At 55.8% G+C, this 57,624-nt stretch carries 51 protein-coding genes (1 of these 51 only partly in view); 38 read left to right on the forward strand and 13 right to left on the reverse strand.

Features of this window, described 5'->3' with window-relative positions; translation table 11 throughout:
- From ACY1JZ_RS21190 to ACY1JZ_RS21220, 7 genes are all read right to left on the reverse strand, one after another.
- A protein-coding gene (locus ACY1JZ_RS21190; RefSeq protein WP_270171424.1) for a response regulator transcription factor crosses the window boundary here: on the reverse strand, positions 1-413 show its 5' portion. 193 nt of this gene lie to the left of the window's left edge; 413 of the gene's 606 nt are visible here — the first part of the coding sequence; the start codon lies at positions 411-413; its stop codon lies beyond the left edge, outside the window.
- Between the two features lie 11 nt (positions 414-424).
- Complete coding sequence (locus ACY1JZ_RS21195) at positions 425-1,564, reverse strand: sensor histidine kinase (protein WP_462630840.1); 1,140 nt, start codon at positions 1,562-1,564, stop codon at positions 425-427.
- Positions 1,565-1,676: 112 nt separating this feature from the next.
- Positions 1,677-2,702 (reverse strand): Delta(5) desaturase DesA, encoded by a 1,026-nt coding sequence (gene desA / locus ACY1JZ_RS21200; protein ID WP_270171420.1) that lies wholly within the window; start codon positions 2,700-2,702, stop codon positions 1,677-1,679.
- 142 nt (positions 2,703-2,844) lie between these two features.
- Positions 2,845-3,576, reverse strand: coding sequence for a ZIP family metal transporter (locus ACY1JZ_RS21205; RefSeq protein WP_270171419.1), 732 nt, complete (start codon positions 3,574-3,576; stop codon positions 2,845-2,847).
- 139 nt (positions 3,577-3,715) lie between these two features.
- Positions 3,716-5,644 carry a glycosyl hydrolase family 18 protein gene (locus ACY1JZ_RS21210; protein ID WP_462630841.1) on the reverse strand — a complete coding sequence of 643 codons (1,929 nt, stop codon included), beginning with the start codon at positions 5,642-5,644 and terminating at the stop codon, positions 3,716-3,718.
- Between the two features lie 292 nt (positions 5,645-5,936).
- The gene (locus tag ACY1JZ_RS21215) at positions 5,937-6,224 is read right to left on the reverse strand and encodes a DUF2653 family protein (protein ID WP_333485663.1); all 288 of its coding nucleotides are present in this window, start codon (positions 6,222-6,224) and stop codon (positions 5,937-5,939) included.
- Between the two features lie 2 nt (positions 6,225-6,226).
- Positions 6,227-6,661 (reverse strand): hypothetical protein, encoded by a 435-nt coding sequence (locus ACY1JZ_RS21220; protein WP_270171417.1) that lies wholly within the window; start codon positions 6,659-6,661, stop codon positions 6,227-6,229.
- Positions 6,662-6,895: 234 nt separating this feature from the next.
- On the opposite strand from ACY1JZ_RS21220, the gene ACY1JZ_RS21225 reads away from it, so the two are divergent.
- Positions 6,896-7,438 (forward strand): DUF309 domain-containing protein, encoded by a 543-nt coding sequence (locus tag ACY1JZ_RS21225; protein ID WP_462630842.1) that lies wholly within the window; start codon positions 6,896-6,898, stop codon positions 7,436-7,438.
- A gap of 159 nt (positions 7,439-7,597) precedes the next feature.
- On the opposite strand, the gene ACY1JZ_RS21230 is transcribed toward ACY1JZ_RS21225, so the two are convergent.
- Entirely contained in the window at positions 7,598-8,185 is a 588-nt protein-coding gene (locus ACY1JZ_RS21230) for a beta-class carbonic anhydrase (protein ID WP_462630843.1), read from the reverse strand.
- Between the two features lie 37 nt (positions 8,186-8,222).
- Positions 8,223-8,561, reverse strand: coding sequence for an iron-sulfur cluster biosynthesis family protein (locus tag ACY1JZ_RS21235; RefSeq protein ID WP_462630844.1), 339 nt, complete (start codon positions 8,559-8,561; stop codon positions 8,223-8,225).
- A 109-nt stretch (positions 8,562-8,670) separates the two neighbouring features.
- On the opposite strand from ACY1JZ_RS21235, the gene ACY1JZ_RS21240 reads away from it, so the two are divergent.
- The 20 genes from ACY1JZ_RS21240 (at position 8,671) to glnA (ending at position 34,510) form a co-directional block, all read left to right on the forward strand.
- Positions 8,671-10,191, forward strand: coding sequence for a carboxypeptidase M32 (locus ACY1JZ_RS21240; protein WP_462630845.1), 1,521 nt, complete (start codon positions 8,671-8,673; stop codon positions 10,189-10,191).
- Between the two features lie 381 nt (positions 10,192-10,572).
- The gene (locus ACY1JZ_RS21245) at positions 10,573-11,574 is read left to right on the forward strand and encodes an ABC transporter substrate-binding protein (protein ID WP_462630846.1); all 1,002 of its coding nucleotides are present in this window, start codon (positions 10,573-10,575) and stop codon (positions 11,572-11,574) included.
- Positions 11,575-11,587: 13 nt separating this feature from the next.
- Positions 11,588-12,370 (forward strand): ABC transporter ATP-binding protein, encoded by a 783-nt coding sequence (locus ACY1JZ_RS21250; RefSeq protein ID WP_462630847.1) that lies wholly within the window; start codon positions 11,588-11,590, stop codon positions 12,368-12,370.
- Between the two features lie 5 nt (positions 12,371-12,375).
- Complete coding sequence (locus tag ACY1JZ_RS21255) at positions 12,376-13,176, forward strand: ABC transporter permease (protein WP_442954914.1); 801 nt, start codon at positions 12,376-12,378, stop codon at positions 13,174-13,176.
- Positions 13,177-13,250: 74 nt separating this feature from the next.
- Positions 13,251-14,201, forward strand: a complete 951-nt coding sequence (locus tag ACY1JZ_RS21260; protein ID WP_462630848.1) for an aromatic acid exporter family protein — start codon at positions 13,251-13,253, stop codon at positions 14,199-14,201.
- A gap of 205 nt (positions 14,202-14,406) precedes the next feature.
- Complete coding sequence (locus ACY1JZ_RS21265) at positions 14,407-14,970, forward strand: outer spore coat protein CotE (RefSeq protein WP_270171403.1); 564 nt, start codon at positions 14,407-14,409, stop codon at positions 14,968-14,970.
- Positions 14,971-15,153: 183 nt separating this feature from the next.
- Positions 15,154-16,839 carry a putative amidoligase domain-containing protein gene (locus tag ACY1JZ_RS21270; RefSeq protein ID WP_462630849.1) on the forward strand — a complete coding sequence of 562 codons (1,686 nt, stop codon included), beginning with the start codon at positions 15,154-15,156 and terminating at the stop codon, positions 16,837-16,839.
- Positions 16,840-16,977: 138 nt separating this feature from the next.
- A complete protein-coding gene (mutS, locus tag ACY1JZ_RS21275; protein WP_462630850.1) occupies positions 16,978-19,917 on the forward strand; it encodes a DNA mismatch repair protein MutS in 2,940 nt (979 codons plus the stop codon).
- A gap of 24 nt (positions 19,918-19,941) precedes the next feature.
- Positions 19,942-22,164, forward strand: a complete 2,223-nt coding sequence (gene mutL / locus ACY1JZ_RS21280) for a DNA mismatch repair endonuclease MutL (protein ID WP_462630851.1) — start codon at positions 19,942-19,944, stop codon at positions 22,162-22,164.
- Positions 22,164-22,937, forward strand: coding sequence for a class I SAM-dependent methyltransferase (locus ACY1JZ_RS21285; RefSeq protein ID WP_270171397.1), 774 nt, complete (start codon positions 22,164-22,166; stop codon positions 22,935-22,937). The genes mutL and ACY1JZ_RS21285 overlap by 1 nt, the downstream gene beginning before the upstream one ends.
- Positions 22,938-22,951: 14 nt before the next feature.
- Positions 22,952-23,929 (forward strand): tRNA (adenosine(37)-N6)-dimethylallyltransferase MiaA, encoded by a 978-nt coding sequence (gene miaA / locus ACY1JZ_RS21290; protein ID WP_462630871.1) that lies wholly within the window; start codon positions 22,952-22,954, stop codon positions 23,927-23,929.
- 16 nt (positions 23,930-23,945) lie between these two features.
- Positions 23,946-24,185: an RNA chaperone Hfq gene (gene hfq / locus ACY1JZ_RS21295; RefSeq protein WP_270171395.1), complete on the forward strand. Its 240-nt coding sequence runs from the start codon at positions 23,946-23,948 to the stop codon at positions 24,183-24,185.
- 231 nt (positions 24,186-24,416) lie between these two features.
- Positions 24,417-27,011 carry a transglycosylase domain-containing protein gene (locus tag ACY1JZ_RS21300; protein WP_462630852.1) on the forward strand — a complete coding sequence of 865 codons (2,595 nt, stop codon included), beginning with the start codon at positions 24,417-24,419 and terminating at the stop codon, positions 27,009-27,011.
- Between the two features lie 574 nt (positions 27,012-27,585).
- Complete coding sequence (locus ACY1JZ_RS21305; protein ID WP_270171391.1) at positions 27,586-28,140, forward strand: ribonuclease FAU-1 family protein; 555 nt, start codon at positions 27,586-27,588, stop codon at positions 28,138-28,140.
- Positions 28,137-28,802: a YdcF family protein gene (locus ACY1JZ_RS21310; RefSeq protein WP_462630853.1), complete on the forward strand. Its 666-nt coding sequence runs from the start codon at positions 28,137-28,139 to the stop codon at positions 28,800-28,802. Before ACY1JZ_RS21305 ends, ACY1JZ_RS21310 begins: the two co-directional genes overlap by 4 nt.
- A gap of 243 nt (positions 28,803-29,045) precedes the next feature.
- The gene (locus ACY1JZ_RS21315) at positions 29,046-30,038 is read left to right on the forward strand and encodes an AAA family ATPase (protein ID WP_462630854.1); all 993 of its coding nucleotides are present in this window, start codon (positions 29,046-29,048) and stop codon (positions 30,036-30,038) included.
- A gap of 18 nt (positions 30,039-30,056) precedes the next feature.
- The gene (gene hflX / locus ACY1JZ_RS21320; protein ID WP_462630855.1) at positions 30,057-31,331 is read left to right on the forward strand and encodes a GTPase HflX; all 1,275 of its coding nucleotides are present in this window, start codon (positions 30,057-30,059) and stop codon (positions 31,329-31,331) included.
- A gap of 19 nt (positions 31,332-31,350) precedes the next feature.
- A complete protein-coding gene (locus ACY1JZ_RS21325; protein ID WP_462630856.1) occupies positions 31,351-32,637 on the forward strand; it encodes a methionine gamma-lyase family protein in 1,287 nt (428 codons plus the stop codon).
- Positions 32,638-32,697: 60 nt separating this feature from the next.
- Positions 32,698-33,111 (forward strand): MerR family transcriptional regulator, encoded by a 414-nt coding sequence (locus ACY1JZ_RS21330; RefSeq protein ID WP_270171385.1) that lies wholly within the window; start codon positions 32,698-32,700, stop codon positions 33,109-33,111.
- A gap of 70 nt (positions 33,112-33,181) precedes the next feature.
- Positions 33,182-34,510 carry a type I glutamate--ammonia ligase gene (glnA, locus tag ACY1JZ_RS21335; protein WP_270171383.1) on the forward strand — a complete coding sequence of 443 codons (1,329 nt, stop codon included), beginning with the start codon at positions 33,182-33,184 and terminating at the stop codon, positions 34,508-34,510.
- A 121-nt stretch (positions 34,511-34,631) separates the two neighbouring features.
- Here the strand turns inward: glnA and ACY1JZ_RS21340 are convergent, their stop codons facing one another.
- The 3 genes from ACY1JZ_RS21340 to lexA all read right to left on the reverse strand — a co-directional run bounded on the left by ACY1JZ_RS21340 (position 34,632) and on the right by lexA (position 36,258).
- Positions 34,632-35,189 (reverse strand): GNAT family N-acetyltransferase, encoded by a 558-nt coding sequence (locus ACY1JZ_RS21340; RefSeq protein ID WP_462630857.1) that lies wholly within the window; start codon positions 35,187-35,189, stop codon positions 34,632-34,634.
- Between the two features lie 170 nt (positions 35,190-35,359).
- Positions 35,360-35,536, reverse strand: a complete 177-nt coding sequence (locus ACY1JZ_RS21345; protein ID WP_462630858.1) for a YjfB family protein — start codon at positions 35,534-35,536, stop codon at positions 35,360-35,362.
- Between the two features lie 101 nt (positions 35,537-35,637).
- A complete protein-coding gene (gene lexA, locus ACY1JZ_RS21350) occupies positions 35,638-36,258 on the reverse strand; it encodes a transcriptional repressor LexA (RefSeq protein WP_270171375.1) in 621 nt (206 codons plus the stop codon).
- A gap of 176 nt (positions 36,259-36,434) precedes the next feature.
- On the opposite strand from lexA, the gene ACY1JZ_RS21355 reads away from it, so the two are divergent.
- The 5 genes from ACY1JZ_RS21355 to ACY1JZ_RS21375 all read left to right on the forward strand — a co-directional run bounded on the left by ACY1JZ_RS21355 (position 36,435) and on the right by ACY1JZ_RS21375 (position 39,968).
- Positions 36,435-36,908, forward strand: coding sequence for a LysM peptidoglycan-binding domain-containing protein (locus tag ACY1JZ_RS21355; protein ID WP_462630859.1), 474 nt, complete (start codon positions 36,435-36,437; stop codon positions 36,906-36,908).
- 116 nt (positions 36,909-37,024) lie between these two features.
- Positions 37,025-37,210, forward strand: coding sequence for a DUF896 domain-containing protein (locus ACY1JZ_RS21360; RefSeq protein ID WP_270171371.1), 186 nt, complete (start codon positions 37,025-37,027; stop codon positions 37,208-37,210).
- Positions 37,211-37,373: 163 nt separating this feature from the next.
- Positions 37,374-38,360 (forward strand): aldo/keto reductase, encoded by a 987-nt coding sequence (locus tag ACY1JZ_RS21365; RefSeq protein WP_462630860.1) that lies wholly within the window; start codon positions 37,374-37,376, stop codon positions 38,358-38,360.
- 70 nt (positions 38,361-38,430) lie between these two features.
- On the forward strand, positions 38,431-38,964 hold the full coding sequence (locus ACY1JZ_RS21370) for a hypothetical protein (RefSeq protein ID WP_462630861.1): 534 nt from the start codon (positions 38,431-38,433) through the stop codon (positions 38,962-38,964).
- A 212-nt stretch (positions 38,965-39,176) separates the two neighbouring features.
- Positions 39,177-39,968, forward strand: coding sequence for an HAD family hydrolase (locus tag ACY1JZ_RS21375; protein WP_270171365.1), 792 nt, complete (start codon positions 39,177-39,179; stop codon positions 39,966-39,968).
- 100 nt (positions 39,969-40,068) lie between these two features.
- Here ACY1JZ_RS21375 and ACY1JZ_RS21380 read toward each other — a convergent pair whose 3' ends face one another.
- Entirely contained in the window at positions 40,069-40,608 is a 540-nt protein-coding gene (locus ACY1JZ_RS21380; protein ID WP_270171363.1) for a 1,2-dihydroxy-3-keto-5-methylthiopentene dioxygenase, read from the reverse strand.
- 144 nt (positions 40,609-40,752) lie between these two features.
- On the opposite strand from ACY1JZ_RS21380, the gene metH reads away from it, so the two are divergent.
- The 12 genes from metH to ACY1JZ_RS21440 all read left to right on the forward strand — a co-directional run bounded on the left by metH (position 40,753) and on the right by ACY1JZ_RS21440 (position 57,482).
- Entirely contained in the window at positions 40,753-44,193 is a 3,441-nt protein-coding gene (metH, locus tag ACY1JZ_RS21385; RefSeq protein WP_462630862.1) for a methionine synthase, read from the forward strand.
- A 638-nt stretch (positions 44,194-44,831) separates the two neighbouring features.
- On the forward strand, positions 44,832-47,078 hold the full coding sequence (locus ACY1JZ_RS21390) for a DEAD/DEAH box helicase (protein ID WP_462630872.1): 2,247 nt from the start codon (positions 44,832-44,834) through the stop codon (positions 47,076-47,078).
- 92 nt (positions 47,079-47,170) lie between these two features.
- Complete coding sequence (locus ACY1JZ_RS21395; protein WP_462630863.1) at positions 47,171-48,580, forward strand: ribonuclease H-like domain-containing protein; 1,410 nt, start codon at positions 47,171-47,173, stop codon at positions 48,578-48,580.
- A 40-nt stretch (positions 48,581-48,620) separates the two neighbouring features.
- A complete protein-coding gene (locus ACY1JZ_RS21400; protein WP_462630864.1) occupies positions 48,621-49,439 on the forward strand; it encodes an HAD-IIA family hydrolase in 819 nt (272 codons plus the stop codon).
- Between the two features lie 43 nt (positions 49,440-49,482).
- Positions 49,483-50,301, forward strand: coding sequence for a DNA-formamidopyrimidine glycosylase (gene mutM / locus ACY1JZ_RS21405; protein WP_462630865.1), 819 nt, complete (start codon positions 49,483-49,485; stop codon positions 50,299-50,301).
- Positions 50,302-50,305: 4 nt separating this feature from the next.
- Positions 50,306-51,175, forward strand: a complete 870-nt coding sequence (locus ACY1JZ_RS21410) for a deoxyribonuclease IV (RefSeq protein ID WP_462630866.1) — start codon at positions 50,306-50,308, stop codon at positions 51,173-51,175.
- A complete protein-coding gene (locus ACY1JZ_RS21415) occupies positions 51,156-51,524 on the forward strand; it encodes a cyclic-phosphate processing receiver domain-containing protein (protein ID WP_270172500.1) in 369 nt (122 codons plus the stop codon). Before ACY1JZ_RS21410 ends, ACY1JZ_RS21415 begins: the two co-directional genes overlap by 20 nt.
- 41 nt (positions 51,525-51,565) lie before the next feature.
- Positions 51,566-52,348: an ABC transporter ATP-binding protein gene (locus ACY1JZ_RS21420; RefSeq protein ID WP_270171351.1), complete on the forward strand. Its 783-nt coding sequence runs from the start codon at positions 51,566-51,568 to the stop codon at positions 52,346-52,348.
- Positions 52,345-53,361 carry an SAM-dependent methyltransferase gene (locus ACY1JZ_RS21425; RefSeq protein WP_462630867.1) on the forward strand — a complete coding sequence of 339 codons (1,017 nt, stop codon included), beginning with the start codon at positions 52,345-52,347 and terminating at the stop codon, positions 53,359-53,361. Before ACY1JZ_RS21420 ends, ACY1JZ_RS21425 begins: the two co-directional genes overlap by 4 nt.
- A gap of 175 nt (positions 53,362-53,536) precedes the next feature.
- Positions 53,537-55,162 (forward strand): serine/threonine-protein kinase, encoded by a 1,626-nt coding sequence (locus ACY1JZ_RS21430; RefSeq protein WP_462630868.1) that lies wholly within the window; start codon positions 53,537-53,539, stop codon positions 55,160-55,162.
- Between the two features lie 260 nt (positions 55,163-55,422).
- Positions 55,423-56,121 (forward strand): response regulator transcription factor, encoded by a 699-nt coding sequence (locus ACY1JZ_RS21435; protein ID WP_462630869.1) that lies wholly within the window; start codon positions 55,423-55,425, stop codon positions 56,119-56,121.
- A complete protein-coding gene (locus tag ACY1JZ_RS21440) occupies positions 56,121-57,482 on the forward strand; it encodes a sensor histidine kinase (protein WP_270171344.1) in 1,362 nt (453 codons plus the stop codon). The genes ACY1JZ_RS21435 and ACY1JZ_RS21440 overlap by 1 nt, the downstream gene beginning before the upstream one ends.
- The last annotated feature ends 142 nt before the right edge of the window (positions 57,483-57,624 follow it).

Raw genomic sequence — 57,624 nt, forward strand, 5'->3', positions numbered from 1 at the left:
TTGCCTTCACCGTAGGCCTCATCCATCAGCTCGGGCGCATAGATACGGCGGCCAGCCATAATACTGCGAATGGAATCGGCCAGCTCCTCGCTCGGACTGTCCTTGAGCAGATAGCCGCTGACGCCGGCTTTGAGCGCACGCTCAAAGTAGCCGGATCTGGCAAAGGTGGTCAGGATGATGATCTTGCAGCCGCAGCCTGAGCTTCGCAGCTCCTCGGCGGCCTCCAGGCCGCTCTTGGCTGGCATCTCAATATCCATTATGCATATATCTGGCTGAAGCGTATGGACAAGAGAGACCGCCTCCTCGCCATTAGCAGCGCGACCGACCACGGTCATATCCTCCTCCAGCTCCAGCAGGGAGGCCAGCGCTCCAAGCAGCATACGCTGATCCTCAGCAATGATGATCCGTATCATGATTCATCCTCCTAGGCAGTGTCATTGTCTAGCGGCGGCCGTGAAGCTGTGTTGGGAACCTTGAGTGTCAGCCGCGTGCCGCTATCTGATGCAAGTTCCAGCGAGCCATTGACAAATTCCAGCCGTTCCTTCATGCCTCTCAGCCCGTTTCCTTTGAATCGACTGAGCTCATCGGCAATACCGATTCCGTCATCCTGCACCACAACCGTCAGCTCGGTTCTCCCAGGAATGATGGACAGGGTACAAGCGGTGGCGGTGCTATGCTTGACAATATTGGTGACGGCCTCCTTCAAGCACATGCTAAGGACATTCTCGGCCAGCAGGGAGGTATCCGACAGGTAAGGGCTGCCATGCACCGTCAATGTGATGCCGGCTGCCTGCAGCATCTGTTGTACGTGCTGCAGCTCGTCATCCAGGCGCGCGCCGCGCATCTTGGTCACGAGCTCCCGCACCTCCTTGAGCGCCGTTCTCGCCGTCTGATGGACATCCTGCATTTCTAGCTTGGCCTGTGCAGGCTGCTTGGTGACCAGCTTGCTGGCCAGATCGCTCTTCAGTCCGATCAGTGACAGCTTCTGTCCTAGCGTATCATGGAGATCGCGCGCGATGCGCTGACGCTCCTCCAGCTTCACCAGCTCGGATATTTTCTTGTTCGCATGCTCCAGTTGCCCCTCAAGCTGATCCTGCTTGTTGCGATTGTACGTATTGAATGGCAGCAGTATGATGACAATCAGACAGATCAGGATAAAGGGGAATTGAGTGAAGAGCAGATGATTTTTTGAGAAAAAGCCATAGTTGATGGTAGCGAAGGTGGTTACCAAATGTATGGAATACAAGGTGATAAAGCCGGCGCGGTTCTGCAGGTTACCGATAAAAAAAGCCGCAAAGATCGAGAAATATACGTAGCTGAATAACAGAGTCATCGTAATCGATATAATCAATTGCAGGCTGGTCCACAGGTAGACCTTCCAGCCGCGTGAGACGAAGGCGAGCACATAACAGGTGAAGAACAATAAGATCATGACAATGCCGGATACAACGGCATAAGGGGACGAGGAACGGAAAATAAAGTAGAAGGGCAATATACAAAACACAACCCATACATAAGCGCTCAATCCGGTGCTTTTATGAAAAATTTGATGCCACTTGTGCATGGCGGCCCTTCCTTTCCCCATGAAATGCTAGCATGTTACAGTGTATCATAAAAAGCAAGCTGCGGCACCGTCCTCAGAAGAAGTCGATACCGCAGTCGCGTAGTTTATATAGTCAGGAAGCCAGCTTGCCAGGGCGGCTGCTAAGCTGCATCGTGCGTGCCTCCCTGAAGGTAACAAACCGATGCCCGGCTTCGTCCCACAGCTTGAAGCGCAGTGACTTCAGACTGGTAAGCAGAGTAATCGTCGTGGCTTGCTGCAGTGGCACAGATGAGTCATGAGCGGCCTGCAGGTTGTAGTTAGGCACCTTGGGACTCAGATGGTGGACATGATGGAAGCCGATATTGCCGCTCAGCCATTGCAGCAAGGCAGGCAATTTATAATAGGAGCTGCCCTCTACAGCCGCTTTCACATAGCTCCACTCATCCTCATGGTCATAATACGAGTCCTCGAACTGATGCTGTACATAGAACAGCCAGATGCCCAGAAGCCCGGACACATAGATCACAGGCCCTTGCACAAGCAGGAACGCTTGCCAGCCAATCGCCCATATCAGCAGTCCATACAGTACGGCGATGGCCACATTGGTAATATACGTGTTGATGCGCTCCCGTCGTTTGGCGCCCCGACGGTTAAATCGGTACTCGATTAGAAACAGGCTGATCGGCCCTAGACCGAACATAATGATCGGATTGCGATAGAGTCGGTATGCAAGACGACGCCAGAAGGAAGCAGCAGCATATTCCTCTACGGTCAACACCCAAATATCGCCAATTCCGCGTTTGTCCAGGTTGCCGCTCGTTGCATGATGAACCGAATGGCTGTATTTCCATTGATGATAGGGGCATAGCGTCAGCACGCCTGCAATCGTGCCCACAACCTCATTGGCGAGCTTGCTCTTGAAGAAGGATTGGTGGCAACAATCATGAAAAATGATGAACAAGCGGATGACAAATCCGGCTGCAGGGATCGCAAACAGCAGGGTGAGCGCATACGAGACCGACAAACTGAAATAGGCGGCCGCCCAGAGCAGTACGAGCGGCAACAATGTATTGCACAATTGCCGGACACTTGCCCTGAGGTCGGTCGCCTCGAAGGGGGACATCTGTTTTCTAAGTTCCTTTTGCTTGGCAAGACTCATAGCTGGCAACTCCTCCTGGGTGGATAGACAAATTCATTATGTTATCCATTGTAACCGCATCAGGAGGGAGGGGGTAGTCATAAGTATCAGTGGCCATATATGACAAATGTCATGGTTCCAAGGAGGGGGGGCGCCCTGCCACTCAACCCAGCCATGACGTCAGGCCGATCATCGTCAACGTTCCGACGATAAAGGCGATGGTAGCCGGAATCTCGTTGCCATCCCCGTGACTCTCCGGGATCAGCTCCTTATAGACGACATACAGCATGGCTCCGCCTGCAAAGGCAAGTCCATAAGGAATGAGAAATTCGAGCCGCGTCGCGAACACATAACCGACTCCGCTGGCTATCCACTCTGTCGAGGAGATGAGCAAGGAGTATAGGAGCGCCTTGCGTCTTGAGGTGCCTTGGGTGATGAGGAAGAGCGCGACAAGAAATCCTTCGGGGATATTTTGCAGCCCGATGGCGACGGTAACCAGCGTCCCGAGGTTAGTGTCCCCTGTGGCGAGGCTCACGCCTGTGGATAACCCTTCCGGCAGGTTATGCAGCACCATAGCCATGAGCAGCAGGGAGTAGGGGCGGTTGACCGTTGTCTTGTCAGTGCCATGCCCAGGATCAGAATGAGGAACATATAGCTCCAGAAAGGTGAGCAGCAATGTGCCAAGCAGTATTCCTGCTGTCAACACGTAGAAATTCGACAGGCGAAGAGCAGACGGAATTAGCCCATATGTAGAGGCGGCAACCATGATGCCGGCGGCGTAGGCCAGCAAAATATCTTTGCCCCGGTGAGATACATGTCGCAAAAGCAGGGCCGGAAGCGCCCCAAGGACAGTGCAGATGGAAGCGGCGGCAGACAATTGAATATAATAGTACATCCCTAACCCTCCGGTCATTGGATTGAATATCCCATTATATTGTACAAGTCTGTATTTCATGCCGGGAACATACAAAGACCCCTCCTCGCGGCACGCTGTCCGCAGCAAGGAGGGGGGGACTGCGGGGAGAAGCAGCCCATTATTTGAGAGGAAGCATCTGCGTCCATAGCTCCTGTGGTTCATAGCCAAGCCGCCAGATCGCAATCCCGGCAAGGCCATAGTCCCGGGCCAGCTTCATCCTGGCCTTCACAGTGTCCGCCGTCTCCGCCCACAGAACATATTGATAGCCTTCTTTGGTGTAGCTGTATTTGGTCTGGCCATAGTCGGGGTCGTACTGGCTGGCGGCGCCTGTTGAGCGAATGAGGGCTGGCAGCTCCTTCATGGTGACCGCACGGCTGGATAGCAGCTTTCCCTGACGGTCCAGCTTCCACTCCCGGACGTAGAAGGGAATGCCCAGCAGCAGCTTGTGGCGAGGCAAGCCATAGGAGAGGAATTCCTGAATCCCCTCCTCGGTCCACTGCAGACCGGATACCGAGCCTGGCGTGTCGCTGCCCGCCCAGTACTGATCGTAGGCCATCATCATGACATAATCGACCGCTGCGCCAAGCTTCTCCAGATCGTAGGCAGTCCGATGATTCCATGTCTTGCTGCCGCGCGGCAAATCAATCGAGACGAGCAGGCTCTTGGCCTTCGCCTTCGCGGACAGAGTGGCTACGAAGGCGGAGTAAGCCTCACGGTCAGTGCCAGACATCATCTCAAAGTCGATATTTACTCCCGAGACACCCAGCGCGGCAAGCCTGTTCACCAGCGAGTCGATAAAACGCGCCTGCGCGCCTGCATCCTGCAAAAAAGCGCTCGTAAGCTTCGCATCGAACTGATTATGGACGAGCGGCATCACCTGCAGTCCCTGCGCCTTCAACTGCTGGACCAGACGGGCGTCCGAGCTGTCCTTCAGCGAGCCATCCGCTGCTGCCAGCTCAAACCAGCTTGGCGAGGAAATATCCAGGCCCTGTGTTCTGGCGAGCTGATCTGTGATGGTGGTGGCAGCGGAGGAGCCATGCCAGCCTGCAATCAGCAGTTGATATTCATTGCTCCAGAGCCTCCTCCCATCAGCGTTGATGACGACTGCGCTTGAGAGGGCTGCAGCCTGCTTGAGCGCAGAAGCCTTGGAGTGGTAGTAGCCGACGGAGCGCCCATCCTGCTTGACCTGCAGATAGGGGACATTGGTCCAGTAGGCTCGTCCATCCTTGACTACCTGCGCATAGGCGAAGTCTTGGGCATAGACTACCGCGTTAGCCAGGCTGAAGAAGGAGCGCAGCTCACGTCCGCTCTGAAGCACGCGGTAGGGTGCGGAGGAGGAATGCACGATGCGTCCGCTCTTCGTATGACGCACAATACTGTCTTTTCGCGCGTTGGAAGCAGCGATGGCATCATACAAGAAGCTGAATACTTCGCCAGTCGGCTGGCCTTGCAGCCACAGCTCATAGGCAGGTGCACCCGCTTGCTGCTTCTCCTTGTCGGCTGCGCTCAGATTGTCCCAAACCCAACGGTTAGCGGCTTTGTCCATGATGTGCGCATTCGTCCACTTGGCGGCTTCCTTCTTCGCTTCGCTGAGGGTAGCAAAGCCCCATTCGGGATAGGTTTTGTCTCCCTGGTAGAGTTGATACGACGTATAATAGCTGTATACCCAGCCGGGCTGCTCCACATCCCGGATATGTACTTCCTTCATCGTGCGGGCTTGCGCCAGTGCTTCAGCATAGGTGCGATATGCCCATGTGGGCTTGCTTATCCCTTCCTGATAGACCACATAGCGCGGGTAATTGTCCCATAGCCATTCCCGGCTGCCCACTCGTTCGACATGGCTATACTCATAATAGACAGCGTAGGCGATTGCCTGGCTTCTGGTCGGGAATTCTTGCAATGGCTTATCATTCTGGTACACCCGGAATCCAGCCTGTTGCCCTGCGGCTTCGGCTTCGAGTCCTCCTAGATTCACCAGGCACTGCAGAGCCAGCGCCACTGATAATAGCAGCAGCGCGCGCGAGGATAATGCTCGTGTTGCCTTCATAGTCTGCCTCTCACTCTCCTTCCTTGCGCAGCAGGGATGAAGCTGCACAAGGTTAGACGCAGCCAGAGGTGATAGGTTGCCTGGAAAATAAAACCGGCCAAGCGTCTGGGACGCTTGGCCGGCTCCATTGGGGCCTGTCTTCAACCTCGTTCAAGGCATCGTTCACCGTCTTCTCGCCCCGAGCTGCGTTGCTTGCTCGCAGGCGCACTCCCGGTACGCCTATGAGCAAGCGTCTTGCCTGGAACGAAGAGCTGGGAAAATATTCCCCTGTCGGAGTTGGAAGACACACCCCTTAATCGTCAGCAATCTCTGCGAAAAATTCCTCGTCATCAGCATCGAGCCGAATCTGCGAACGGAACACGCGAATATTGTATTGCTTGAGCATATACTGTTCAACCGCTTCGAGAATGTTGGACTCTACCAGATACTGACTGCGATTATTGACCCATACCTCAGCAGTGAAGCCGTGCTCATCATTAATGGACAGCTCGACCTCAACAGCGGAGAGCGGCACGTCCTTGCGTTCCGCCATATGGATGATGATGGCATTAATCAGCTCGTCCGTAAAGATGCGCATCATAATTAATACGGTCTCCGATTGTCATCGACGCGTTTGCGGTTATTGCGGAAGTAGGTGAAGATCGCGCGAATCGCTACGAACAGCAGGAAGATGGCGAGCAGATTGATCATCAGGCCCAGGATGTCGCCCATAAAGCCCATACCGCCGAACATGCTGCCAAACAGCATGCCAGCCAGACCGCCAATCATGAGCCCCTTCATCAAGCCGCCGCCGCTAAAAAATCCGCGGTTCGCTGTGGAGCCTGCAGTGGTGGAAGCAGGGGACTTGGCTGCTGTGGACGAGTCGCTCCGCTGCACATTCTGTGCAGGCTTGCTTGGCGTCTGTGTGAAGCCGGAGCGTCCCGACTTGCCGCCTCCACGCTTGGCATCTGCACTGTCCGGTACGCCAAAGGCCAGCAGCAGTGTGAACGCCATCATAAGCAGCATCAACTTCTTCATTTCTATTGTTCCTCCTAAAAAAAAATTATGATGGCAGCGCATCCGTCTACTGCGGGTGCAGCATGGCTCGGCTGCGTTGCCTTAACCTTACATTACGGCTAAGATAGAAGCAGGTTTCATTTTTTTGAAAAATAATAAGAACTTATATATGTGATTCAACTAATACAGGTTTTCTATTCCGGCGCACACGAAGTGCTGCTCTATAAGGATGACGGGGACGAAGAGGGATGCGACATGAACGATTATGCTGATGCCTATATTAACTATCTGGTAGAGTTTCATACAACAAGGGATTACTTTGAATGTCATGAGCTGCTGGAGGAGCATTGGAAGAAGCAGGGGAGAGATGACCCTCATGCGGCAGCATGGGTCGGATTGATCCAACTGGCGGTGGCGCAATATCACCATCGGCGAGGCAACGCTGCTGGCGCCCGCAAGCTGCTCCTGCAGGCGATCCCGCGGCTCCGCCCGGAAGGGACGAATCCGCTTGGGTTGCATGGGGAGAAGCTGGAGCGCATCGTGAGGGCTGTACTTGCAAGGCTGGAGGCGGAGGGCGACCATGCGCCGTATGCGGATATGGAGCTGCCTATTGCCAGCCCTGAGCTGGAGCGCCTGTGCAGACAACGCGCCGCTGAGCTAGGTCTGAAATGGGGGCGACCCAGCCCGATGGACGACAGGCAGCTCATTGAGCGGCATAAGCTGCGCGATCGCAGTGATGTCATCCTGGCGCGGGCGGAGGCGGCAGCAAGACGCGGGGCCAAGAGGGTCTCGGACTAGGGCGTGTCTTCCAACCCGCTCAAGGGCATCGTTCACCGCCTTTTGGCCCCTTGCTGCGTTACGTTCTCTTGACGTACCCTGGTACGCCTGCGAGAACGTGCCTTGCCCGGAACGAAAATTCGGCGAAGTCTGCTCCCGTCGGAGGTTTGAAGACACACCCTAGAGCATGAGCGGCTTGTTCCCAAGCGCCGCATAGCCATCTGTCACCAGCTCCAGCTCTCCAGTCTCTGAATCAATAATGAGCCCGTGCACAGGAACGCCGGCAGGAAGCAGCGGATGGTTGCTAATGATGCGCACGCTGTTCTCGACGCTTTCCTTGAGGTTATTGAAGCCACGCAGCCAGCGCATCAGGTCGATGCCTGAGCTGCGGAGCGTATGCACCGTGTGCTCTGACACGCCGCGCTCCAGCATGCTGTCCACGATATGCTCGGGGTTGATGCCGGTCATGCCGCAATCCCGATGGCCGATGATCAGCACCTCGTCAGCCTGCAGCTCATAGATGGCAATCAGCACGCTGCGCGCGATGTTGCCAAATGGTTGAGTGACGATGCCGCCGGCATTTTTTATCATCTTGGCATCGCCATTGCGCAGATTCAGCGCCTTGGGCAGCAGCTCGGTCAGCCGTGTGTCCATGCAGGTTACGATCACCATACGCTTGTCGGGATACCGGGTCGTGCGGTAGGGCTCGTAGCTGTGCTCGCAGACAAACTGCCGGTTGAAGGCGAATATTGAATCCAAATTGTTCATCGTTTTGGCTTCCTTTCGGTGAATAAAGTGACTCGTACTAAGGAAGCTCACAGCCGGCTGAGCGTGGAATAAGCCGCAGGTGATTCGTGTAGATCTGCTGGTCACTCTTCAAGGAGAATTGCTCTTTAACCGTGTCATAGTCGATCTTGAGCACCGGTTCGAAGAAAACCTCGTGGCGAGGCTCGAACAGGAACGGCAGCTCGCCCTCGCCCTCCCGATCATCCGGCCCTGGTTCGTTCACTAGCTGCAGCGCCGGGACGCCGCTGACGACACATCCGCAGCCCTCGGTATCATACAGAAGCTTGAGCTGTGCCGAGCCGTTCTCCAGCTTTGGGAGCAGCTTGTCCTTCGCCGTCTGGCTAAATATAATTTTCATGATCCTATAATCCCCTTACGCATGAGAATAAATTTGATTATACGTGCTGCAAAAAGTATGATCAAGTGGTAAGGAACAATTCTCCAATTTCCAAAACAAGAAAGGCGGGATGGCTGTGACTGCAGTAGATAAGAAGACACTGGACAGATTTCGCGAGCTAGACCAGACCATTAAAAGCTACCATGAAGCGCTGGGCGTCCTATACTGGGACCTTCGCACAGGTGCGCCGCGCAAGGGAGTCGCTACCCGGTCGGAAGCGATCGGCGTGCTATCGGCCGAGGCGTTCCGCCTGACCACCTCTGATGAGATGGGCGAGCTGCTGGAGCGACTGAGCGAGCAACAGGTGCTCGCTTCGCTGGATGAGGTGCAGGCCAAGCTTGTCCGAGAGAACAAGCTGCAATATGACAAGAGCAAAAAAATCCCGCCCAAGCTCAATCAGGAGTTCGTTATTTTGACCTCGCAGGCGGAGAGCTACTGGGAGGAGGCGAAGGAGAAGGATGATTACGCAGGCTTCCAGCCCTACCTGGATAAAATTATCGACCTGACCAATCAGATGATTGATCTGCGCGGCGCAGGGGCGAGCCGATATGATACACTGCTTGATGATTACGAGCCGGGATTGACGACGGCGCAATTAGACCAGGTGTTCGGCGAGCTCCGCAGCAAGCTGGTGCCGCTGGCCGCATCCATTGCCGCTTCCTCGCATCAGCCGGATACCTCATTCCTGAGGCAAACGTATAGCAAGGCGGCGCAGAAGGATTTCAGTCTCTACATATTAAGACAGATGGGCTATGACTTTGACGCGGGCAGGCTGGATGAGAGTGTGCATCCCTTCGCTACTGGCCTGAATCCCGGCGATGTGCGCATCACGACCCGTTATCTGGAGGAGGATGTGACGAGCGCCCTGTTCGGCACGATCCATGAGGGGGGGCATGCGCTGTATGAGCAAAACATTGGCAAGGAGCTGATCGGCACCTCACTGTCGGAGGGCACCTCCATGGGTATTCATGAGTCGCAGTCTCGCTTCTGGGAAAATATGATCGGTCGCAGCCGTCCATTCTGGGAACGGTACATGGGCGAGCTGCAGCAGCGATTCCCTGGGCAGCTTGATGTGCCGGTCGAGCAGTTCTATCGTGGAATCAACGTCGTGTCGCCCTCGCTCATTCGCATCGAGGCGGATGAGCTGACCTATAATCTTCATATTATCATTCGCTATGAGATCGAGAAGATGATCTTTAACGAAGGGGTTAAGGCAGCAGAGCTGCCCGAAATCTGGAACGCCAAATACAAGGAGTACCTGGGCATTGTACCGCCAAGCAATCGCGATGGCGTGCTCCAGGATGTTCACTGGTCAGGCGGAGCGTTCGGCTACTTCCCATCGTATGCGCTCGGCAATATGTATGCGGCTCAGTTCATGGACACGATGGAGCAGGAGCTGCCGCAGCTATGGAGTCTGGTCGGGTCGGGGGAATTGCTGCCGATCAAGGAATGGCTGACGGAGCGCATCTACAAATTTGGCAAGCTGCAGACGCCATCGGAGATTATCGAGCGCGTCACTGGGCAGCCGCTCGACCCTTCCTATCTGTTCCGGTATTTGGAGGGCAAGTACAAGGACATCTACAAGCTGTAAGTTTTTCTTGCAAAGGTTATCTCTTAAAGGTTGTCTCTTTATAGGTTGTCTCTCAGGTGCATCATCTGGGAGGCGACCTTTTTGCTTAGGACAGCGACAGCCGTTTACGCTTGGGAGATGACATTGGTTGCTCGTCCCATGTCCTGCTAACTAGGTCGCGTCTGAAAACCCGTTCAAGGGCATCTCTCCCCGCCTTTTCGCCCCATGCTGCGTTGCTTTTTCGCAGGCGCACCCCCGGTACGCCTGCGAAAATGCGCCTTGCCTGGAACGAAAATTCGGCCAGATCTGTTCCGTTCAGAGTTTTCAGACACGCCCTAGACACCAAGGGCTAACAGGCCGCATAGTCTAGCATTACGAATAGCTAGGATGGAGGGATGGGCGATGCGCCTAAACTATGCAGCCGCACTGCTGGGCATGCTGCTCGTTGCTGGTATTGCGCTTGGAGGGTGCGGCAAAAGCACAGACAATGAGGTGATGAGGCTGAAGGTGGGCGAAGTGACGCGGTCCATCTTTTATGCGCCGCAATATGTGGCCCTCAGCCAAGGATTTTTTACGGAGGAGAGGCTGGAGATCGAGCTGATGCCAACGTTCGGCGGGGATAAGACGATGACGGCGCTGCTGTCAGGCACTATTGACCTCGGTCTTGTCGGCTCAGAGACCTCGATCTATGTTGCACAGCAGGGCGCCAAGGACCCGGTCATCAACTTTGCCCAGTTGACACAGACAGACGGCACGTTCCTGGTGGCTCGCGAGGCAGGAGAGAGCTTCGATTGGGAGCATCTCAAGGGGAAGCCTTTTCTCGGGCAGCGCAAAGGAGGCATGCCGCAGATGGCGGGCGAATATGCACTGAGGAAGCATGGGATCGATCCGCAGCGTGATCTGGAGCTGATTCAGAACGTGGACTTCGCCAATATCCCTGCGGCCTTTGCGTCAGGAACGGGAGACTATGTGCAGCTATTCGAGCCGCAGGCGTCGATCTTCGAGAAGGAAGGCAGAGGACATGTCGTCGCATCGTTCGGTGCGGAGAGCGGCAATCTGCCGTACACCGTCTATATGGCAAAGCAGAGCTTCCTGCAGCAGAATAAGGAGGCAGTGCTGGCGTTCACACGCGCGATTCATAAGGCACAACTGTGGGTGGAGGAGCATCGCGCAGAGGAGATTGCCGAGGCCATCAAGCCCTACTTCGAGGATGCGGACATGGGGATCATCATTCGGGTGGTCGACCGCTACAAGAGCCAAGGCTCCTACGCCACAGACCCGATCATCGATGAGGCAGAATGGAACAATCTGCTCGATGTGATGACCTCTGCAGGGGAACTGAAGCAGCGGGTCGAGCACGGTCAATTGGTCGATAACTCCTTTGCGCTCGAAAGCATGCAGTAGGGAAGGCCGCGCTATGAAGCCGATGCTGGAATTGCGCAAAGTGTCCCATGTCTATGTGAATGAGCAGGAGGCATCGCTTGCCGTGGAGGCGATCGATCTGGCTGTCATGCCGGGCGAGTTCATCAGTCTGGTCGGGCCAAGCGGCTGCGGCAAGACGACCTTGCTAAGTCTGTTGGCCGGGCTCATGAGACCAACCGAAGGAGAGGTGCTGCTGCGCGGCCGGAGAATGACAGCGCCCACGATGAAGATCGGCTATATGCTCCAGCAGGACTACCTGTTCCCGTGGCGAACCATTGCAGACAATGCGCTGCTTGGGCTGGAGGTGGCGGGGCGGCGCAGTCTAGATCAGAGGCAGTCAATGGAGCAGCTTCTGGAGGAGATGGGGCTGACAGGCACGGCCGACCGTTATCCCCATGAGCTGTCCGGCGGCATGCGCCAGCGGGTGGCGCTGGTGCGCACGCTGATGGCATCGCCGGAGGTGCTGCTGCTCGATGAGCCGTTCTCTGCGCTCGATATGCACATCAAGCTGCAATTGGAGGACCTCGTGCAGCAGACGCTGCGCAAGCTGAAGAAGACGGCGGTGCTCGTCACGCATGATCTGGCAGAGGCCGCTGCGATGAGCGACCGTGTCGTCCTGCTCGGCAGCCGCCCTGGACGAGTGCGTCAGGTCTTTGACATACCAGAGGATATTCGCAAGCTGCTGCCAACGAAGGCCAGGCGGAGCGCGGGGTTTCAGGATATATTCGATGCCATCTGGGAGGAGCTGGAGGGGGAGCAGGAGGTGAAGGCCACATGAATCGGATGCTTCGTAGACTGCATGCGGATTATAAGCGCAGGCGTCGTCAGCTTACAGCAGCGGTGCTCGCGGTAAGGCTGCTGCTGCTGGCTGGACTGCTGCTGCTGTGGGAGCTGGCAGGGAGATGGGGCTGGATCGATGAGCTGCTGTTCAGCTATCCCTCCAAGCTGTGGGATCAGCTCTATACGACGATGGCGGACGGCTCGCTGCCGCCACATATCGCCATTACTGTGGCTGAGACGGTAACAGGCTTCATTCTAGGGACCGTGCTCGGGGCGGCGCTGGCAGCGCTGCTCTGGTGGTACCCGTTCCTGTCACGAGTGCTGGATCCGTACCTGGTTGTGCTTAACAGTATGCCGAAGGTGGCGCTGGGGCCTATCTTTATCGTGGCGCTGGGGCCTGGCTTTATCGCCATCGTCGCCACCACCTTGTCGGTGACGGTCATCATTACAACATTGGCGATCTATAACCGATTTCGGGAGATTGACGCCAACTATGTCAAGGTCGTCCGCCTGTTCGGCGGAAGCCGCAGCCAAGTGTTCCGACTGGTGATTTTGCCCGCTTCCTTCCCGGTCATCATCTCGACCCTCAAGGTTAATGTAGGTCTGGCCTGGGTGGGTGTCATCGTAGGTGAATTTTTGACGGCGAAGGCGGGTCTGGGCTATCTGATCATCTATGGCTTCCAGGTGTTTAACTTTACGCTCGTTCTGTCCAGTCTGATGGTGATTGCCGTAGTGGCAGCGGTGATGTATCAGTTGGTTGCGGCGCTGGAGGAACGGTTGACGCGGGGGTATGGGCAGCGGTAGGATAGAAGCACATGGAACGGTGCAGCAATGCAGCGTCCATCTTACCCTATGGCGACGACTGAGAGGATTATGGTATGGGAATGCGCATTATTAAGACAGCAGCGGCAGCGCTCGCCGCGATCTATACTGCATTATATTTGGGGCTGACGCCGGCATTATCGGCAGGCCTGATCGCAATCCTGGCTGTAGAGGTCACCCGGATGAGAGGCATACGCATCGCTGCCATCCGCCTGGTCGCTTCGATGCTGGGATTGTTTTTTGCTTCTATTATATTCTTGCTCTGCGGCTTCAAGATTTGGGCGTTGTCGCTATTTGTGCTTACGGCCTTTCCGATCTTGTCCCGACTGAGCCTGAAGGATGGGATCGTGACGAGCGCTGTAGTCGTCTTCCATATGTTCGAGCGTCAGGAGGTAAGCTGGGGGCTGATTGGCAATGAGTTTATGCTGCTGGTAACCGGCCTTGGCTGGGCGCTGGTAATGAATCTGCTGTATATGCCCAGCGAGGAGAAGTCGCTGCAGGAGGGGAAGCGGCGGCTGGAGCAACTGTTCAGCGCGATCTTCACCGAGATGTCCCGCTCCCTGCGCAACCCTGCGCATCTGTGGAACGGCGAGGAGCTGCTGCATGCTCATGATGCCATTGAGCGCGGGGCGGCCAAAGCAGACAACTACCGGGAGAACCGGCTGATCGGGTATGAGAAATATTGGCGCACCTACTATGCGATGCGCAGAGAGCAGCTTGATTCGATCTCTCAGATGCTGCCGCTGCTGGCGCTTGCCTATGAGAAGGTGCCCCAGGGCGAGCTGCTCGCAGAGGTATTCGATTCGCTGGCGCTTGAGGTGATGTCTGATGTATACGAGGGCAGAGTTGAGCGGGAGCTGGAGGAGCTGGAGGAGGTATTCCGCTTGATGCCGCTGCCTGCGACGCGCGAGGAATTCGAGATTCGATCGGCGCTGCTGCTGCTGTGTCGGGAGCTGGAGCGCTTCCTATCCATCGCCAGACGCCTGAAGCGAAAGAAGATAGCTTAAGCAGATATAGGGCGATCAGGCTGCCCGTGCTGGGGACATCTGCTTCGTTGCAGTGCGGGGAAACGGGCGGATGGAAGGCAGTCATCTACCTGGACAGTCCAAAAACATTTAAAAGAGTTGACATTTCTGCGGTACAGATGTATCAACATTTGCCTATGTCCTGCATACACTTTAATTGAATGATTGTATGGAGGAGGTTAATGCAATGACAATTGCAGATAAACAGCTACAAGCCAGAGAGATAATCACGAAAGCTGTCTGCGGCAAAGGTCGTAAGTTTTCGACAGTAACGCATACCGTCACACCGCCTCACAACCCGACTAGCATATTAGGTGCTTGGATCATAAACCACCAATATGAAGCGGTGAAGGCCGGCGACGGAATCGAGGTGATCGGTACTTACGATATTAACTGCTGGTATTCCTATGACAAAAACTCGCAAACTGATGTGGCCAAAGAGACGGTATCCTATGTAGAAAGCGTTCCGCTCTCTTATCTCGATCCGAAGCATAGAGCCTCTACCGAGGAGGTAGCTGCCGAGGCGACACAGGAGCCCAATTGCATCGAGGCCACCATATCGTCGAGCGGAACGTCTGTGGTCATCCGCGTAGAACGGGAATTCTCCGTGGAGATGATCGCCGAGACCAAGGTGTTCGTCGCGGTTCTGCCAGGAGGCGACGACCTGGACGGCAAAGATTTTGAGTATGGTCTGGAAGGCGACGGCGATTTCGAGGATCTGGACCCCGAGCTGCTTGATGATGAATTGTAATTAGGAAATTCCTTCCTGTACGTTTAGTATAATCTATGCAAGGACCGCAGCAGCGGTCGAGGGCGATAGCCCTCTTTTTTTAATATATACGAATTAATTTATACGTGCTGTTCGCCTTATAGGTACTTCGATATCTACGCGAAACGAAGCTTAGCCGTCAAGGACGGCGACAGCCGTTAACGCATGTCATCAAATCACGCGCTGCGCTACAAGGGCAGCTCGCCATCCCGCGGCAGGCGAGGGGTTGAGGTCAGGCGCGCAGCGATGATCCGGGCGGGAGAGGAAGCGATGAGCGGTGGAGTATGGATCTGGAGAGGGAACAAGCAGCGACCAGGGAAGGAAGCAGCCGCGGGCAGGCAGACTGCTCCTGTAGATGGCCTGTCAGAGCTGCAGGAGCTGGAGCCAGAGACCGAGCAAGCGGCTGTCTTGCTGTGGCCATGCGCAGTCATGAGGTCAAACCGTCTACAGCATGCCAGTGGAGCGGCTCTGCTTCAACGGGAACAGGGCACCTTAGCCAGCGGCCAGCCGCTGCTGGAGCGGGCGAAGCTGCCAGACGGGGCATGGCTTCTGAACGCAGGAGCCGCCCGAATCGCAGAGTTGGATGAGCCCGCGTTGGCAACGCGCCTCAGAGCTGCCGGGATCGGCTGGAGAGCGCTGCAAGAGAAGGAGCCTGCCACTGAATCAGTCAGAGCAGGCTGCCGTTTCTACCGAGTTGCAGTCTTTCATCTGGAGATTGTGCAGATGGAGAGGATCGGTGTGCCGCTCCTGGGTGGCGGCTACAGTGCTGATACTGCGAGCTGGCGGCCTGCGGGTCTGTCCGCCGCGGGAGCAGGGTACGGGCGGCGTGCAGAGGTGCGGGCGGGGCTGGATGAGACGGACCCGCTCTATCGGCGAGTGGCGCGCATGGCGATGCGCGCTCTGTATGCGCTCTGCCTCGACTTCGGTGAAGTGATCGTGGCGCTGGATGATGATGGCCGCACGAGCGTAAGCGCGGTGAAGCTGCCGCCGCATGGCTCCAGCGTCTGGCAGGAGGCCGCGGCGCGTTTTGCGCTGACGTATCCCGCGGAGGAGGCCGCTCGCGGCAGCGTGCTGCTGGGCGCCGACCCCGAGTTTGCGCTGCTACGCCCAGACGGAAGGCTGGCATCGGCGGCGCGTTATTTGCCGCCGCATGGCCCTGTCGGCTGCGACGCTGTGCCTGTCGGGCGGCGGCTGCGCTACCCGGTCGCCGAGCTGCGGCCAGCTCCGGCAGCCGACCCCGCTGCGCTGGCGTCCGCGCTGCGCTCGCTGCTGCAGCAGGCTTCGCAGCGCATCGGCGCGAGCGGGCTGCGCTGGCTGGCAGGCGGCATGCCGGTGCCGGGCCTGGCGCTGGGCGGCCACCTCCACCTGAGCGGCGTGCCGCTGACGAGCCGCCTGCTGCGGACGCTCGATAGCTGCGTGGCGCTGCCGCTGGCGCTGGTGGAGGGGGCGGGCGCCCGCACTCGCCGCCCGCGCTATGGCTGGCTCGGCGATTTCCGTCGCCAGCCCCATGGCGGCTTCGAGTACCGCACGCCGCCAAGCTGGCTCGTATCGCCTGCGGCCGCCCGCGCCGCCTTCGCGCTCGCCTTGCTCGCTGCTGTCGAGGAGCGGACGCTTGCCGCCACGCCGCATGTGCTGCCCGCCTGTGATGAAGCGCTGGTGGCGGCCTATTATGCGGGCGACAGGCAGACGCTGCTGCGCGGCCTGGAGCCATTCTTCGCCCGGCTGGCGTTGACGCCGAGCTATGCGCGGCTGGCTCGTTGGATCGAGCCGCTGCTGGAGGCGGCGAGGCGAGGCGACGTGTGGGATGAGGGGCGGGATATTCGGCTGAAGTGGCGGATTCCTGTGCGCTAATACGTCTTACGGGGTGGCGTGTCGCCGCGTTAGCCCTCCATTGCCTCCTGAGCAATAATTCTGATATTCTGATATAATGAAATACTCAGAATAAATGAATGGCTGCGTGAGCTTAATGATAGAGGCAGGAGGTTGTGTATGTCAGGCTATACTCCGATGATCCAGCAATATTTGTCAATTAAGGAGCAGGCGCAGGATGCGTTTCTGTTTTTTAGGCTGGGCGATTTTTACGAGATGTTTTTTGACGATGCGGTGCTAGCTTCACGAGTGCTGGAGATTACGCTGACCGGGCGGGATGGCGGGGGGAAGGAGCGCATCCCGATGTGCGGCGTGCCCTACCATTCGGCAGAAGGATACATATCCAGACTTATCGAGAAGGGCTATAAGGTAGCGATCTGCGAGCAGGTCGAGGACCCGGCGGCGGCCAAGGGTGTGGTGCGGCGGGAGATCGTCCGGGTCATTACACCGGGCACGGTGATGGAGACGAAGTCGCTGGAGGGCAAGGCGAACAACTTTATTGCGGGCGTCGCGGCAGAGGGCGGCTCGTATGCGCTCGCGGTATGCGATCTATCCACAGGCGAGCTGTATGCTACTTCCTTCCCTGCCTCCGTGCAGATGCTTGCTGACGAGCTGAACGTATATCATCCTGCCGAGGTTGTAGGCGAGGCTGCGCTGCTGGAGGCGCTTCAGGAGCTCGCCCAGGGATGGGAGCGTCCGCTGCTGCTGACAGAGCGGGAGCCGATGGATCAGGCGCTGCTCGAAGGCAAATACGGGCAAGAGCAGCTATCCAAGCTTGCTCCTGCCCGCGTCCGCGCGGTGAGTGTGCTTACCGGCTACCTGAACGAGACGCAAAAACGGTCGCTTGGCCATGTGTCTGTCATTCGGGGATATGAGCCCAATCAGTATATGGTGCTGGACCCGTTCACACGTCGCAATCTGGAGCTGACGGAGACCGTTCATGAACGGCGGAAGAAGGGCTCGCTGCTGTGGCTGCTTGACCGAACCGAGACCGCGATGGGGGCGCGCTTGCTGCGCCGCTGGATCGATAAGCCGCTGCTGAGCCAGCATTCGATCGAGGAGCGGCTGGAGGCTGTGGACAAGCTCTATCATGATTTCATGCTGCGCGAGGAGCTGCGCGGCGATCTGAAGGAAATCTACGATCTGGAGCGTCTGGTTGGACGGGTAGCGTTCGGCAGCGCCAACGCCCGCGACCTGAACGCGCTCAAGCTGTCGCTGCAACGGGTGCCAGGAATTGCGGAGCGCTGTCAGGGCTCGGCATCGGGCACCCTGTCCGCGCTCGTAACGGGCCTGGACGATTGCGCCGACCTGGCTGCGATGATCGAGACCGTGCTGGTGGAAGACCCGCCGGTGTCGGTGCGCGAGGGCGGTCTGATACGCCAGGGCTATGACGACTACCTGGATCAGCTACGCGAGGCGAGCACCGGCGGCAAGCGGTGGCTGGCCGAGCTGGAGAAGCGGGAGCGTGAGGCGACCGGCATACGGACGCTGAAGATCGGGTACAACAAGGTGTTTGGCTACTATCTGGAGGTAACGAAGGCGAATCTGTCCCAACTGCCTGAGGGACGCTACGAGCGCAAGCAGACGCTTGCCAATGCCGAGCGGTTCGTGACGCCGGAGCTGAAGGAGAAGGAGCGGCTTATTCTGGAGGCCGAGGAGAAGATGGTTGACCTGGAGTACGAGCGGTTCGCTGAGCTGCGCGACCATCTGGCCAGTCACCTGAGCCGACTGCAGCGTTTGGCCGAGGTGATCGCCGCGATCGACGTCTATCAGTCGCTGGCGGCAATCAGCGCGGAGCAGCGGTTCTGCCGACCTGTCATCAGCAGCGGCTACGGACTTCAGATCGAAGGCGGTCGTCATCCGGTCGTGGAGGCGGTCATGGGCAGCACGCCGTTCATCGCCAACGACACTTCACTTGGCGATGAACAACCGATGCTGCTCATCACTGGGCCGAATATGGCGGGCAAGAGCACCTACATGCGTCAGGTGGCGCTCATCTGCATCATGGCGCAGATCGGCTGCTTCGTGCCTGCAGACGCGGCGACCATCCCGCTCACAGACCGGATCTTCACCCGCATCGGAGCGGCGGATGATCTGATTGGCGGGCAGAGTACGTTCATGGTCGAGATGAAGGACATCCAGATCATGACCGAGCAGGCGACCCGGCATAGTCTGGTTATTATTGACGAGCTGGGTCGCGGCACCTCGACTGGCGAAGGGATGGCGATCGCTCAAGCGGTCATCGAGTTCGTCCATCATCAGATCGGCTGCAAGGCGCTCGTATCGACACATTTCCACGAGCTGGCTCATCTGGAGGATTCGCTGCCTGGACTATCCAATGCGTGCATGGCTGTGCAGGAGAGCGCCGATCAGGTCACGTTTCTGCGGAAGCTGGTGCCAGGCGCCGCCAGCACAAGCTACGGCATCTACTGCGCACAGCTTGCGGGACTGCCTGGCATCATCATCGACCGCGCCTATGCGCTGCTCCATAGCGGGGAGCAGCATGGCGGAGGGCTAGCGCAGAGAGGCGGGTCTGTCCCGTCTGTCAACGCTGCTCAGTACGTGGCGACCACGCCAGCCGACGTTGCTTCAGGCGCGGGTATGTCTAATGCGGCGGTGGATGTTGCTCGCAGAGGCGAGCCATGGGCTGCGGCTGCGCACACGGGGCTAGCCGCCGCGCCTTCCGGCGGGATGAAGCCTGGCGAGGGAGCGGGTAACGCGACAGCGGCTTCTAACGCTGCTTCTGGCGATGAATCGTCCACAGCGGGGGCGGATAGCGGTGGCGCAGCCAGCATGGCTGTTGCCCCTGACACAGCTATCAGGGAATCGGCAGCGCATCAGTCGTTATCCCCGCTGTACGCGGCAGAGGTCGCCGCGGCGGGTGAGGTGGTGCAACTGTCGCTGTTCGCCGCGACGGAGCCGTCCGCTGCCGACAAGCCGCGCAAGCCGACCAAGTCGGATAAGGTGGCGGAGGAGCTGCGAAAGCTCGATCTGTTCAATATGACGCCGCTGCAGGCGATGCAGTGGATTAGCGAAATGAAGCAAAAGCTCGCTGAGTAAGGGAAGGAAAGGAGTTGTGCTGCCGTGGCGAAAATACATGTGCTGGATGAGCAACTGGCCAACCAGATCGCCGCTGGCGAAGTGGTGGAGCGACCCTCCTCCGTCGTCAAGGAGCTGGTGGAGAACGCAGTTGACGCAGGAAGCACCACGATCGATGTAGCGATCGAGGAGGGAGGGCTGACCTTCATCCGCGTTCGCGATAACGGTGCGGGGATTGAAGCGGACGATCTGGAGCTGGCATTTCTCCGCCATGCGACCAGCAAGCTGCTGGATAGCCGTGATCTGTTCCGAATTGCGAGCCTGGGCTTTCGCGGGGAGGCATTGCCAAGTATCGCAGCGGTGGCGAAGGTAGAATGTGTGACCGCGGCCGATGACAGCGGACTTGGCGTCAAGCTGCTGGTCGAGGGCGGCAAGGTGGTGAGCCGGGAGGCGGCCGCCTCGCGTCAGGGGACGGAGATGATCGTTCGCGATCTGTTCTATAATACGCCTGCACGGCTCAAGTATATGAAGTCGATTCAGACGGAGCTTGGTCATATCTCCGATTATATGTATCGTCTGGCAATGGCTCATCCTGGCATAGCGTTCACGCTCAAGCATAACGGAACTTCGCTGCTGCGCACGCTTGGCAATGGCGATCGGCTGCAGGTCATCGCTGCCGTCTACGGCACGACGATGGCGCGGGCGATGCTGCTGGTTGCAGGCGAGCACCCGGACTATACACTGCGTGGCTATGTATCCAAGCCCGAGCAGACCAGAGCGAACCGGAACGGGATGACGACGATCGTCAATGGTCGCTACATCCGCAGCTTCATCTTGAATCAATCGATTCTGCAGGCGTTTCATACGCTGCTGCCGATTAACCGTTTCCCGCTCACGGTGCTGGAGATTGGCATGCACCCATCGCTTGTCGATGTGAATGTCCATCCATCGAAGATGGAGGTGAGATTCAGCAAGGAGGTCGAGCTGAAGGAGTTTGTCCAGCAGTCCGTGCGCGAGGCGCTGTCAGGCTATGTCCATATTCCATCTGCAACTGTACAGACGGAGCGTGACAAGCCTGCCTACGTGCAGCAGCAGATTTCGTTCTTCCGGCCAGATGCCGATTCAGCGTCCACGAAGGAGCGCCAGAGAGGCTCCCTGGCATTTGGCGAATCCGGGCAAGGCGCGGGGCCTGCTATACCAGCCGGAGCGGCAGAGAAGCTGTACAAGCCTTCCCCGCTCCTGGCCGCGGGAGCGGAGCTGCGTGAACGCCCAGACGGAGCAGGCGGTTTGGACGGCAATACAGTAGCGAATGGCAGCAAGACGGTCAATCCGGGGCATGAGCCTGGCTTTGCGGCGGGGGGAGAGGTCTCGGCCGCTCGGCCCCCAGCATCAGCGGACGCCTGGATTGCTCAGACTGATTCGGCAACTGGCAGCATAGCGGCTACGACTGAGACTGCCAGGCTGGCGGATGACTGGCTCAGAGCGGACGGCACGCATGGGGGGCATCGGTTAGGCAGTAGTCAGCCGAACAGCAGCATGGAGCTGTCTCAGGACACAGCGGGAGCGCGTGCGGCGGGTGGCTCACAGGCCGTTGACTCGGCGAGGGGCAGCTCGCCTGGCACCGGCATGACAGGCACAGACAGGGCATCTGAGCCGGCACGCGCGTCCAACGCCAATGCGTCTGCGTTCCCGGAGCTGTCCTGGGTAGGGCAGCTTCACGGTACCTATCTCGTTGCGCAGAATGAATCCGGCATGTATCTGATCGATCAGCATGCGGCTCATGAGAGAATTCATTATGAGTATTATTATCATAAGTTTGGCCAGCCCGAGGAGGCTAGCCAGCAGTTGCTCGTGCCCCATACGCTGGAGTTCACGACCGTGGAGGCGGAGCAGCTTCGCGGGCGTCTGGAGCTGTTTGCACAGGCGGGGCTGGAGATCGAGCCCTTCGGTACGAATGCCTTTCTCGTCCGCTCGCATCCGCAATGGCTGCCCAAGGGAGACGAGCTCGAGGTCATCGAGGAGATCGCGGAGTGGATTTTGGCCGAGAAGCGTGCGGTTGACGTCGGCAAGCTGCGGGAGAAGTCGGCTATCCTCTGCTCCTGCAAGGCATCGATTAAGGCCAATCAGCGGCTGACCCGCGAGGAGGGCGAGGCGTTGATTACACGGCTTGCTGCTTGCAATCAGCCGTATACGTGTCCCCACGGAAGGCCGATTGTGGTGCACCTATCGACCTACCAACTGGAAAAAATGTTTAAGCGGGTGATGTAATGATTGTAACAACATCGGAAGCGCCGGTCAGCCAGACCGTGGAGCAGGCGAAGCGGCTCGCTGCCGAGCTGTCCGCGGTCTATGTGCATCGTGGGCAGCATTCGCTGCGGCGCATCGGCCGGCGCTTGGGCGAAGAACGGCTGCTGGTGGTGACGAGCCATAACCTGCGGTATTATGAGGGGGAGGAGCAGCCGCTCTATTTTCATCCTAGCATGGCGCTTATTCGCATCAAGCGGTTGATCAGCGGCGAGCATGATCCGATGCTGGTCGCCAGCCGCTGCGCTCCTGGAGATGAAGTGCTGGATTGCACGGCTGGCCTCGGTGCGGACTCGCTGGTCTTTTCCTTTGCTGTCGGGGCGCAGGGTCGTGTCACAGCGCTGGAGAGCGAGCCCGTATTGGCAGCACTTGTCCGCGACGGACTGCTTCGGTATGATACCGGGATCGCTGATGTCAATGAGGCGATGCGGCGTATCGAGCTGATCGCGGCCAACCATGCGGAGCGCCTTGCGTCCCTGCCGGACAACAGCTACGACATCGTATATTTTGATCCGATGTTCCGCCGGCCGATCCAGGAATCCAGCGCCCTGCAGCCGCTGCGTCAGCTCGCGAATCATAGTGAGCTATCCGCATCATCTGTTGCGGAAGCGGTGCGGGTGGCACGCAAGGCTGTGGTGCTCAAGGAGCACCGCTGGAGCGGAGAGTTTGCTCGTCTTGGCTTTGAGCAGGTGCAGGCCAGCACATCGAAAATTGCGTATGGAGTGATAGCAACGTGACTACAGAACAGCAGATGACGGACAAGCCCAGGCTGCTGGTGCTGGTCGGCCCGACAGCCGTCGGCAAGACCGCCTATAGCCTGGAGATTGCCAAAGCATGGAACGCCGAGATTATATCCGGCGACTCGATGCAGGTATATAGAGGGATGGATGTTGGCACAGCGAAGCTCCCGCTAGCGGAGCGGGAGGGCATCCCCCATCATTTAATTGATATTTGCGAGCCGGAGCACCCGTTCTCTGTGGCGGAGTTTCAGAGCCGCTGCCAGGAGCTGATACCGGAGATTCATGCGCGCGGCAAGCTGCCTTTCATTGTGGGTGGCACCGGGCTGTATGTCGAGTCGATCTGCTACAACTACCAATTCTCCGAGGTCGGCTCTGATGAGGACTACCGGGAGGAGCTGCAGCAGCTTGCACAGCAGCAGGGCAATGAGGAGCTGCACAGGCGGCTGTGCGCAGTCGATCCCGAGGCGGGCAAGCGGCTGCACCCCAATGATGTGCGGCGGGTCATCCGCGCGCTGGAGATTTATAAGCTCACCGGAGCAGTGATGGCCGACCAGTCCCGCAGGCAGGAGAAGACGTCGCCATACGAGCTGTGCGTCATTGGATTGAACACGGAGCGCAGCTACCTGTATGAGCGTGTCGATCAGCGTGTCGATCTCATGATGGAGCAGGGACTGCTTGCCGAGGTGGAGCGGCTGCTGGCGGCTGGCGTGCCAGAGACGGCCATTTCGATGCAGGGTCTTGGCTACAAGGAGCTGGTTCCGTATTTGCGGGGCGAGTATACGCTGGAGCAGGCGGTGTATCTGCTCAAGCGGGATACGCGCCATTTTGCCAAGCGCCAGTTGTCCTGGTTCAGACATATGCAGGATATTCAGTGGGTGGAGCTGGACAGGTTACAAAATTTTAATGACGCCCTGCAAATTATTCATGATATAATAGCAGGAAAGTTCAAGGAGCAGCGCGAATATAAATCTAATCAATCCTATCTATAATTGGGGGTAACGGTTAATGAACAAATCGATCAACATTCAAGATACATTTCTCAATCAACTGCGAAAAGATAGTGTCCCGGTTACCGTTTATTTGACCAACGGCTTCCAGATTCGCGGTGTCATCAGAGCATTCGACAACTTTACGATCGTCATTGACAGCGAAGGCCGCCAACAGATGGTTTACAAGCATGCGATCTCGACCTTTACCCCACAGCGCAATGTGTCGCTAATGCAGGATTCCGGCAGCAACGACTGACCTCGCAGCGACAAGTTTTGAAACTTTTTATCAGGGTAGCGCGTTTAAAAGAATAACGGACTGCAGAGCAACCGTTGATGCGCCAGCGAACAACCAACCGACATAGGAGGTCGGCTGTTCCCTGGGCGGCAGAGGGTTGTTCTTTTCATTCCGAGCATCGTTTGTTTAATTAACGTCATAGCAGTAGAGAAAGGCGCCGCTTCCGGGCGTCTAGAGGAAGGGAGTCGGCTCATGGCAGAACGTCAATCACCGCGGCGGCCAGCACCACAGAAAACCACGACGAAGAAGAAAAAAGGGAAACGCAAAGTGACCCCACGCCGAATCTTTATGGGGCTGTTCTTTACCGGAGCATTGTTTGTGCTGTGCGGCATTATCGGATATTTTCTCATCACGCTCAATGGCGAGAAAATATTGAAGGAGAACAAGGACGAGTTCAATTTCGCTGAAGCCTCGGTCGTTTACGACCGGGAAGGCAACCAGATTATGAAGCTGTTCACTAATGAAAATCGTGAGTATGTCACCTATTCGGAGATTCCGAAGCTGGTGGCTGACGCCTTCGTCTCTGTTGAGGACAAGCGTTTCCGCGAGCACTCGGGACTGGATTTCATCTCGATCGGCCGGGCGGTGGTGAAGGATATTATCGCACGCAGCGCTGTGGAGGGTGGCAGCACGATTACCCAGCAGCTCGCTAAAAATATGTTTCTTAACCATGACAAGACGATCTTGCGGAAGGCAACAGAGGCATCGATCGCCCTGGCGCTGGACCGGAATTTCTCCAAGGATGAAATTCTGGAGATGTATCTGAACCGCATCTTCTTCGGTCAGCGAGCCTATGGCATCAAGGCCGCGGCAGAGCTATACTTCGGCAAGCAGAACCTGAATGACCTGGAGGTGTGGGAGATCGCCACCCTGGCCGGCATTCCGAAGGCGCCGAGCTCATTCAACCCGCTGAGCAACCCGGAGAAATCGAAGGAGCGGCGCGCAGTTGTGCTGCAACTGATGTACGAGCAAGGGCTGATTACGCAAGCGCAGATGGTGGAGGCCAAGGACAAGGATTACGATCCTGAACAGGCGAAGCGGCCTAACAATACTGTGTTTATGGCCTTCGTGGATTATGCCATCAGCGAAGCGATGGAGAAGACCGGATTGTCGGAGGAGGAGCTGCGCCTGGGCGGTTACGAGATTCATACGACGCTCAACGCAAATGCGCAGACGATCATGGAAGAGCAGTTCAAGCTGGACGATAACTTCGAGAAGAGTATAGACGAGCAGAAGGTACAGGCGGCGATGATTATAGCCGATCACCGCAATGGCGAGATTCAGGCGATGGTTGGCGGACGCGATTACGAGAAGAACGGCTGGAACCGTGTTATTGTGCCGCGTCAGCCAGGCTCCTCCTTCAAGCCGATCACCTCCTACGGTCCTGCACTCCAGACCGGAGAGTGGTTCCCGTGGTCGACGCTGCGCGACGACAAGGAATGTTTTAATGGCTACTGTCCAAGCGACTCCAACCGTGTCAAATACATCGGTCCCGTGTCGATGAGCCAGGCGATCAAGGAATCCCGCAACCTGCCGGCAGTATGGCTGCTCAATCAGATCGGTGTCGCGACTGGCCTGGAATTTGCCAAGACGCTTGGCTTCGAGCTAAGCTCTCAGGATCGCAATCTGGCGATTGCGCTCGGCGGTTTAACTGAGGGTGTCACGCCGATGCAGATGGCGACCGCTTATAGCGTATTTGCTAACGGCGGCAAGTCGGTTGATCTGCATACGATCTCACTCATCAAGAATAAGAGCGGCGCTGTGAATTATGAATATAAGGCGCCCAAGACGAAGCAACTGATGACGCCAGAGGCAGCCTGGTATATGACCGAGATTCTTCAGGGCGTCACCCAGAAGGGCGGCACCGGGACGAAGGCGCAGATCAGTGGGCGCTCGGTCGCAGGCAAGACCGGTACGACACAGCACGGTATCCCTGGACTTCGTTCAAGCGCTAACCGTGATGTCTGGTTTGTCGGCTATACGCCGGAGTGGACCGGAGCGGTATGGATGGGTTATGACCGTACCGATAAGGATCATCTGCTCAAGCAGAGCAGCGGTCAGGCAGCAACGTTCTTTGCCAAGGTTATGGGCGAGGCGATGAAGGGACAACCCAAATCGAGCTTCAAGAAGCCGTCTGGTGTGAAGGAGCTGCAGCCGCCAAGCGCGGTGAATGGTCTGAGTGCAGTCTATGTACCGGAGCGCGGAGATGTCCAGCTCTCCTGGTCAGCGGTAGAGGGCGGAAGCATCACTTACCGCATCTATCGCAAGGAAGCGGCGGAGTCTGATTTCAAGCGAATACAGGATCAGGTGGATGCGATAGCTGCTGAGGACCTCAGTATTGAGGAAGGCAAGTCATACGAATATTATGTGACGGCCTACGATGCCAGTACGAAGCTGGAGAGCGCTGCATCTGCGCAGGCGACGGTGCTGATCCCGATCGAGGAGATTAAGGTGCCGGATGATCTGAACAATCCAGAGCTGCCGGGTGGCGTGCCTCCTGATGAACCGGGCGGCAGCGTACCAGGCGAAGGCATTCCGGAGGAACAGCCTGGAGGAGGCATACCGCCGACGGATGGAACAGATCCTGGAGCAGACCCTGGCTCCGGTACCCCGGAGGCTCCAGGGGCGGGAGAAGAGCTGCCGGGCTGGCTTAATTCCGGAGGGGATGGAGGCAGCGACGGAACTGAAAGTGAGAATGCAGGCAAAGGTAACCGGGGCCGCGGCCAAAATCAGGGACATAGCAATGATGTGCCAGAACAGCCAGCCGATGCGCTGAGTGCGCCATGAGCAATCCGGTTCGAATAAGCTGATACACATGGACAGTGGACAAAGAGCTGAATGCAGCTCTTTGTCCATTTGTTGTCTGCGCTTGATTATGAAGCTCTCCACTTACTTTACGCACCCTCTGTGGTCAACGGGTTAGCAGCGCTTAGTGCGACGGGGAATGCACCCATGCTGGAGGCGGGAAGCTCATATGGTTGCAGATGCAGATTGCTGAATACGGGACACAAACCATGACATGTGTCATTGATGTATGGTTTTTCCGGTAGAGAGGCTATTCTAATAGTTGTCACATCATAGCCACCAAAGGAGCAAATGAAGCTTGGTTTATTTTGGCGTTCGGCTGGAGATGGACGTTAAGTTGTGGTAAGCTTTTTGTAAATGATAAAACAGGCGGTTCAGAAGGGACCCCGCCATAAGCAAGTCAGGCAGGCTGTATTGCTCCTGACCTTGTTCACAGGCCGTGGCTCCCCCTGTCGTCTGGTCATGCGGCGATAGCCGTCTTACGCTTGACAGATTGACGACGGATTTGCTTCAATGGTAAACCTGTCGTATCCTACTTCGGAGGGGTACGTTCCGTATGAAAAGAAAATTTTCTGACCGGGCGAATTGGCGTCGTATTCTCCGGAAAAGTTACTCTTGCCTGTCTATGGACGGGGAGGAGTTTAGAGGCCTGGTTACTTTTTACCGAATCCATGAGCTGAGAGAGCCTCTATGGAAGGAGTATAACGGGCGCCGTCTCTGTCTGGCTGATCGCGGTTATTTGTGGATGCAGCACTTTCCCAAGGGAGAGCAGTTTGTAGTCACGACGATGTTTGATGATAAGGGCCGTGTCGTGCAATGGTATATCGATGTATGCAAAAATCAGGGGCTGACAGATCAGAAGGTGCCGTGGTTTGACGATCTGTACCTTGATGTTGTCGTATTGCCGAGCGGTGAGGTGTTTCTGATGGATGAGGATGAGCTGGAGGATGCGGTACGCTCTGGCGAAGTCACGCATAAGGATGCGAACATGGCGCGCAAGACAGCGGGCAAGCTGCTGTCCGCCATTCGCAACGGAAGATTCAGATATTTTACGCTTAGCTTGAAGCACCGCAAGACACTTGCCGACCGCATGGGGGGGCAGGGCTCATGAGTGAGCGTCTGTCCACTGGCCATGCGGTAAGCAGCCGCAGCCGGTTCAAGCGCAGCTTTCCCAGAAGGCTTGCGCTAGCCCTGGCGGCGCTCCTGCTGGTGGCCGCAGGGTGGGTCGGCTGGATGGCGTATACGGTGCTGAGCTTCGAGGATGTGCAGCCGCAGACGGTAACCGATACGGGGATTGTGCTTGGTGCGGCACTATGGAATGATCGTCCGAGCCCTGCGCTGCGCGAGCGGCTGAATCGCGCAGCCGAGCTCCTTCGGGAAGGGAAGTTCCGTACCATTATTGTATCTGGTGGACTCGATCCCGGCGCTTCGCTAACCGAAGCCGAGGGTATGCGTAATTATTTGCTGGAGCAGGGAATTGCGCCCGAGGCCGTGCTGCTGGAGGGGGAGTCGACGACAACCTACGAGAATCTGCTCTTTAGCAAGCGTGTCATGGAGCAGCATGGTCTGCATAGTGCAACGATCGTGACGCATGAATATCATGCTGCTCGTGCGCTGGATATAGCGGCTTATGTCGGCATTGATCCGCCGGCTGTATCCGGTGCGGCAACCGAGGTGCTGTCCCTTGCCTACCATCGTAGCCGTGAGATATTGGCGCTCTCGAAGTGGAAGCTGGACAAGCTGCTGATGGGCATGGGGCTGTCGCCGTTATAGGACGGTCATTAATCGCCATGCCTAGGTGCGAGAGTGCTGGTTGCTGCTGAGATTCAGAGGTGCTGCTTTTGCAATTATGCTAATAGGACAGGTTAAGCCTGAATACATTGGTAATGCGGCGAGAATATACGAGCATGGCTGCACCAGCGCGGGGCGCCGCTCGTAGGCGCGATACTGGCGGAGCCAATGAGACGCTCCGTGCGCCGCTACTTATGCCGACGTTGCAAAGGATGGGGATGCTCTATGAATCTGAATACAGCGAGCAGCAGCGTGCAAACTAACAACGCACGACCTTCAAGGCAGATCAATGTGGTACTGCGCAGCCATTCGCAAGCAGCGGCTGTCATCCAGACAGCAGAGGAAGCAGAGCCGGTCGCTGCTGGCTTGAAGGCTCATATCTCCAGCGATGCTTTTTCGGATATTCAGAAGGAGCTTGACCCGATGGTCGGGCTGGATAATGTGAAGACGCTCATCTATGAGATCTATGCGCTGCTTCAGGTCGGCAAGCTTCGCTCCGTTGCTGGCCTTAACGGCGGTTCGCATGTTTATCATATGATTTTCAAGGGGAACCCGGGAACGGGCAAGACGACGATTGCGCGTATTGTGGCAAAGCTGTTTCAGAAGATGGGTGTGCTCGCCAAGGGGCATCTCATCGAGGTGGAACGGGCAGATCTGGTAGGCGAATATATCGGGCATACCGCGCAGAAGACGAGGGACCTCGTCAAGAAGGCGCTGGGAGGCGTGCTGTTCGTCGATGAAGCCTATAGCCTTGCGCGCGGGGGCGAGAAGGATTTCGGCAAGGAAGCGATCGATACGCTCGTCAAGGCGATGGAGGATCACAAGAATCAGTTCGTCCTCATCCTGGCTGGTTATCCGCTGGAGATCGAGAACTTTCTGCTGACGAATCCGGGCCTGCCCTCGCGCTTTCCGATTCAGATCGAATTCCCGGATTACACGGTAGACCAGCTCATTCAGATTGCGGAGATGATGGCCAAGGAGCGGGATTATCATCTGCTGCCGCAAGCGCTATTCAAGCTGCGCGAGCATCTGATGCAGGAACGCGGTTCGATGCTGTATGCCTTCAGCAATGCCCGCTATGTACGTAATGTTATTGAACGTTCTATTCGTTTTCAGGCAGTAAGGCTGCTCGGGCAATACCAGACAGGGTCTCCGGGAAGGCAGGAGCTGATGGCGCTGCGTCCGGAGGATTTAAAGTGGGAAAATAAAGCGACCTAAGGAGACTTGATAGACACTATGCGTCCATCGACACATGAGACCGATAATGAGCTAAAGGATCGCGCCGTGCTGGTCAGTCTCGTCACGCAAGCGATCAAGCGCAGCGGGTTAAATGCAGAGCATTCTCTGCAGGAGCTGGTCAGTCTTGCGGAGACGGCCGGTGTAGAAGTGCTGACGACGATGACCCAAAATCTGGAGACGCCGGATACCAAGTTTTTTATCGGCAAGGGCAAGGTGGAGGAGCTGCGTGCGATAGCTGCTGAGCTGGGAGCTACGACCGCGATCTTCGACCAGGAATTATCCGGCGCACAGGTGCGGAACCTGGAGGAAGCGCTCGATCTGAAGATCATCGACCGTACCCAGTTGATTCTGGATATTTTTGCCCAGCGCGCGAAGACACGCGAAGGGATTATTCAGGTTGAGCTGGCCCAGCTTAGCTATCTGCTGCCCCGGTTGTCCGGGCATGGCAAAAATCTGTCGCGCCTGGGCGGCGGCATCGGTACGAGAGGGCCTGGCGAGACGAAGCTGGAGACAGATCGTCGCCATATCCGCGATCGCATCACTGATCTCAAGGCATTGCTGCATGAGGTAGTCAGACACAGGCAGCTTCACCGCGAGCGGCGGCGCAAAAGCGGTGTCACCCAGGTAGCGCTTGTCGGCTATACCAATGCCGGCAAGTCGACACTGCTGCGCGAGCTGACAGCAGCAGATGTCTATGTGGAGAATCAATTGTTTGCTACACTTGATCCGACCTCGCGTATCCTGGAGCTGCCTAGCGGTAAGGAGATTGTGTTAACCGATACGGTTGGCTTCATCCAGAACCTGCCGCATGATCTTGTCGCTGCATTTCGCGCGACGCTGGAGGAGGTCTGCGAGGCTGATCTGGTGCTGCATGTCGTGGACAGCTCGTCTCCGATGCGCGAGGAGCAGATGCAGGTTGTGCAGCGTATTCTGGGTGAGTTGAATGCGGCCGACAAGCCGCAGCTTACCGTATTTAACAAAAAGGATCTGTGTGAGCAGCGCATCGCAGGCGGCCCGGACTCCATCTGGATCAGCGCGTATTCGCAGCAGGATTTAGACGTGCTGCGCGAGCAGATTCAACTGCGCCTTGCAGGGGAGACGCAGCGTTTTGCGCTGCCGGCAGAACGTGGTGATCTGATTGCGCTGGCGTACCGCTGCGGGGAGGTCAAAGATCAGACGATCGAGGATGACAAGATGCTGCTCACGATCGAACTGAACAAGCAGGATTTCGAAGTGCATGGCTATAAGCTGCGCGAATATATGGAAACTTAAGAGGAGAATCAACGCCATCGTGGACAAGCATGAACAGACGAGCTGGGAGCGACTGGAGCAGTGGGCGGAGCGTGCCGAGCGGCACGCTGCCTCCAGACTGCAAGAGCGCGACCGGATTGCCGAACGGAATCATTGGAAGGTGATCCGGGCATTCCAAAAACATAAGGTAAGCGATTTTCATTTTGCCGGTTCTACCGGTTATGGGTACAATGACCGGGGCAGAGAGGTGCTGGATGACGTCTATGCCGACATCTTTGGTGCAGAAGCTGCGCTGGTCAGACCGCATTTTGCTTCGGGAACGCACACGATTAGCTGTGCGTTGTTTGGTGCGCTCCGCCCAGGGGATGAACTGATGTACATCACGGGCAAGCCGTATGATACGCTTCATAAGGTCATTGGCCATGAAGGCGACGGTACAGGGTCGCTGCGGGACTTCGGCATCGGCTACAAGGAGATTCCGCTGCTAGCCAGCGGGGAGGTCGATTGGGAGCAGGTGGAGCAGGCGCTGACAAGCCGCACGAAGGTGATCGGTATCCAGCGCTCGCGCGGCTACGAATGGCGAACGTCCTTCTCCGTCGCGGCAATTGGCCAGATGGTGAAGAAAATCAAGCAACTGAAACCGGACGCCATCGTCTTCGTCGATAACTGTTATGGCGAATTTACAGAGGAGCTGGAGCCAACCCAGGTCGGAGTGGATCTGATGGCTGGGTCGCTGATCAAAAATCCGGGCGGCGGGCTTGCCAGTACAGGCGGTTATATCTGCGGACGGGAGGAGCTGGTGCGCAAGGCGTCCTACCGTCTGACTGCGCCTGGCATAGGTGGAGAGGTCGGGGCGATGCTGGATACGCTCAGAGCTACCTATCAGGGACTGTTCCTGGCGCCTCATCTGGTGGGACAAGCGCTCAAGGGCTCTGTGTTTACTGCTGCGTTATTGGAGTTGCTAGGCTTCGAGACGAATCCCGCATGGGATGCAGAACGGACTGACCTTATTCAAGCGATACGATTTGGGCGGGAGGATGCGTTGATCGCCTTCGTACAGGGCATCCAGCGAGCCGCCGCGGTGGACGCACATGTCGTTCCTGAGCCATGGGATATGCCGGGCTACGAATACCCGGTCATCATGGCTGCGGGAACGTTCATTCAGGGCGGGAGCCTGGAGCTGTCGGCGGACGCTCCAATTCGTGAGCCATATATTGCCTATATGCAAGGCGGACTTACGTACAGCCATGTAAAATTTGGGGTATTGACTGCACTTGAAGACATGGAAAAACGTGGAATATTTGTGATCAAACCTAACATGACTTGACATGTTTTTGGAAGACAGTTACAATAAAAACATATCACAAGGATTGGAAGGTAGATGTGCATGGCTGACGAAATACGCAGGAATATGGCATTATTTCCTATCGGAATCGTTATGAAGCTGACGGATTTAACTGCGAGACAAATCCGGTATTATGAGCAGCATGAGCTGATTGTGCCCGCGCGCACAAATGGCAATCAACGCCTGTTTTCTTTTAACGATGTAGAGCGCTTGCTGGAAATCAAGTCATTGATTGAGAAAGGCGTCAACATTGCCGGCATCAAGCAGGTAATGAACCCGGTCTCGAAGGAGTCCGAGGAAGCAACCGTCATTACAGATCAGACGGAGACGAAGCGCCGCGAGCTGTCGGATACACAGCTACACCGCATGTTGAAGCAGCAGCTTCTAGAGAAGAGACCGGGCAAGGCCTCGCTCATTCAAGGCCAGTTGTCCCGTTTCTATAGCAACAAGCCATAGCTGCTGCTGCAGGCTGGCGCACAAGAGAGAAGTAAAGTTTGAATTCTAACGAGGCTAAGGAGAGGATACTGTGGGCTTTACAAGAGAAGACATCTCGCGCATTGCGGAAGAGCAAAATGTTCGTTTTATCCGGTTGCAATTTACCGATTTGCTTGGAACGATCAAAAATGTGGAAATTCCAGTGAGCCAACTGGAGAAAGCGCTTGACAACAAAATGATGTTTGACGGTTCCTCCATTGAAGGCTATGTACGCATCGAGGAATCCGACATGTACCTTTATCCAGACCTGGACACATGGGTAGTGTTCCCTTGGGTAACAGAGAACCGTGTTGCTCGTCTGATCTGTGATATTTACATGCCGGACGGCACGCCGTTCGCCGGAGACCCGCGCGGTATTCTCAAGCGTTGTCTGAAGGAAGCGGAGGATATGGGCTTTACTGCCATGAACGTAGGTCCTGAGCCGGAGTTCTTCCTGTTCAAAACCGACGAGAAGGGCGAGCCGACAGCCGAGCTGAATGACCAGGGAGGTTACTTCGACTTGGCTCCGACTGACCTTGGCGAAAATTGCCGCCGCGAGATCGTGCTGACACTGGAGGAGATGGGCTTCGAGATTGAAGCATCTCACCATGAGGTTGCGCCTGGCCAACATGAGATCGACTTCAAATATGCCGATGCGGTTAAGGCAGCCGATCAGATTCAGACCTTCAAGCTGGTCGTCAAGACTGTCGCGCGTCAGCACGGATTGCATGCGACCTTTATGCCGAAGCCGCTATTTGGTGTAAATGGTTCAGGCATGCATTGTCACCAGTCGCTGTTCCAAGGTGACAAGAACGCGTTCTACGACGAGAACGACAAGCTTGGTCTAAGCCAGACAGCGCGTTATTACATGGCAGGTCTGTTAAAGCATGCAAGAGCATGCGCAGCCATTACGAACCCGACGGTCAATTCGTACAAACGTCTGGTGCCTGGATATGAAGCGCCTTGCTACGTAGCCTGGTCGGCCAGCAACCGCAGCCCGATGATCCGTATTCCGGCCTCACGCGGCTTGAGCACCAGGGTAGAGGTGCGTAACCCTGACCCGGCTGCCAACCCTTACCTGACCTTGGCTGTTATGCTGAAGGCTGGTCTGAATGGCATTAAGGAGAAGCTGCATCTGCCTGCGCCAACAGATCGCAATATCTATGTGATGACAGATGAGGAGCGCTCGGACGAAGGCATTCCTAGCCTGCCGGCAGATCTCAAGGAGGCGCTGGAAGAGCTGCTTCGTGACGGCGTCATCTGCGACGCGCTGGGCGACCACGCGCTGGCTCATTTTTACGAGCTGAAGGAGATTGAATGGGATATGTACCGCACCCAGGTTCACCAATGGGAACGGGATCAATATCTGACGTTGTATTAAGCGAGGTATTCCAGTAATGGAGCTGGTATAAGAGGTTTTATTGGGGGCAGCTGGGGACAGATTCATTCATTGGATGATGGATCTGCCCCCGGATTGCCCCCATATTTTATGTTTCGGTCCCTCAACGCGGCAGAGTTCCAGAAAGCCACTTTTGATATTTGCTGTATCCGTTCTTCTCTCCCCGATATTCATAGCCATGTTGTCTATAAAAATGGTTCAGCTTGGTGCTGAATGCGACACAGTCGAGCTTGATGCTGGCAAATTGTCCTGCCAGTTCATGCTCCACCCACGTCATAATCTGACTTCCGATGCCGTGGCCAGCATACTTGCGGTTGACTACAAGCCGATGCAGGTAGACTGCCGACTCTCTATCCGTAGTGTCGTCTCCCCAGAGATTACGATCCCACTCGCTCGGCTGCTGCTGTAAGATGACAGAGCCTACAAGCTCCTGACTGGTTGAATGCCGGAAGGCAAATACCTCCCTGCGACGTATGGCGGCAGCCGTATTATGATGATCCAGGCCCTGCAGCAAACCCGACCACTGTGTGGAGCCTGACTCCTTCAGCCATACTGCCGTATGCAAATATAGCTGGCTTATCGCTTGTTCATCCTCTTCAACTGCCATTGCAGCAAACACATTGCTGCTGATAGATACATTCCGAATCTTCGCAATTGCCATGATGCACCTCGCATACAAAGGGTTTAACTAATACTATACCATACATGGTGCATATGAAATGCGCGTTTGTATGGATTGCACGTAAAATAACTATTGGCACGGCGCTATATGTAGAAGCGCGAAGCGCCGATAATAAAAACTGCAGCCCCTCGCAGGGCTGCAGTCTTTCATTAAATCCGAATATCTATATTGCCCCCTACACCAGGGATTGCGCTTTGCTGCATCATTTTGACGAGATCATTGCTCTGCTGAACCGCTTGACCCTTCGCCAGGTTGGCAACCTTCATGCTTACTGCCTGGGCTAGCGAGGCCTGACTCATGACGCTGGATAGTGCTGCGATGTCCATTGATTACACCTCCTTACTATCTATATCGGGCAAACGATTGCCATTCGATAGAGGAGGAGAAATAATCATCCAGTCCAGCCAAGCCGCGAAGACATGACTGTCTAATGAATGTCGCGGAACAGGCCAACAACGCGGCCCAGAATCGTCACTTTCTTGAGACGAAGCGGCTCCATCGTGGAATTCTCCGGCTGCAGACGGATATGATCCCGCTCCTTGTAGAACGTCTTGACGGTCGCTTCATCCTCCTCCGTCATCGCGACTACGATGTCACCATTGTTAGCGGTCTGCTGTTGGCGAACAATGACATAATCACCATTATGAATGCCCGCCTCGATCATGCTGTCGCCCACGACACTCAGCATGAACATTTGGTTATCGCCAACAAAGTGGCTAGGCAGAGGGAAGTATTCCTCGATATTCTCTGTGGCAGTAATCGGCACCCCTGCGGTTACTCGGCCGACTACCGGTACCTTGGCGATATGAACGGGGAATGGAACCTCATCCTGGTTTTGATTCAATATCTCGATTGCACGCGGCTTGGTCGGGTCGCGCCGAATCAGTCCTTTCTTCTCAAGCCGGTCCAGATGGCCGTGAACGGTCGAGCTGGATGCCAGACCAACAGCCTCCCCGATCTCCCGAACAGAGGGCGGATAGCCCTTCTCTCTTACCTCATTCTTAATAAATTCCAATATCGTCTGTTGACGGTTCGACAGCTTCGACATTTTCACATACCCCCAGACAATCATTCTTGTGTCAAATTATAGCACAGAACCGGAGTTCGCACAAACATAAGTTCGTTGAAAATAAAACCTGTCCTTGGTAGAGGAATATATATATTGACACAAACAAGCGTTCGGTTTATTCTAGGTACAAGAACAAATGTTTGGGGTGTTGGATAATGAATCACTCTTACTATTATCAGGATATGGATGCACTTCGTGCCGCGGCGCGTGAGACCGTCAGCTCGGAGAGCAAGACGAACACGGGGAGCTCGCAGAGGATAAGGAATGGTTATGAGGCCGATGAGGTCAGCGGAAGAAGAAAGAGTGTCCTCCGTGTTATCATGGTCGTGCTGCTGCTGTCTATTGCTGTGTCCTGTGTAATGTTCGTACAGTCCAATGCTTCGGGGCGAAGCGTGGAACCATCCAATAACACAGCAATTGCGGGTTTAGAGGCACATGGCGGGCAACTTAAGCAAGCTGTAGAGGCGGAGTACATCATTGCTGCTTATGGAGATACAATTTGGAGCATTGCGAGGCGCTTTAAGCCGGTTAACGACGATCTAAGACAATATGTGTACCGGATTCAGCAGCTCAATGAACTGACGCATGGAGAGCTTCAAGTCGGACAAGTGATTCGCATACCTGATTAACGTTCGACTCGGGTGCAGCGTCATTCATTCATGGCTTTAATGTCTCTCGTCGCTTGACACTCCCCGTGGAAAATGTCAAAGTAGAGAGTGGATAGTTTTCAGGGAGGTAGCTCACAATGGGAAAACTGATTGACCGTATTAATGAATTGTCTAGAAAGAACAAGTCCGTCGGGCTGACTGACGAAGAGAAGGCTGAGCGCGAGGTGCTGAGGAAGCAATATCTGGAGATCTTCCGCGGCAATTTCCGCAACCAGCTCGATTCGATCGAATGGACAGACGAGGAGCCGCCTCTCAAGCATTAATGAACGACATGACATTTCCTATACCAATAGGCAGATCGAACCGTCAGGGCGATTGGTCTATTGGTTTGTGCTGTCTCGCGCGGAGAGGCGCTGGCCGCTGGTCGACAGTCAAGCTTCTCCGAACGGCAGCGGTTAACCATTCTTTTTCGGGAGGCATACTGGTATGAATTATCGTTTGCTTGGAAGAAGTGGGCTAGCGGTATCCGAGCTATGCTTAGGTACGATGACATTTGGCGGGGCGACATCTGAGGCCGACTCTATACAAATGATGCATCGTTTCTTTGACCAGGGCGGAAATTTTCTGGATACAGCAGATGTGTATGTGAACGGGCGTTCCGAAGAGATTGTCGGCAAGGCGATCCAGGGTCGTCGTGCAGAGGTTATTGTTGCAAGCAAGGTGAGAATGAAGGTAAGCGATGACATTAATGGTGCGGGCGTGTCGCGCAAGCATATTTTGGATGGCATAGATGCCAGCCTTCGGCGTTTGAACACAGACTATATTGATTTGTATCAGATGCATGTATGGGATCATGCGACTCCTATTGAGGAGACACTGCGGACATTGGATGATCTGGTTTCCTCCGGCAAGGTGAGGTATATCGGTTGTTCTAATTATTTCGCATGGCAGTTAATGAAATCACTCGCTTGCAGCGATGCGAATCGATACGTCCGTTTTGTGTCGATCCAGCCGCAATACAGCCTGGTCAGCCGTGAGATGGATCGGGAGATGATGTCGCTATGTCTGGAGGAGAATGTGGGCGTCATTCCATGGGCGCCGCTTGGCGGGGGATTTCTAACCGGAAGATATAGCCGGGTCGAGCCAGATAGCGGCAGGCTGACAGCCAAGGCCGGGGAGAGCTCCTGGATGTACAGAGCGACCGACAAGAACTTCGTTATTTTGGACACAGTGCTCCAGGCGGCTGCCGAGCTTGGGGTTACACCGGCTCAAATTTCACTCAATTGGCTGCTGCAGCGCAGAGGGATTACCTCTCCAATCTTTGGCGCAAGCACATTGGAGCAGTTCGAAGATAATATGGGGGCCACAGGCTGGACCATGCCGCAGGACATCTGGTCCCGTCTTGACGAGGCGAGTTCGCTGCCTTCTGAATATCCGAACCGCTTTATAGAGAAGTTTAAACGACCGTTATAGTAGAAGTGATACGATACATAGCTAGCGGAGTTACCTAACGCTACTCTATGCTTACAAGGAGGCAACTGCCATGTCCCGTTCCTGGGAGCGGATGGTTCGCAAAAATACGAGTGCAATCAATAAAAGTCGGAAGAAGCAGGGTGGTCAGGGATTTGTACCTGAGGCTTCCCGCATCGACCGGTTTAAAGGACGCAATTTTATTTTACCAACGGTCATTTTATTCTTTACCGGTTTTTACGCTTACGTCAGCTTTATTGCCCGTCAGGCGGTACCGGTAGAAGGGCAAGGAAGCGGCACGGATTCGCTATACTGGATCACGATCGTATGTTATGTCTTGCTGGCGATGCTCTTTTTCTTCCGCCGTCCTTATCTGAACGTGGCCAAGGAGTTCATTCAGACTCGGCGGATCACTGGCGACAAGATGTTGCGTGCCAGTGGCATTAGGAAAATTAGAGTTCAGGATGGCTATGTGGTCATTGAGCAGGTGAAGGGGCCGAGCTGGACATTTTCACGATTCCTGAACCGTTTCCCTACCGAGGACATGACTGCGCGCCTGAAGGCTTTCGCCAAGGAGAATCATGTTGAGTTTGTAGAGCAAGTCTAGGGCCTGTCTGAACACTCTGAACGGATCCGATCTTGTAGAATATTCGTTCCAGGCAAGGCGCTTTTTCGCAGGCGTACCGGGGGTGCGCCTGCGAAAAGGCAACGCAGCATGGGGCGAACAGCGGGGAGATGCCCTTGAACGGGTGTTCAGACACGACCTAACTCACGACCTAACTATTATTTTATTCAATATTTAAGGAGAGAACGTGCAGCATGGCTAAGAAAGCAATCTTGTTCGATTTAGATGATACACTACTATGGGATGACAGAAGCGTACAAGAGGCATTTGACGCAACCTGCGAATTAGCGTCAGAGCGGACAGGCGTTGATGCGCAGCAGTTGGAGAAGGCAGTGCGCGAGCAAGCTCGCGAGCTATATTCCTCCTATGAGACCTATCCGTTTACGACGATGATCGGTATTAATCCATTTGAGGGACTGTGGGCGAACTTCCGCGAAGGGGAGCAAGCTGAGTTCCGCAAGCTGGAGTCGCTGGCTCCATCGTATCGCAGAGCAGCATGGACAGCCGGATTGCTGGCGCTGGGTGTTGACAATGCCGAGCTTGGCGCTGAATTGGCCGAGCGTTTTCCTGCTGAACGCAGAGCCCGCGCGCTTGTCTATGATGATACGTTTCATGTGCTGGATCAACTGAAGGGACGCTACAAGCTGCTGCTGCTGACGAATGGCTCGCCGGATTTGCAACGTGAGAAGCTGGCTGGCGTGCCGGAGATCGCTCCTTATTTTGATCATATTATTATTTCGGGTGAATTTGGGCGTGGCAAGCCTGATGCTTCGATATTCAGGCATGCACTCCAGCTTCTGGAGATTGCTCCGGAGGAAGGGCTGATGGTAGGAGACAAGCTGACGACGGACGTGATCGGAGCGCTCGGAGTCGGTATGGATGCGGTATGGATTAACCGGCACCGAATTCAGCGCTCTGACGAGATTGTTCCTTCCTATGAAATTGATGAGCTGAAGGAGCTGCTGGACTTGCTTCCCAAGCTATAGGCAGCAACAGGTAAGGCGGCAACTTCTGTAAGCCACACCATGCAACAAAGCCCCGCGCTCCTCAGGGGAGGCGGGGCTGGCATGGCCATAGTAGATGTACTTACTTTGTAAAGGATGGGTCATTGAACGGTTGGGCAACCCAGCCTGCCGGCTCGATGAACAGTCGCACAGCAACAATCTGCCGATTGTCCATCAAAGTGAAGAAGTGAGGCTTCGACTCCGGCACAGAGATGACGTCTCCTGCCTGCAGCTCCACATCAAAGTAGCCGACATCGTCCGTTCCTTTGATGATGAAGATGCCCTTGCCAGCCGTAATGGCTCGTACCTCATCCTCGGTATGGGTGTGAACCTCTTCAAACTTTTTCAAGATTTCGTCAAGATTCGGAGTAGCATCCGAGAGGGCGACAATATCCCACGTTTTATAGCCGCGGCGGCTGGCCAGATCATTGATCTCTTCTTCATATGTGGACAGGATCGTCGCTTTATCCTCATCAGACAGAACAAATTGATTCTTTAGCTCAGTCGGAAGCTTGTCTGCATTCCAATGCTCGTATAATACCTCTTGTGAATTCAGGAATGCGCGAACCTTTTCCTCGTCTTCAATTCGTTCATTTGTGTTACGAATCCGAATTTGAGCCATTCTATTCCCTCTTTTCCCATAAGAAATGATGTAATACGATTATTATAAAGCAAAGCTTTGTTTCTGTCGACTGGAATTCCCTTTTCACCACCCTTAGTTTCTGTTAGACTAAACCTTAATGATCGCTTGGAAGGAAGTTCGAACATGACAAAACCGACGTTAAGAGAATTGATGCAGCAGCGCATTCTCATATTGGATGGCGCTATGGGCACGATGATACAGCAAGCGGGACTTGTCCCGGAAGATTTTGGCGGTGAAGAGCTGGACGGCTGCAACGAGATGCTCGTGCTGACACGGCCAGATGTGATTCAGTCTATTCATGAGCAGTATTTGGCGGCTGGCGCGGACATTATTGAGACCAATACATTTGGCGGAGCCAGTATCGTATTGATGGAGTATGACATACCCGAGAAGGCGCGGGAGATTAATCTTGCCGCGGCGGCGCTTGCGCGTGCAGCAGCGGACAAGTATTCAACGCCGGACAAGCCCCGTTATGTGGCGGGAGCTATCGGGCCGACGACGAAGACACTGTCTGTTACTGGCGGAGTTACTTTTGACCAATTGGTCGAAAGCTATTATGAACAGACGATTGCATTGATGGAAGGCGATGTCGATGCGCTGTTGCTGGAGACATGCCAGGATACGCTCAATGTGAAGGCGGGCAGCATTGCGATCCGCAAGGCGTTCGAGACGCTCGGGCGCAAGCTGCCGATTATGATCTCCGGCACGATCGAGCCGATGGGGACGACGCTTGCCGGACAGAACATTGAATCATTCTATATCTCACTGGAGCATCTTGATCCGGTATCGATCGGGCTGAACTGTGCGACAGGACCGGAATTCATGCGCGACCATATCCGCTCCCTCTCCGAAATATCCAAGGCGGCGATCAGTTGCTATCCGAATGCGGGGCTGCCGGATGAGAACGGCCATTATCACGAGTCGCCGGAGTCGCTGGCGAAGAAGATCGGGGCGTTTGCGGAGCAGGGCTGGCTCAATATGGCGGGGGGCTGCTGTGGTACAACACCGGAGCATATCCGTGCGCTGTCTGAACATCTGGCCGCTTATCCGCCGCGCACGAAGCCAGGGGTACATCCGCCGGCAGTGTCCGGCATCGAGACGGTCTATATTGAGAACGAGAACCGTCCTTACATGGTCGGCGAGCGGACGAACGTGCTGGGCTCCCGCAAGTTCAAGCGGCTGATCGTGGAGGGGAAATACGAGGAGGCGGCTGAGATTGCGCGTGCGCAGGTGAAGAACGGCGCGCATGTTATTGATGTCTGTCTGCAGGACCCTGACCGTGACGAGACAGAGGACATGAGCAAGTTCCTGGAGCTGGTAGTCAAGAAGGTGAAGGTGCCGCTCGTTATCGATACGACAGACCCCAAGGTCATCGACATGTCGTTGAAATACTCCCAGGGCAAGTCCATTATTAACTCCATTAACCTTGAAGATGGCGAAGAAAAATTCGAGCATGTAGTTCCAATTATCCATCGCTACGGAGCGGCGGCTGTCGTCGGTACGATCGATGAGCGTGGACAGGCTATTACCCGCGAGGACAAGCTGGAGGTTGCGCTGCGTTCTCATGACCTGCTTGTGCACAAATATGGGATGCAGGCCGAGGATATTATTTTCGACCCGCTCGTATTTCCGGTTGGTACTGGCGATGAGCAGTACATTGGCTCGGCCAAGGAGACGATTGAAGGCATCCGCATGATCAAGGAGGCGCTACCATCCTGTCAGACCATTCTGGGAATCAGCAATATTTCATTTGGTTTGCCGGAGGCAGGGCGCGAGGTGCTGAACTCGGTCTTTCTCTATGAATGTACGAAGGCGGGGCTGGATTACGCGATCGTCAATACAGAGAAGCTGGAGCGCTATGCTTCGATTCCGCAGGAGGAGCGTCGCTTGTCGGAGGAGCTGCTGTACAATACCAATGATGAGACGCTCGCCGCATTCGTTGCCGCTTTCCGCAACAAGAAGGTGGAGAAGAAGGAGAAGGCCAGCAATCTGACTCTTGAGGAGCGGCTTGCCTCCTATGTCGTTGAGGGAACGAAGGAGGGGCTGATTCCTGATCTTGAGTTGGCCTTGCAGAAATATACGCCGCTGGAGACGATTAACGGCCCGCTCATGAAGGGAATGGAAGAGGTCGGACGCCTGTTCAACAATAATGAGCTGATTGTTGCAGAGGTGCTGCAGAGCGCCGAGGTCATGAAGGCGTCTGTCGCCTACCTGGAGCAGTTCATGGAGAAGACGGAGTCCGCAGTTAAGGGCAAGATTATTCTGGCGACCGTGAAGGGCGATGTTCATGACATCGGCAAAAACCTGGTGGAGATCATCCTGTCCAATAACGGCTACAAAATTATCAATCTGGGGATCAAGGTGCCGCCAGAGCAACTGATCGAAGCGTATCGCAAGGAGCCGGTCGATGCGATCGGTCTGTCGGGACTGCTCGTCAAATCGGCCCAGCAGATGGTCATTACTGCTCAGGATCTGCGCAATGCCGGCATCAGTGCTCCGATTATGGTAGGGGGAGCGGCGTTAACTCGCAAGTTCACGAAGACGCGCATCGGCCCGGAATACGATGGACTCGTCCTGTACGCCAAGGATGCAATGGATGGACTGGATCTGGCCAACAAGCTGACGGATAAGGTGCATCGGCAAAGACTGGAGGAGGAACATGCCGCCATGAAGGCAGAGGGAGCGGTTGCGGTCGCGGAAACGCCTGAGCTGCCGAAGCTGACACGTATTGAGCGTTCGAAGATTTCTCAGGAAGCGCCGGTATTTGTTCCGCCTGATCTGGAGCGTCATGTGCTGCGTCATGTGCCGATCGGCCATATTGTCCCCTATGTGAACATGCAGATGCTGCTGGGGCATCATCTGGGTGTGCGGGGCAAGGTGGAGCAACTGATTGCAGAAGGACATGAGAAGACGATTCAACTGAAGGAGACCGTGGACAGCATACTGAAGGAAGCGAACGAAGAGGGGACGATTCAGGCGCACGGCATGTATCGTTTCTTCCCGGCTCAGTCCGAGGGGAACAACATTATCATCTATGACCCGGACAATCATGCGAAGGAGATCAAGCGCTTCAGCTTCCCGCGGCAGCAGGTGGAGCCGTACCTGTGTCTGGCCGATTATCTCAAATCGGTGGAGAGCGGCATCATGGATTATGTCGGCTTCCTCGTTGTGACGGCAGGCGAAGGAGTGCGCGAGAAGGCCACGGTGCTCAAGGATAATGGCGATTATCTGCGCTCGCATGCGCTGCAATCGGTAGCTCTTGAGGTGGCTGAAGGCTTGGCAGAGCGAGTGCATCATATGATGCGTGATGTATGGGGCTTCCCTGATCCGCAAGAAATGACGATGAAGCAGCGGCTAGGTGCCCGTTACCAGGGAATTCGCGTCTCCTTCGGCTATCCGGCCTGTCCGAATCTGGAGGATCAGGAGCCGTTATTCGAGCTGATGCGGCCTGAGGACATCGGAGTGCAGTTGACAGAGGGCTTTATGATGGAGCCGGAAGCATCCGTATCTGCGATGGTGTTCGCTCATCCCGAGGCGCAGTACTTCAACGTCGAAAAAGCATAGGCGCAAGCAGGTGAAGCCGCCAGAACCGCTGCCTTGCAGTTGGCTCTGGCGGCTTCATGCTGTCCACCAGTATAATAGGGGAATTTCCCGTTTCCCGGGAAATCGCAGGATATGACAGTCTGCTGCCTGCTCATTGAATGGCGCTATTTCGCCATGCGTCGCTTTTGAGCGGTATGCCGGCAACATATGGGGGAGGGAGCCAGGGACACTTCTATATGTTGTTGGCACCGTACAGAGGCTTGCCGGCATACAGTGGAGAACCACTGTTGAAAAACGATGATTTACGAAGAAATTTGCTGTCGGCACAACAAAATTTCATTGCAGCGCGAACGTGTATTCTGTAAAATGAGGAGTAAGCAATGAGGCTCAATGTCACGGACTGGCAGAGATCCGCGGCGCGAGGCGCGCACGGTCGCGTCTGTGGAAGCCAATGCATGCGGCATCCCTCTGTCTACATAGCAACAACGCTTTCCCTGCCTGTGCGGGGAATTATTTTTATGTATGATTTATAAGTGAAGCGGCTTATACCTGACTTAGATCTACGCGATACGGAGCTTTGCCAATCAAGGCGGGAAGCAGCCGTTTGCGCTTGGGTCAGGACGTTAGCTTCGCCAAATTTGGTGCGGGGTGACTGCATGCTGAACAAGAAGTCTCTCATTGAATTGATTGATGAATTGCGTAAAAATGAAAATATTGCCCACTGGTACGAAATGCCGCCACAGGAGGCCAAGACGCGACCCATCCCGGAAGGTGTTGACCCGCGAATTCGGGAGGCTCTGCATCGCCGGGGCATATCGGAGCTCTATACGCACCAGGAAACGGCATATCGTACCGTAGCCGCCAAGGAAAATATCGTAGCGGTGACGCCGACAGCATCCGGCAAAACGCTATGCTACAACCTGCCTGTACTCCAGGCCATCGCTAATGATGATATGAGCAGGGCATTGTATCTGTTCCCGACGAAGGCCTTGTCACAGGATCAAAAGAGCGAGCTTAACGAAATAATAGACGAGATGGGCATTGACATTAAGAGTTATACCTACGACGGGGATACGTCGCCTGCCATCCGGCAGATTGTCAGACAAGCCGGACATATCGTGATTACGAACCCGGACATGCTGCATTCAGCCATATTGCCGCATCATACCAAATGGGTGAACCTGTTTGAAAATTTAAAGTTCATCGTCATTGACGAGCTGCACACCTATCGAGGCGTATTCGGCAGTCATGTTGCGAATGTTATTCGCAGGCTGCGACGGATCTGCCGATTCTATGGGAGCGATCCGACCTTCATATGCACATCGGCGACAATTGCCAATCCGAGGGAGCTGGCCGAGCAATTAACAGGCAGCCCCATGCGGCTCATTAACGATAATGGAGCGCCGCGCGGACGCAAGCACTTCGTGTTTTACAACCCCCCGATTGTAAATGCGCCGCTTAACATCAGGAAGAGTGCGACCGTTGAAGTCAATGACCTGGCCAAGAGCTTCCTGAGACATAAGATTCAAACCATCGTATTTGCCCGCAGCCGCGTGAGAGTCGAGATTATCCTCAGTCATATTCAGGAGCTGGTCAAAAACGAGCTGGGCACAAAGTCGATTCGCGGTTACCGGGGAGGATACCTCCCGAAGCAACGCAGAGAAATCGAGCGCGGACTTAGAGATGGCGAAATTCTGGGTGTCGTAAGTACGAACGCGCTGGAGCTGGGCGTAGATATAGGGCAGCTTCAAGTCTGCATCATGACCGGATACCCGGGCAGCATAGCCAGCACCTGGCAGCAGGCCGGGCGTGCGGGAAGGCGGCATGGGGAGGCTCTGATCATTATGGTGGCCAGCTCAACACCGCTCGATCAGTATATCGTTCAGAACCCGGATTACTTCTTTGAGCGTACACCGGAGCATGCGCGGATTAACCCGGAGAACCTGCTGATTCTGGTGGATCATTTGCGGTGTGCAGCCTATGAGCTCCCATTCAAAGCGGATGAGGAATTCGGCCCGCTCGACGTCACGGATATACTGGAATACCTCCAGGAGGAACGTGTGCTGCATCGCAACGGAGATACCTTCTATTGGTCGGCGCAATCCTTCCCGGCAAGCGAGATCAGCCTGCGTTCCGCATCCCAGGAAAATGTGGTGATCATCGATCAATCTCATGTCGCCGCGGTAAAAATTATCGGTGAAATGGATCGCTTCAGTGCGATGACCCTGCTGCATGACGAGGCCATCTATTTGCACGAGGGCGTGCAGTATCAGGTGGAGAAGCTGGACTGGGAGCACAAGAAGGCCTATGTTCGCGAGGTAGACGTTGAATACTACACGGATGCTAACCTGGCCGTCAATCTGAAGGTGCTGGAGATTGACCGGACGAGTGATCGAGGACAGGCCGCCATACACTTTGGGGATGTTGCGGTGAATATGATTCCTACTATATTCAAGAAAATTAAACTGACCACGTTCGAGAACATAGGCTCTGGCCCGATTCATCTGCCAGAAGAAGAATTGCATACAAGCGCTACGTGGCTGGAGCTGAAGCAGGTAGACCCCGAGATCGGCGTGAAGACATTGGAGCAGTTGCTGCTGGGGATCGCGAACGTGTTGCAGCACATCGTCCCTGTACTGGTTATGTGTGACCGTGGAGATGTCCATGTCACTCCTCAGATCAAAGCAGCCCACACAGGGCTGCCTACGATCTTTATCTATGACCACTACCCCGGAGGCATCGGGTTAGCGGATAACGTGTACAAGCGTTTTGACGAAGTGCGGGAGTCAGCCAAAAATCTGATCAGGAAATGTCCTTGCAAGGAGGGCTGCCCGTCATGTATTGGATCCGAAATAGCAGGAATGAACGGGAAACACAAAAGCATAGAGCTTTTGAGCCTTCTATAGTCAGGGTTGAATCGAATGGGGAGATGGACTCGATAGGCAAGTCCCAGGGACAGCAGTTCAATGATGCTGCTGGTGAAATCGGAGGAGAGCGGATGAGCAGACTGCGAGAGCGCATGAACCGGCTGCTGGGCAAGCCGAGCGGAGGTATAGAGCAGACAGAGCTGACGGATACGGAAGGAACGGAGACGCTGCAAGATGTGCCGCCCACGGCGCGAGGGCAGGAGCCTGGGCCTGCAGTGTGCGAGGAGCAGGTTGCTGCTGAGGCGCAAATGGCCGCTGCCGTCATGCCGGATGTGGCCGTCACGCCTGTGCTTGATGCTTATGCCGCAGTATGGCAGCGGCTGGGCGTTACGGAGCGACATAACAGTTGGGGGAGTTATCTGGCGCGTGAGGTAAGGTATCCATTGACCCATCGTCATGGTCACCATCAACTGTCGGAGCTGCTGGAGGCGTCCACGGCGCTTGCCGCCTTCCATCCTGAGGGTAGTGGCGCAGATGAGGCGGAGCCCGCTGCGGATAATCTGCTGTACCTGGATCTGGAGACGACGGGCCTGGGAGCAGGCGCGGGCAATATTCCGTTCATGGTCGGATTGGCTTATGTGGAGCGGCAACAGCTCGTCATTATGCAATATTTGATTCGACATCCGGCAGAGGAGCGCGCCATGCTTGCTGACTTGAAGGCGAAGCTGGACGATTATCGCTACTTGGTCACGTATAACGGGCGCACGTTCGACTGGCCGGTGCTGGCGAGCCGATTCATTATAAATGGGCTGGGCCGAGTGGAGCTGAAGCTGCGGCATCTCGACTTTCTTCATCCGTCGCGCAGCATCTGGCGCAATACGCTGGCCTCCTGCAAGCTGAGCCATGTCGAGGAGGAGCGGCTTGGCATCTTCAGAGTGGACGATGTGCCTGGCTCGCAGGCGCCGGAAATCTATTTCCGATTTCTCGCTGACGCGAACCCGCAGCCGCTGGAGGGAGTATTTGTCCATAATGAGCTGGACATGCTGGCGATGGCCTGTCTATCGATTCGCTTCGGCAGGCTGCTGGCTGGCAGAGTGATCGATGAGGTTTATCGCCCGGCAGAGACCGAGGAGCTGATTCGGACGGGGCTTTGGCTGGAGCGGATGAACTGCGCGGAGGTGGCGGAACCGCTGCTCGAACGGGCGCTTGAGGCGGGGCGGAGAGCGGAGCCGTGCCTGCTGCTGCTGGCGGCAAGAGACAAGAAGCATGGCAATTGGGAGCGAGCTGTGGTATTGTGGCAAAAGGTGGCTCAATTGCACGAGGCGGCGCCTAAGGCAGCCGTCGAGGCTAATATTGAGCTTGCGATGTATTGTGAGCATCGCGTCAAAGACCTGCATGCTGCGCTCGCCTGTGCAGAGGCGGCACGCGAGCTGTTGATGAGCCGCCATCAATTGCAGCGTGCGGATGCCAAGCAGCGGGCTGAGCAAGCCGCGCTGGACAAACGGATTGACCGGCTGCAGCGGAAGCTGGATCGTTGCTAGGGTTGTGCATACATGCCCTGGCCGAGGGAGTGAGGGTACGGTGTTGAAAACAAAGCTACGGAAGCCGCAAGGTCTGCTAATTGACCTGGACGGCACCTTATACCATGGGGAGCGGCGCATTGACGGCGCGGATGAATGGATTGCCTCGCTGCGCGAGTGCGGTCTGCCCTTTCTGTTCGTGACGAATAACTCGACTGCAGCGCCAGAGCTGGTTGCTGCTCGACTGGAGCGTATGGGCATAACAGCCCGTGCGGATGAGGTCGTTACATCTGCCCAGGCCGCGGCAGCTTATATTGCCGAACACAGTCCGGGGGCAACGGTACATATTGTGGGCGAGGCAGGGCTGAAGCTTGCCGCTGCCGACGCAGGGCTGCAGCTCGTGGATAACGGCGAGGCTCGCTATGTGCTGCAGGGCCTGGATCGCGAGCTGGATTACAGCAAGCTGCAGCGTGCGGTCAGCCTGCTGCTAGGCGGTGCTGAATACATATTGACCAACCCGGATGTACTGCTGCCGTCAGATGACGGCTTGCTGCCTGGAGCCGGCTCGCTGTCAGCGCTGTTGTCAACTGCGTCAGGCGTGCAGCCGACGGTGATTGGCAAGCCGTCTCGCATTCTGGTGAGCTATGCGCTGCGCCGGATCGGCCTGGAGGCAGAGCAGACCTGGATGGTGGGCGATAATATGGCGACAGATATTGCGGCTGGTCATGGAGCCGGCTGTGGCACCGCGCTGGTGCTGACAGGGCTGACGACACTCGATAATCTGCCGCATTACATGGAACAGACCGGTATGCAGCCAGATGGCGTGTTTGCGGATCTGCGCCAGTTGAACACGTATATTTTATCGATGCTGGGGACATAAGAGAAGGAAGATGCTTCTAGAGATCAGGGAGGAAGATGAACGAATGCCTGAATGGCCGGAGATGGAAACATATCGGGCGATGCTGACCAAGCATGTGGCTGGGAAGAGCATCCGCTCGGTCGAGATTGCAAGAGAGAAGAGTGTCAATGTCGATGCCGAGCAGTTCAAGCGCGAGCTTGAAGGCAGAACGATCTGGTTTATCGAGCGCCGTGGCAAATATATATTATTTCATCTGGATAATGGCAAGCGGTTGCTGCTGCACCTGATGCTGGGCGGCCTGCTGTACTATGGCTCGGATGAGCAGGATCGGCCGGATCGGACCGTACAGGTGACGCTGACATTTGAGCAAGGGCATTTATACTTTATCGGGTTACGATTAGGATTTCTGCATTATCTGTCGGTGAAGGAGGTGGAGGCGCGCCTTGCGGAGCTGGGACCGGATCCATTCGACAAGCGATTGACGCTGGAGAACTTCAAGGCGAGATTGCAGAGCAAGCGCAGCGCGCTCAAGAACGCGCTCGTTGACCAGCATGTGCTCTCAGGGATCGGCAACTGCTATGCCGACGAGATCGCCTTCACAGCAGGTATTCGCCCGGACAGGAAGCTGACTACGCTTGACGAGACGGAGCTGGAGCGGCTCTATCATGCGATGCATAAGGTGCTGCGTGATGCGGCTGACAAGGGCGGTTATATGGAGCTGCCGTTTACCCGAGACGATGAGCTCACTGGGGGCTATAACAGCCAATGCCTCGTCTATGACCGGGGCGGCGAGCCGTGTGTGCAGTGCGGGACAGCGATTGTGAAGACCGAGATGTCCTCGCGCAAAGTATTTTACTGCCCTAATTGTCAAAAGGAGAGCTGATTCCATGCCTCAATTCGGCAGTCATGTTAGCATTGGCCATGGATATGCGGCAGCCGCGCACGCTGCGCTTCACCAAGGGGGCGGCTCGTTTCAATATTTCCCGAAAAATCCGCGCAGCCTTGGCGTCAAAGCATTCGACCGCAAGGACGCGGCCCGTTGTGCGGCGCTATGCAAGGAGCATGGCTTGTTGTCCATCGCTCATGCCCCGTATCCGGTCAATCTGGCTGCCGATAATGAGCAGCAGCAAGAAGTCACAGTTGCATCGCTGCTGAATGATCTTGATATTGCCGAGAGCTGCGGTTCAGTCGGCGTGGTCGTGCATTTTGGCATTTACAAAGGAAAAGACCCGTTACAAGGCTACAAAAATATAATACAATGTTTGGATAAGACACTGTCGCAGTGGGAGGGGCATGCCAAGCTGCTGCTGGAGAATCAGGCGGGTGACCATGCATCCATGGGCACCACCTTCGAGGAGCTGGTGCAGGTTCGCCTGCTGTCGCGCTATGCGGAGCAGATCGCCTTTTGCCTGGATACATGCCATCTGTTCGCCAGCGGAGTGTGGAGCGATCCACAGGAGCTGTCCTTTGCCGACAAGGCGCGGGCGACAGGCTATATGGCGCATCTGGCTGCGGTTCATCTGAACGACTCGGCTTACCCCTCCGGCTCTGCACGCGACCGCCACGCCGTAGTCGGCCAAGGCTGGATTGGGGAGAGTGGACTGCGTCGCTTCATACAGCTCCCCGAGCTTGCCGGACTTCCGGTGGTGCTGGAAACAGCGAAGGACCCCGATGGCACGCATCGGGAGCAGATCGGGCGGCTGAGACAGTGGATGGATGAAAAGGAGGCAGCCTGTGATGATTCACCTTTATCTTGATGATTACAGACGTTGTCCAACCGGATTTGTGCTGGCTCTGAATGCGGAGGAATGTATCCTGCTTCTCGATCAGGAGGAGATTGGCATACTGTCGCTTGATTTTGATCTGGGATGGGGCGAGCCGACCGGCATGGAGGTTGCCAAGCATATCGTAAGCAGCGGACGCTATCCGCAGGAAATCTATTTGCACACCTCTTCACCTGCCGGCAAAATGAAAATGTACCAGCATCTGTCCCAGCATGCTCCCGAAGGGGTGCTGCTGCATTTTGGCCCGATGGCAGATTCGGATGAGGCGCTGAGAGGCTTTGCGCAGCGGCAGGGGGAGCGAGATATACAACATGGCGGCTAGCCCCTGACAGGGGCTGCTGTGCTACAGAAAGGCGGTAACGCATGATTTATTTGAATGATCTCTATTTGCGTCGCGAGGAGCGCGTCATTCTGGACGGCGTAACGATACAGATGAACCCCGGTGAGCACTGGGTCATCCTGGGCAAGAACGGCTCCGGCAAGACGACCTTGCTGGAAATGATGACCGGCTATATGTTCCCCAGCTCAGGCACTGTGGAGGTGCTGGGCAACCGATATGGTCAATGCGATGTGCGCGAGGTGCGCAAGCAGATCGGCTATATTAGCCAGTCCTTGATTGAGAAGCTCGCCCTTGCCGATCGGGTTTGGGAGGTTGTCGCAACGGGAGCTTTTGCATTCTTGCGCTTTTATCAGGAAATTCCGCAGGAGGTGCAGGAGCGCGCTTACGGGCTGCTGCAGAGCATGGGCATCGGACATCTGGCCGAACAGTCACTAGGCACTCTATCCCAGGGAGAACGCAAAAAGGCGCTGCTGGCTCGTGCCTTGATGGCTGATCCGAAGCTGCTTATACTGGACGAGCCTTGTGCCGGTCTGGACCTGTTCGAGCGCGAGAAGCTGCTCAAGGAGCTGAACCGATTGAGTCAGGAGAGCATGACGGCAGTGTATGTTACCCATCATATCGAGGAAATTATACCATTGTTTACTCATGTTGCACTGATCCATGAGGGCAAGGTAGCTGCCGCTGGGCCCAAGCGCGAGGTACTGACAGATGAACTGCTGAGTCAGGCCTATGATGTGCCGATCCAGGTGGAATGGACATACGACAGGCCATGGATCAAGGTGGGCGAGCAGGAGGGAAGACCGTGAGCCGCTGGATAGGTACGGCTAATAAAGGCTTTGCTCCTTACGCGATGGAGGAGCTGCGGCGGTTGCTTCACGACATTAAGTTTCAGCAGCTCAGCAGCGGTGAAGTGTTCAGCTTTGAGACCGAATTGGATCATGGGGCTGTACTGTCTGCTATTGCGCAGCACGAGCCGATCTTTTTGCGTCATATTCAGCCGATCGAGCGAACGATTCCGCTCAGCGGCATGGCTGACGATCTGCAGGAGCTGGGTGACGTGGTGCGCCATGCAGGCAGTCAATTTGCCGGGAAACGTACTGCGGTTCACATCCGCCGGGTCGAAGGAACCGTCTTCCCCTATTCGGCGGCAGATACGAAGGCGGTGGTCGATGCGGTGCTGCTGGAGCTGGGCAGCGAGCCGGCGCTCAAGCAGCCCGAGTGGATCATTTCCATCTATGCGACTAGGGATCAACTGCTGATCGGTTGGGGGACGCCGCAGGAGCTGCTGTCTGACTGGCCGGGAGGAGCCGTGCGCTTTCAGCGGGAGGACGGACAGGTGTCGCGCGCCAAGTTCAAGCTGCTGGAGGCGGAGCGGGCCTTTGGTCTTGATTTTGCCCAGTACAGATCAGCGCTAGATGTTGGCGCCGCGCCAGGCGGCTGGACATCGCTATTGCTGGAGCGCGGACTTGCAGTGACGGCGATCGATCCGGCCGAGCTGCACCCTTCGCTGCTGGCTTATCCCCGGCTGACGTATCTGAAGAAAAATGCGTCCGATGTCAAGCTTGCGCCAGACAGCTTCGACCTGCTCGTCTGTGACATGAGCTGGAGTCCGATGCAGATGTGCAAGCTGGTGCTGGAGCTTCAGGCGGCGCTTCGAAGCGGTGGGATAGCCGTCATTACGGTCAAGCTGATGCACCGCAAGCCGCTGCAGACCATTCGCGAGGTGCTGAGCAGGCTGCAGGAGGCATTCGAGATTCGCAAGGCGAAGCAACTGTTCCATAACCGGGACGAGATTACACTATGGCTGGAAAAAAAATAACCTGGGAAAGCATCCCGATGCAGGGCGCACACAGCGCCTTCGTCGCGATGCTTTTTTTCATATATAGCGTTGCGTGGCCAGGTCGTGTCTATCTGGAACGAAAGTTTGGCCAGACCATTTGATCCGTTCAGAGTGTTCAGACACGCCCTGAATCAGACGATAAGGAGGGCTTTAATTGAAGCAATGGAACACGGGAAGCATTATTCAAGACCGATATGAGATCGTGGGGGTGGCGGGGGCTGGAGGCATGGGCACCGTATACGAAGCGCGCGATGTCCGCTTGCCTGGCAAGCGTTGGGCGCTAAAACAGATGAGCAGACCGCCTGGAGCAGAGGGCTACCTGCAGGAGGCGCAACTGCTCATGCGGCTTCACCATCCCTGCTTGCCTGCGGTGGCTGACTATTTCGAGCGTGAGAATGGAGCCGAGGCGGTGCTGGTGACGGAGTTTATCGAGGGCAGTACACTCGGGCGCTATATGGAGAAGTGCGGCGGCGTGCTGCCGCCTGCTTCGCTGCTGTCGGTGGCTATTCAGCTCAGTGGTGTGCTGGATTATCTGCACCGTCAGCAGCCGCCAATCATTCACCGTGATTTGAAGCCGTCGAATGTCATGCTGGAGACAGGCGAGCGCATCAAGCTGATTGATTTCGGCATCGCCCGTTTTTTCCGTTTTGGCGCTGCTGCGGATACGCAATTGCTGGGGACTCCAGGCTTCGCGGCGCCCGAGCAGAGCGGCGGGGCGCAGACAGACGCCCGCACAGACCTCTACGGCTTCGGGGCACTGCTGTATTATATGGCAACAGGACTTTTGTACCATCCCGGAGCTGCCTGGGATGCACGTGAGCAGGGGAGCCATGCGGTACGCAACGCTCTCCAGTGGCATCATGCCATCTGGCGGCAGCTACCAGGCCTTGAGGGATTGATCTGCCGCCTGCTCTCGGCGGATTCGCGCCAGCGTCCAGCCTCTGCTGCTGAGGTCGGGGAAGCGCTGATGAACATCTCTAGGGAGTATATGCGCCTCCCGGGACAAGAGGCGTCAGGAGACGGACGAACCGTCTCTCTAGGCTCAGCCATGTCCATCCTAAGACCTAGACGGGTAGTCATAGCCTCCGTCTCTCCTGGCTCAGGGTCAACCTTCCTCACGCTGACGATGACGAAGCTGCTACAGCAACGGCAGATCGCCTGCAGCGCGATTGAGCACCCGCTGGTCTTGCCGGAGTGGCGGGCACTGCTCGCTCTGGACAATTCCGGCAAGGCGGGGCGCAGGGAGCAAGCTGCAATCTCGCTAGGCTATGAGCTGTACCGCGAGGAGATGGCAAGCTGGCTGATGCTCAGCTCTCCGAGCAAGGACCCGCGGGACGCCGATATTCGGCTAATGCAGTTGCTTGAGCAGCAGTCGGAGCAGGAGGAGCTGGCCTTGATCGACATATCCTCACATTGGCGCGAGCTGGAAAATACGTCATTGCTGCAGGAGGCGGAATTGCTGGTGCTGGTGGCTGATCCATGGCTGTCCAAGTGGGTACCAGATACGCTGCGTCGCTTGAAGCAGCTCGCTGCGCTTCGCCACAACCGCCATCTGCCGACCGTCTGGGTCGCGAATAAAGATGTCGCATTTTCCAGCCGAAGAGAATGGCTGTCGCTGCTTCCAGAACAACCCTGCGCCGCTGTGCCGCTGCTGGATGCTGGACGCTGGACACAGTGTGTCTGGGAGGGACGTTGGGCGACGGATGACGAGGATTGGCGGCGCACGCTGGAGCGTGTGCTGACACCATTGATGCAGCAGGCCATCCCCGTGCGCAGCTAGGCAGCTCGAAGCAGCCGCTTCTCCTGGATTGCGCGCGGCGAGTGTCATGCATGATAGAAAGAATATATGAAATTTATGAATTTGTCTTTCATTTCCAGTCGAGTAAACTTGCAATTCATCTACGTGTTCATTATCATAAATTTATTACAGACTGCCTCCAGAGGGTAACCGCTGAGCCGATACGCCCATGGAGGATGACTGTAGCTATGGGCAACCGAGGGATTCTGAAGTATTCAACTTGTTGAAATGTGGTGATAACGATGGAACAGGAACGTCTGCTGGTCGTTGAGGATGAGGACAGCATTGCACGCATATTGCAATTAGAATTGGAGCATGAAGGCTATACAGTCGGCAGGGCGGAGAATGGGCGACAGGGATTGGAGATGGCGGCGTCGGGGGAATGGGATCTCATGCTGCTGGATGTGATGCTCCCCGAATTGAACGGCATTGAGGTGCTGCGCAGACTGCGTAACAATGGGAATCAGATCCCGATCATTCTGCTGACGGCCAGAGATACGGTGCCGGACAAAGTAAGCGGCTTCGAGCACGGCGCCAATGATTATATTACGAAGCCGTTCGCCATGGAAGAGCTGCTGGCGCGTGTCCGCAACCTGCTGCGCATCTTCCAGCAGAAGAACAAGGAGGAGGGCGGAGCGGATGTACTCAAGGTCGCTGAGCTGACGATTGAGCTGCGCACGCGCAAGGTCTTCCGCAAGGAGGTGCCGATCGAGCTGACACCGCGCGAATTCGAGCTGCTTATTTTCCTTGCCGAGAATAAAAATCAGGAGAAATCCCGAGAGGAAATTTTGTCTGAGGTATGGGGCTATGATTTTATTGGGGAGACGAATCTGGTGGATGTGTACATCCGTTATTTGCGGCAAAAAATTGATAAAGGCTTCCGCTATAAGCTGATTCATACAGTGCGCGGTGTGGGCTATATGCTCAAGGAGCAGGAATAATGACGTTGCGCAAGCGTTTTACTCTATTTACAATTTTCTGGCTTATATTTATTTTGATTTTGTTTAATATATTTGTCTACTTCTATGTCATCAAAATTACAACCCGCAGCGAGCAGCAGCTCCTGATGAACAAGGTCAATCTGCTGCTGGAGAACAAACGGATTCAGCAGACGGACTCACTGGATGATCCTCACATCCTGAGTGAGTTCTATAATGTCAATGAGATGATTCGGATCGTCAGCGTGACGGGCAATATTATCAATCAGATCGGCTCGGATGAGGAGCTGCTGTCCATCCCGGTCAGCTTTAGCTGGAACAACTCGACAGGCATCGAGAATTATGCAGGCAAGCGTGTCGTCTATCTGCGGGTGCCGCTCTATGATAAAAATATGAATCTCACCGGGATGCTGGAAATTGTGCGCAAGCTGAACTCGCTGGACAGCTATCTGCAAATATTGGTGGGGGCGCTCGTCGTCACCTCGCTTGGCGCTGTGCTGTTCGCGATCTTCGGTACGTACTGGTTCACCTCGCGGCTGCTCGCTCCTATCTCGCATATGGTGCAGACGATGCGCGAGATCGACCGCAGCGGCAAGCTGCGACAGATCGAGCTGTCCAGCAATGAGGAGTCGGCGGAGCTGCAGCAGCTCATCCGCGCGTTTAATCAGATGATCGAGCGTCTGGAGCGAACGTTCGAGAGGCAAAAACGGTTCGTAGCCGATGCTTCCCATGAGCTGAAGACGCCACTGACAGTCATCTCCAGCTACGCCGGCATGCTCAAGCGTTGGGGGCGTGATGACGAGAAGGTAAGGGATGAGGCGATCGAGGCCATCTCCAAGGAAGCGCAGCGGCTGCAAAACCTGACTAAGTCGATGCTTGTGCTCGCCGAGGCAGAGCAGGAGGATTGGCTGCGTCTGAGCAGCTTCGATGTGGTGAAGGTGCTGGACGAGCTGGCGGGTATGCTGACGACCACCTTCCAGCGCACTATACGCATCCATTCCGAGCGCAACGGCGTCCAGATCGTTGCCGATAAGGATAAGCTGCGCCAGTTATTCGTTATCCTGCTGGATAATGCCATCAAGTACAGCAAGGAGCCCATCGATATTACCATCAGCACCGCCAAAAATACCGTCCGCGTCGATGTGAAGGACCGTGGGATCGGCATTCCCGAGCAGGAAATCCAGCATCTGTTCGAGCGTTTCTACCGGGTAGACGGCGCCCGCAGCCGGGCAACTGGCGGCGTGGGTCTCGGGCTAGCCATCGCCAAGCGAATCGTGGAGCTGCATAATGGCAACATTGATGTATTTAGCAAGCCGAACCAGGGAACGACCATTATCGTCCAGTTTCCCAAAAAAAACAACTGACCGGCACGTTAGCCAGTCAGTTGTTATGTACGCCCAGCATGGGCGTCATCTCTACGGTGAAAGTCCGGAATGGGGGCTGGCAAGCGCCTACCATTAGCCAAGAGCAAGGGTGTCCGTCGTGAGGCGGAATCTGAAGGAAGCA

The organism is Paenibacillus sp. J5, from assembly GCF_054955055.1.

Coding starts and splice junctions, on each gene's coding strand:
- ACY1JZ_RS21195 (WP_462630840.1), bottom strand. CDS start 1,564: ATGCACAAGTGGCATCAAATTTTTCATAAAAGCACCGGATTGAGCGCT.
- desA (WP_270171420.1), bottom strand. CDS start 2,702: ATGAGTCTTGCCAAGCAAAAGGAACTTAGAAAACAGATGTCCCCCTTC.
- ACY1JZ_RS21205 (WP_270171419.1), bottom strand. CDS start 3,576: ATGTACTATTATATTCAATTGTCTGCCGCCGCTTCCATCTGCACTGTC.
- ACY1JZ_RS21210 (WP_462630841.1), bottom strand. CDS start 5,644: ATGAAGGCAACACGAGCATTATCCTCGCGCGCGCTGCTGCTATTATCA.
- ACY1JZ_RS21215 (WP_333485663.1), bottom strand. CDS start 6,224: ATGATGCGCATCTTTACGGACGAGCTGATTAATGCCATCATCATCCAT.
- ACY1JZ_RS21220 (WP_270171417.1), bottom strand. CDS start 6,661: ATGAAGAAGTTGATGCTGCTTATGATGGCGTTCACACTGCTGCTGGCC.
- ACY1JZ_RS21225 (WP_462630842.1), top strand. CDS start 6,896: ATGAACGATTATGCTGATGCCTATATTAACTATCTGGTAGAGTTTCAT.
- ACY1JZ_RS21230 (WP_462630843.1), bottom strand. CDS start 8,185: ATGAACAATTTGGATTCAATATTCGCCTTCAACCGGCAGTTTGTCTGC.
- ACY1JZ_RS21235 (WP_462630844.1), bottom strand. CDS start 8,561: ATGAAAATTATATTTAGCCAGACGGCGAAGGACAAGCTGCTCCCAAAG.
- ACY1JZ_RS21240 (WP_462630845.1), top strand. CDS start 8,671: ATGGCTGTGACTGCAGTAGATAAGAAGACACTGGACAGATTTCGCGAG.
- ACY1JZ_RS21245 (WP_462630846.1), top strand. CDS start 10,573: ATGCGCCTAAACTATGCAGCCGCACTGCTGGGCATGCTGCTCGTTGCT.
- ACY1JZ_RS21250 (WP_462630847.1), top strand. CDS start 11,588: ATGAAGCCGATGCTGGAATTGCGCAAAGTGTCCCATGTCTATGTGAAT.
- ACY1JZ_RS21255 (WP_442954914.1), top strand. CDS start 12,376: ATGCTTCGTAGACTGCATGCGGATTATAAGCGCAGGCGTCGTCAGCTT.
- ACY1JZ_RS21260 (WP_462630848.1), top strand. CDS start 13,251: ATGGGAATGCGCATTATTAAGACAGCAGCGGCAGCGCTCGCCGCGATC.
- ACY1JZ_RS21265 (WP_270171403.1), top strand. CDS start 14,407: ATGACAATTGCAGATAAACAGCTACAAGCCAGAGAGATAATCACGAAA.
- ACY1JZ_RS21270 (WP_462630849.1), top strand. CDS start 15,154: ATGTCATCAAATCACGCGCTGCGCTACAAGGGCAGCTCGCCATCCCGC.
- mutS (WP_462630850.1), top strand. CDS start 16,978: ATGTCAGGCTATACTCCGATGATCCAGCAATATTTGTCAATTAAGGAG.
- ACY1JZ_RS21285 (WP_270171397.1), top strand. CDS start 22,164: ATGATTGTAACAACATCGGAAGCGCCGGTCAGCCAGACCGTGGAGCAG.
- miaA (WP_462630871.1), top strand. CDS start 22,952: ATGACGGACAAGCCCAGGCTGCTGGTGCTGGTCGGCCCGACAGCCGTC.
- hfq (WP_270171395.1), top strand. CDS start 23,946: ATGAACAAATCGATCAACATTCAAGATACATTTCTCAATCAACTGCGA.
- ACY1JZ_RS21300 (WP_462630852.1), top strand. CDS start 24,417: ATGGCAGAACGTCAATCACCGCGGCGGCCAGCACCACAGAAAACCACG.
- ACY1JZ_RS21305 (WP_270171391.1), top strand. CDS start 27,586: ATGAAAAGAAAATTTTCTGACCGGGCGAATTGGCGTCGTATTCTCCGG.
- ACY1JZ_RS21310 (WP_462630853.1), top strand. CDS start 28,137: ATGAGTGAGCGTCTGTCCACTGGCCATGCGGTAAGCAGCCGCAGCCGG.
- ACY1JZ_RS21315 (WP_462630854.1), top strand. CDS start 29,046: ATGAATCTGAATACAGCGAGCAGCAGCGTGCAAACTAACAACGCACGA.
- hflX (WP_462630855.1), top strand. CDS start 30,057: ATGCGTCCATCGACACATGAGACCGATAATGAGCTAAAGGATCGCGCC.
- ACY1JZ_RS21330 (WP_270171385.1), top strand. CDS start 32,698: ATGGCTGACGAAATACGCAGGAATATGGCATTATTTCCTATCGGAATC.
- ACY1JZ_RS21340 (WP_462630857.1), bottom strand. CDS start 35,189: ATGGCAATTGCGAAGATTCGGAATGTATCTATCAGCAGCAATGTGTTT.
- ACY1JZ_RS21345 (WP_462630858.1), bottom strand. CDS start 35,536: ATGGACATCGCAGCACTATCCAGCGTCATGAGTCAGGCCTCGCTAGCC.
- lexA (WP_270171375.1), bottom strand. CDS start 36,258: ATGTCGAAGCTGTCGAACCGTCAACAGACGATATTGGAATTTATTAAG.
- ACY1JZ_RS21355 (WP_462630859.1), top strand. CDS start 36,435: ATGAATCACTCTTACTATTATCAGGATATGGATGCACTTCGTGCCGCG.
- ACY1JZ_RS21360 (WP_270171371.1), top strand. CDS start 37,025: ATGGGAAAACTGATTGACCGTATTAATGAATTGTCTAGAAAGAACAAG.
- ACY1JZ_RS21365 (WP_462630860.1), top strand. CDS start 37,374: ATGAATTATCGTTTGCTTGGAAGAAGTGGGCTAGCGGTATCCGAGCTA.
- ACY1JZ_RS21370 (WP_462630861.1), top strand. CDS start 38,431: ATGTCCCGTTCCTGGGAGCGGATGGTTCGCAAAAATACGAGTGCAATC.
- ACY1JZ_RS21375 (WP_270171365.1), top strand. CDS start 39,177: ATGGCTAAGAAAGCAATCTTGTTCGATTTAGATGATACACTACTATGG.
- ACY1JZ_RS21380 (WP_270171363.1), bottom strand. CDS start 40,608: ATGGCTCAAATTCGGATTCGTAACACAAATGAACGAATTGAAGACGAG.
- metH (WP_462630862.1), top strand. CDS start 40,753: ATGACAAAACCGACGTTAAGAGAATTGATGCAGCAGCGCATTCTCATA.
- ACY1JZ_RS21395 (WP_462630863.1), top strand. CDS start 47,171: ATGAGCAGACTGCGAGAGCGCATGAACCGGCTGCTGGGCAAGCCGAGC.
- mutM (WP_462630865.1), top strand. CDS start 49,483: ATGCCTGAATGGCCGGAGATGGAAACATATCGGGCGATGCTGACCAAG.
- ACY1JZ_RS21410 (WP_462630866.1), top strand. CDS start 50,306: ATGCCTCAATTCGGCAGTCATGTTAGCATTGGCCATGGATATGCGGCA.
- ACY1JZ_RS21415 (WP_270172500.1), top strand. CDS start 51,156: ATGATTCACCTTTATCTTGATGATTACAGACGTTGTCCAACCGGATTT.
- ACY1JZ_RS21420 (WP_270171351.1), top strand. CDS start 51,566: ATGATTTATTTGAATGATCTCTATTTGCGTCGCGAGGAGCGCGTCATT.
- ACY1JZ_RS21435 (WP_462630869.1), top strand. CDS start 55,423: ATGGAACAGGAACGTCTGCTGGTCGTTGAGGATGAGGACAGCATTGCA.
- ACY1JZ_RS21440 (WP_270171344.1), top strand. CDS start 56,121: ATGACGTTGCGCAAGCGTTTTACTCTATTTACAATTTTCTGGCTTATA.